The organism is Runella salmonicolor, from assembly GCF_024158025.1.
GTDB classification, from domain to species: domain Bacteria; phylum Bacteroidota; class Bacteroidia; order Cytophagales; family Spirosomataceae; genus Runella; species Runella salmonicolor.
Map to the genome: position 1 here is coordinate 230,686 of NZ_JAMZEL010000001.1, position 57,671 is coordinate 288,356.

At 44.1% G+C, this 57,671-nt stretch carries 50 protein-coding genes (2 of these 50 only partly in view); 18 read left to right on the top strand and 32 right to left on the bottom strand.

Annotated elements, in window-relative coordinates; all coding sequences use genetic code 11:
• Nucleotides 1-547, bottom strand: partial view of an SBBP repeat-containing protein gene (locus NCI00_RS01080; protein ID WP_253524080.1) — the beginning only. Its footprint begins 1,013 nt before the window's first position; the window shows 547 of its 1,560 coding nt (coding positions 1-547); the start codon lies at nt 545-547; its stop codon lies beyond the left edge, outside the window.
• A 292-nt stretch (nt 548-839) separates the two neighbouring features.
• On the opposite strand from NCI00_RS01080, the gene NCI00_RS01085 reads away from it, so the two are divergent.
• The 4 genes from NCI00_RS01085 (at nt 840) to NCI00_RS01100 (ending at nt 3,566) form a co-directional block, all read left to right on the top strand.
• Nucleotides 840-1,181, top strand: coding sequence for an ArsR/SmtB family transcription factor (locus NCI00_RS01085; protein WP_253524081.1), 342 nt, complete (start codon nt 840-842; stop codon nt 1,179-1,181).
• 70 nt (nt 1,182-1,251) lie between these two features.
• Complete coding sequence (gene arsB / locus NCI00_RS01090; RefSeq protein WP_253524082.1) at nt 1,252-2,286, top strand: ACR3 family arsenite efflux transporter; 1,035 nt, start codon at nt 1,252-1,254, stop codon at nt 2,284-2,286.
• The gene (locus NCI00_RS01095) at nt 2,283-2,888 is read left to right on the top strand and encodes a low molecular weight phosphatase family protein (protein ID WP_253524083.1); all 606 of its coding nucleotides are present in this window, start codon (nt 2,283-2,285) and stop codon (nt 2,886-2,888) included. The genes arsB and NCI00_RS01095 overlap by 4 nt, the downstream gene beginning before the upstream one ends.
• 222 nt (nt 2,889-3,110) lie before the next feature.
• On the top strand, nt 3,111-3,566 hold the full coding sequence (locus tag NCI00_RS01100; RefSeq protein WP_253524085.1) for a DinB family protein: 456 nt from the start codon (nt 3,111-3,113) through the stop codon (nt 3,564-3,566).
• A 61-nt stretch (nt 3,567-3,627) separates the two neighbouring features.
• On the opposite strand, the gene NCI00_RS01105 is transcribed toward NCI00_RS01100, so the two are convergent.
• On the bottom strand, nt 3,628-4,992 hold the full coding sequence (locus NCI00_RS01105; RefSeq protein ID WP_253524089.1) for a hypothetical protein: 1,365 nt from the start codon (nt 4,990-4,992) through the stop codon (nt 3,628-3,630).
• Nucleotides 4,993-5,168: 176 nt separating this feature from the next.
• Between NCI00_RS01105 and NCI00_RS01110 the strand changes: the two genes are divergently transcribed.
• The 5 genes from NCI00_RS01110 to NCI00_RS01130 all read left to right on the top strand — a co-directional run bounded on the left by NCI00_RS01110 (nt 5,169) and on the right by NCI00_RS01130 (nt 9,012).
• A complete protein-coding gene (locus NCI00_RS01110) occupies nt 5,169-5,465 on the top strand; it encodes a LytR/AlgR family response regulator transcription factor (protein WP_253524092.1) in 297 nt (98 codons plus the stop codon).
• 48 nt (nt 5,466-5,513) lie between these two features.
• A complete protein-coding gene (locus tag NCI00_RS01115) occupies nt 5,514-6,149 on the top strand; it encodes a hypothetical protein (RefSeq protein ID WP_253524094.1) in 636 nt (211 codons plus the stop codon).
• Between the two features lie 142 nt (nt 6,150-6,291).
• Nucleotides 6,292-7,899 carry a M43 family zinc metalloprotease gene (locus NCI00_RS01120; RefSeq protein ID WP_253524096.1) on the top strand — a complete coding sequence of 536 codons (1,608 nt, stop codon included), beginning with the start codon at nt 6,292-6,294 and terminating at the stop codon, nt 7,897-7,899.
• Nucleotides 7,900-8,047: 148 nt separating this feature from the next.
• Complete coding sequence (locus NCI00_RS01125) at nt 8,048-8,611, top strand: Tll0287-like domain-containing protein (RefSeq protein ID WP_253524098.1); 564 nt, start codon at nt 8,048-8,050, stop codon at nt 8,609-8,611.
• An 8-nt stretch (nt 8,612-8,619) separates the two neighbouring features.
• Complete coding sequence (locus NCI00_RS01130) at nt 8,620-9,012, top strand: rhodanese-like domain-containing protein (protein ID WP_253524101.1); 393 nt, start codon at nt 8,620-8,622, stop codon at nt 9,010-9,012.
• A gap of 3 nt (nt 9,013-9,015) precedes the next feature.
• Here the strand turns inward: NCI00_RS01130 and NCI00_RS01135 are convergent, their stop codons facing one another.
• Nucleotides 9,016-9,771 carry a DUF6503 family protein gene (locus tag NCI00_RS01135; protein ID WP_253524103.1) on the bottom strand — a complete coding sequence of 252 codons (756 nt, stop codon included), beginning with the start codon at nt 9,769-9,771 and terminating at the stop codon, nt 9,016-9,018.
• 161 nt (nt 9,772-9,932) lie between these two features.
• Between NCI00_RS01135 and NCI00_RS01140 the strand changes: the two genes are divergently transcribed.
• Nucleotides 9,933-10,988 carry a saccharopine dehydrogenase family protein gene (locus tag NCI00_RS01140; protein WP_253524105.1) on the top strand — a complete coding sequence of 352 codons (1,056 nt, stop codon included), beginning with the start codon at nt 9,933-9,935 and terminating at the stop codon, nt 10,986-10,988.
• Nucleotides 10,989-11,005: 17 nt separating this feature from the next.
• Here the strand turns inward: NCI00_RS01140 and NCI00_RS01145 are convergent, their stop codons facing one another.
• The 3 genes from NCI00_RS01145 to NCI00_RS01155 all read right to left on the bottom strand — a co-directional run bounded on the left by NCI00_RS01145 (nt 11,006) and on the right by NCI00_RS01155 (nt 14,293).
• Nucleotides 11,006-11,752, bottom strand: a complete 747-nt coding sequence (locus tag NCI00_RS01145; protein ID WP_253524108.1) for a hypothetical protein — start codon at nt 11,750-11,752, stop codon at nt 11,006-11,008.
• A 42-nt stretch (nt 11,753-11,794) separates the two neighbouring features.
• Nucleotides 11,795-12,019, bottom strand: a complete 225-nt coding sequence (locus tag NCI00_RS01150) for a DUF3820 family protein (RefSeq protein WP_253524111.1) — start codon at nt 12,017-12,019, stop codon at nt 11,795-11,797.
• A 90-nt stretch (nt 12,020-12,109) separates the two neighbouring features.
• Nucleotides 12,110-14,293: a penicillin acylase family protein gene (locus tag NCI00_RS01155; RefSeq protein WP_253524114.1), complete on the bottom strand. Its 2,184-nt coding sequence runs from the start codon at nt 14,291-14,293 to the stop codon at nt 12,110-12,112.
• A 122-nt stretch (nt 14,294-14,415) separates the two neighbouring features.
• Here NCI00_RS01155 and NCI00_RS01160 point away from each other — a divergent pair, with 122 nt between their 5' ends.
• A complete protein-coding gene (locus NCI00_RS01160) occupies nt 14,416-16,914 on the top strand; it encodes a cation-translocating P-type ATPase (protein ID WP_253524117.1) in 2,499 nt (832 codons plus the stop codon).
• A 47-nt stretch (nt 16,915-16,961) separates the two neighbouring features.
• Here the strand turns inward: NCI00_RS01160 and NCI00_RS01165 are convergent, their stop codons facing one another.
• The 5 genes from NCI00_RS01165 to NCI00_RS01185 all read right to left on the bottom strand — a co-directional run bounded on the left by NCI00_RS01165 (nt 16,962) and on the right by NCI00_RS01185 (nt 28,305).
• On the bottom strand, nt 16,962-17,234 hold the full coding sequence (locus NCI00_RS01165; protein ID WP_253524120.1) for an Ada metal-binding domain-containing protein: 273 nt from the start codon (nt 17,232-17,234) through the stop codon (nt 16,962-16,964).
• Complete coding sequence (locus NCI00_RS01170) at nt 17,231-17,941, bottom strand: 2OG-Fe(II) oxygenase (protein ID WP_253524123.1); 711 nt, start codon at nt 17,939-17,941, stop codon at nt 17,231-17,233. The genes NCI00_RS01165 and NCI00_RS01170 overlap by 4 nt, the downstream gene beginning before the upstream one ends.
• A gap of 76 nt (nt 17,942-18,017) precedes the next feature.
• The gene (locus NCI00_RS01175) at nt 18,018-21,194 is read right to left on the bottom strand and encodes a CotH kinase family protein (protein WP_253524126.1); all 3,177 of its coding nucleotides are present in this window, start codon (nt 21,192-21,194) and stop codon (nt 18,018-18,020) included.
• Nucleotides 21,195-21,827: 633 nt separating this feature from the next.
• Nucleotides 21,828-25,022: a CotH kinase family protein gene (locus tag NCI00_RS01180; protein WP_253524129.1), complete on the bottom strand. Its 3,195-nt coding sequence runs from the start codon at nt 25,020-25,022 to the stop codon at nt 21,828-21,830.
• Nucleotides 25,023-25,047: 25 nt separating this feature from the next.
• Nucleotides 25,048-28,305 (bottom strand): CotH kinase family protein, encoded by a 3,258-nt coding sequence (locus NCI00_RS01185; protein WP_253524132.1) that lies wholly within the window; start codon nt 28,303-28,305, stop codon nt 25,048-25,050.
• A gap of 680 nt (nt 28,306-28,985) precedes the next feature.
• Here NCI00_RS01185 and NCI00_RS01190 point away from each other — a divergent pair.
• The 5 genes from NCI00_RS01190 (at nt 28,986) to NCI00_RS01210 (ending at nt 34,576) form a co-directional block, all read left to right on the top strand.
• A complete protein-coding gene (locus tag NCI00_RS01190) occupies nt 28,986-30,104 on the top strand; it encodes a sensor histidine kinase (RefSeq protein ID WP_253524134.1) in 1,119 nt (372 codons plus the stop codon).
• On the top strand, nt 30,101-30,877 hold the full coding sequence (locus tag NCI00_RS01195) for a LytR/AlgR family response regulator transcription factor (RefSeq protein WP_253524136.1): 777 nt from the start codon (nt 30,101-30,103) through the stop codon (nt 30,875-30,877). Before NCI00_RS01190 ends, NCI00_RS01195 begins: the two co-directional genes overlap by 4 nt.
• 409 nt (nt 30,878-31,286) lie before the next feature.
• Entirely contained in the window at nt 31,287-32,072 is a 786-nt protein-coding gene (locus NCI00_RS01200; RefSeq protein ID WP_253524139.1) for a hypothetical protein, read from the top strand.
• A gap of 43 nt (nt 32,073-32,115) precedes the next feature.
• Entirely contained in the window at nt 32,116-33,765 is a 1,650-nt protein-coding gene (locus NCI00_RS01205; protein WP_253524141.1) for a serine hydrolase, read from the top strand.
• A 325-nt stretch (nt 33,766-34,090) separates the two neighbouring features.
• On the top strand, nt 34,091-34,576 hold the full coding sequence (locus NCI00_RS01210; protein ID WP_253524143.1) for a hypothetical protein: 486 nt from the start codon (nt 34,091-34,093) through the stop codon (nt 34,574-34,576).
• A gap of 78 nt (nt 34,577-34,654) precedes the next feature.
• Here the strand turns inward: NCI00_RS01210 and NCI00_RS01215 are convergent, their stop codons facing one another.
• The 5 genes from NCI00_RS01215 to radC all read right to left on the bottom strand — a co-directional run bounded on the left by NCI00_RS01215 (nt 34,655) and on the right by radC (nt 39,803).
• Nucleotides 34,655-36,370 carry a GMC oxidoreductase gene (locus tag NCI00_RS01215; protein ID WP_253524145.1) on the bottom strand — a complete coding sequence of 572 codons (1,716 nt, stop codon included), beginning with the start codon at nt 36,368-36,370 and terminating at the stop codon, nt 34,655-34,657.
• A 37-nt stretch (nt 36,371-36,407) separates the two neighbouring features.
• Entirely contained in the window at nt 36,408-37,037 is a 630-nt protein-coding gene (locus NCI00_RS01220) for a gluconate 2-dehydrogenase subunit 3 family protein (protein WP_253524147.1), read from the bottom strand.
• A gap of 233 nt (nt 37,038-37,270) precedes the next feature.
• Complete coding sequence (locus tag NCI00_RS01225) at nt 37,271-37,720, bottom strand: DinB family protein (RefSeq protein WP_253525991.1); 450 nt, start codon at nt 37,718-37,720, stop codon at nt 37,271-37,273.
• 4 nt (nt 37,721-37,724) lie between these two features.
• Nucleotides 37,725-39,050: an APC family permease gene (locus tag NCI00_RS01230; protein WP_253524149.1), complete on the bottom strand. Its 1,326-nt coding sequence runs from the start codon at nt 39,048-39,050 to the stop codon at nt 37,725-37,727.
• Nucleotides 39,051-39,098: 48 nt separating this feature from the next.
• Complete coding sequence (gene radC / locus NCI00_RS01235) at nt 39,099-39,803, bottom strand: RadC family protein (RefSeq protein WP_253524151.1); 705 nt, start codon at nt 39,801-39,803, stop codon at nt 39,099-39,101.
• 64 nt (nt 39,804-39,867) lie between these two features.
• Between radC and NCI00_RS01240 the strand changes: the two genes are divergently transcribed.
• Nucleotides 39,868-40,878 carry a glycosyltransferase family 2 protein gene (locus NCI00_RS01240; protein WP_253524154.1) on the top strand — a complete coding sequence of 337 codons (1,011 nt, stop codon included), beginning with the start codon at nt 39,868-39,870 and terminating at the stop codon, nt 40,876-40,878.
• A gap of 60 nt (nt 40,879-40,938) precedes the next feature.
• Here NCI00_RS01240 and porN read toward each other — a convergent pair whose 3' ends face one another.
• The 8 genes from porN to sucD all read right to left on the bottom strand — a co-directional run bounded on the left by porN (nt 40,939) and on the right by sucD (nt 50,162).
• Complete coding sequence (gene porN, locus NCI00_RS01245) at nt 40,939-42,018, bottom strand: type IX secretion system ring subunit PorN/GldN (protein WP_253524157.1); 1,080 nt, start codon at nt 42,016-42,018, stop codon at nt 40,939-40,941.
• Nucleotides 42,019-42,097: 79 nt separating this feature from the next.
• On the bottom strand, nt 42,098-43,693 hold the full coding sequence (porM, locus tag NCI00_RS01250; RefSeq protein WP_253524159.1) for a type IX secretion system motor protein PorM/GldM: 1,596 nt from the start codon (nt 43,691-43,693) through the stop codon (nt 42,098-42,100).
• Between the two features lie 94 nt (nt 43,694-43,787).
• The gene (porL, locus tag NCI00_RS01255) at nt 43,788-44,591 is read right to left on the bottom strand and encodes a type IX secretion system motor protein PorL/GldL (protein WP_166561639.1); all 804 of its coding nucleotides are present in this window, start codon (nt 44,589-44,591) and stop codon (nt 43,788-43,790) included.
• 108 nt (nt 44,592-44,699) lie between these two features.
• Nucleotides 44,700-45,809 carry a T9SS ring complex lipoprotein PorK/GldK gene (porK, locus tag NCI00_RS01260; RefSeq protein WP_166561638.1) on the bottom strand — a complete coding sequence of 370 codons (1,110 nt, stop codon included), beginning with the start codon at nt 45,807-45,809 and terminating at the stop codon, nt 44,700-44,702.
• Nucleotides 45,810-46,069: 260 nt separating this feature from the next.
• Complete coding sequence (locus tag NCI00_RS01265) at nt 46,070-47,041, bottom strand: PorP/SprF family type IX secretion system membrane protein (RefSeq protein WP_253524161.1); 972 nt, start codon at nt 47,039-47,041, stop codon at nt 46,070-46,072.
• 161 nt (nt 47,042-47,202) lie between these two features.
• On the bottom strand, nt 47,203-47,985 hold the full coding sequence (locus tag NCI00_RS01270; protein WP_114460626.1) for a uroporphyrinogen-III synthase: 783 nt from the start codon (nt 47,983-47,985) through the stop codon (nt 47,203-47,205).
• A 31-nt stretch (nt 47,986-48,016) separates the two neighbouring features.
• Complete coding sequence (locus tag NCI00_RS01275) at nt 48,017-49,192, bottom strand: DUF4271 domain-containing protein (RefSeq protein WP_253524163.1); 1,176 nt, start codon at nt 49,190-49,192, stop codon at nt 48,017-48,019.
• Between the two features lie 94 nt (nt 49,193-49,286).
• The gene (gene sucD / locus NCI00_RS01280; RefSeq protein ID WP_114066509.1) at nt 49,287-50,162 is read right to left on the bottom strand and encodes a succinate--CoA ligase subunit alpha; all 876 of its coding nucleotides are present in this window, start codon (nt 50,160-50,162) and stop codon (nt 49,287-49,289) included.
• A 281-nt stretch (nt 50,163-50,443) separates the two neighbouring features.
• Here sucD and NCI00_RS01285 point away from each other — a divergent pair, with 281 nt between their 5' ends.
• Nucleotides 50,444-51,016, top strand: a complete 573-nt coding sequence (locus NCI00_RS01285; RefSeq protein WP_253524165.1) for a DUF6962 family protein — start codon at nt 50,444-50,446, stop codon at nt 51,014-51,016.
• Nucleotides 51,017-51,023: 7 nt separating this feature from the next.
• Here the strand turns inward: NCI00_RS01285 and NCI00_RS01290 are convergent, their stop codons facing one another.
• The 8 genes from NCI00_RS01290 to NCI00_RS01325 all read right to left on the bottom strand — a co-directional run.
• Nucleotides 51,024-52,130, bottom strand: coding sequence for a mandelate racemase/muconate lactonizing enzyme family protein (locus tag NCI00_RS01290; protein ID WP_253524167.1), 1,107 nt, complete (start codon nt 52,128-52,130; stop codon nt 51,024-51,026).
• Between the two features lie 15 nt (nt 52,131-52,145).
• Nucleotides 52,146-52,760: a Uma2 family endonuclease gene (locus NCI00_RS01295; RefSeq protein WP_253524170.1), complete on the bottom strand. Its 615-nt coding sequence runs from the start codon at nt 52,758-52,760 to the stop codon at nt 52,146-52,148.
• A gap of 48 nt (nt 52,761-52,808) precedes the next feature.
• A complete protein-coding gene (locus NCI00_RS01300; RefSeq protein WP_253524174.1) occupies nt 52,809-53,348 on the bottom strand; it encodes a hypothetical protein in 540 nt (179 codons plus the stop codon).
• Between the two features lie 43 nt (nt 53,349-53,391).
• Nucleotides 53,392-54,054, bottom strand: a complete 663-nt coding sequence (locus NCI00_RS01305) for a thiamine diphosphokinase (protein ID WP_253524176.1) — start codon at nt 54,052-54,054, stop codon at nt 53,392-53,394.
• 35 nt (nt 54,055-54,089) lie between these two features.
• Nucleotides 54,090-55,238, bottom strand: a complete 1,149-nt coding sequence (locus tag NCI00_RS01310; protein WP_253524178.1) for a hypothetical protein — start codon at nt 55,236-55,238, stop codon at nt 54,090-54,092.
• A gap of 66 nt (nt 55,239-55,304) precedes the next feature.
• Entirely contained in the window at nt 55,305-56,033 is a 729-nt protein-coding gene (locus NCI00_RS01315; protein ID WP_253524180.1) for a fatty acid desaturase, read from the bottom strand.
• A 63-nt stretch (nt 56,034-56,096) separates the two neighbouring features.
• Nucleotides 56,097-57,236, bottom strand: a complete 1,140-nt coding sequence (locus tag NCI00_RS01320) for a helix-turn-helix domain-containing protein (protein WP_253524182.1) — start codon at nt 57,234-57,236, stop codon at nt 56,097-56,099.
• A 45-nt stretch (nt 57,237-57,281) separates the two neighbouring features.
• Nucleotides 57,282-57,671: the 3' portion of a GIN domain-containing protein gene (locus NCI00_RS01325; protein WP_253524184.1), read on the bottom strand. 291 nt of this gene lie beyond the right edge of the window; only the last 390 of its 681 coding nucleotides appear in the window; its start codon lies off the right edge, out of view; it ends in the stop codon at nt 57,282-57,284.

Genomic DNA, 57,671 nt, shown 5'->3' on the forward strand with positions numbered 1-57,671 from the left:
CCACAAAAATGTCGCTAGATCCTGCCGAGATAAGCTCATTTGTACCCGTTGCCGAAGGGGTATTAAAATTGGCAGTAGCTGAAAAATACCCCGTCACGTACACATTGCCACTCCCATCTACCGCAATGCTTTTCCCTTCTTCATTCGCAAAATTTGCCCCACCCCGTCGCAGCCACTGTACAGTACCAAATCTGTTGAATTTAGCAACGAAAATATCGGTCCCCCCCGCCGAAGTCAGGCTCAGCCCCCCCACGGTGACGGTGCCCTCAAACTGCCCCGTGGTGTATATGTTGCCCGCGTTGTCGGTTGCAATATCGTTGGGCATGAGCCCATTAGTACTCATTGCTGTATAATCAGTCAAATCTAGACTTGTCGAGGTTTTGAATATTGCCCATTCCCCCCCGTTGTACATGCGCATCACCCTGAAAGTAAGGTCAACGGCCAAATCTCCCAGTTGAGGTGAAGGTAGGGCCAAAATGGCTTCGTAACTGAGGCGTGGGATGGTCCCCACGGGAGCTGGATTGATGCCGTTCGGCAAAATGGTCACGTTTTGCGCCCATGAAACTTGTAAAAAAAACAACAAAAATATTTGGCAAATGAGTTGCCTTTTAAAAAGGGAAAAAAGCATTTTCATAAGAAGGGTAAATAAAAATGATTTAGAATGATAAGGTTTAGAATATCACAAATTTGTAAAATTTCCCTGAAAGTACTTTATGACTCTCCCCCAATTTATCAAACGGTATAGCAAGATTATGGTCAATAAAACGCCTTTTGATTTTACCTTTAAAATTGCTTTATTTATTACATATCGTATATTTGCGATATATAATAAATATCGAATGGCTACTAACCGAAAAATGGATTTTCTTGCGGACGAAATCGCCTTGGCCGATTTTGCCAAAGCCATTGCTCATCCTGCACGCATCGCGATTCTGAAAATATTAGCCCAACACAAAAGCTGTATTTGCGGCGAAATCGTGGAAGGCTTGCCGTTGGCGCAGGCCACGGTATCTCAACACTTGAAGGAATTAAAATCCATCGGGCTTATCAAAGGCAGTATCGAAGGCAAAACTTCTTGCTACTGCATTGATTGGGAGGTCTTCAACCAGTTTGTGAATCAATTTGGGGTTTTCGCCGACCTAGCCAAAAATGCTTCAGGCCAGACGCAATCCTGTTGCTAAGCAGGTAATCAGGTCGGACGATAGTCAAACCGCAATTCCCCTGTTAAGTTTTAAAACAATAATATATATTATGTCTCAAAAAAAACTTTCCTTTTTAGATAATTACCTCACACTCTGGATTTTCTCGGCCATGCTACTCGGCGTGGGCATCGGCTATTTTTTTCCTAAATCAGAAGCTTTCATCAACAGTTTTAGCGTCGGCACCACCAACGTTCCGCTGGCGATTGGACTCATTTTAATGATGTACCCCCCGCTGGCCAAAGTCCGCTTTGAAGAACTGCCAAAGGTATTTTCAAATACCAAAATTCTAGCGCTGTCGTTGGTGCAAAACTGGATTATTGGGCCGCTGTTGATGTTTGGTTTGGCGGTTATTTTCCTGCCCGACAAGCCCGAATACATGACTGGCCTGATTATGATAGGCATTGCCCGCTGCATTGCGATGGTCATCGTTTGGAACGACCTCGCCAACGGTGACCGCCTCTACGCGGCTGGCTTGGTAGCGTTTAACAGTATCTTTCAGGTGCTTTTTTACTCGGTTTACGCGTGGGTTTTTATCACCGTATTGCCCCCCCTTTTTGGCCTGACGGGCTACGAAGTGGATATTACCATCGGTCAGATTGCCCAAAGTGTTTTCATCTATCTGGGCATCCCGTTTTTGCTGGGCATTATTTCGCGTTATGGACTAACGGCCCTCAAAGGTCGGCAGTGGTTTGAAGAAGTCTATCTGCCAAAAATCAGCCCAATTACGCTGATTTCGCTCCTGCTCACCATTGTGGTGATGTTTAGCTTGAAAGGGCAGTTGATTGTACAGATTCCGCTCGACGTGGTCCGCATTGCCATTCCGCTCACGCTGTATTTTGGTATCATGTTTTTATCAGCTTTTTATCTTTCCAAACGAGCGGGGGCCAATTACGCCAAATCCACTTCGTTGGCCTTTACGGCCGCTGGCAACAACTTCGAGTTGGGCATAGCCGTCGCCATTGCCGTTTTTGGCATCAATTCGGGAGCTGCTTTTGCCGCCGTTGTTGGCCCGTTGATTGAAGTACCCGTTTTGATATTGTTCGTGAATTACGCCCTCAAACAAACCCATAAATTTCAACCATGATTGCTACTGTAAAAACCTATTTTGAAAACCTCAACCTCAACGATGTTTCTGCCGAACGCCAAGCCATTTTACGACCATTGGTAGATTATATAAAAGCAAAAACTAATTCACAACAACCTATCAATCTGACGTTTATCTGCACGCACAATTCCCGTCGCAGTCACTTTGGGCAAGTATGGGCGCAGGTGGCAGCGGCCTATTTTGGAATTCAGGATGTTCATTCTTTTTCGGGAGGAACGGAAGCTACCGCATGCAATCCCCGAACGATTGCGGCGTTTGAGCGGGCAGGCTTGAAAGTGACAAAGACCACCGAATCGGAAAACCCTGTTTACGAAATCAGTTTTGATGCTTCGATGGCACCCGTCGTTGCTTTTTCCAAAGTCTACGACCAAGTCCCCAACCCAGCCCGAGGTTTTGCGGCCATCATGACCTGCGACCATGCCGAAGCCAATTGCCCGTTTATTCCTGGAGCCGAGCGACGACTGCCCATTATGTACGTTGACCCTAAAGTCTCCGACGATACGCCCGAAGAAGTCACCACTTACGACGCGCGCTGTCGGCAAATTGCGACCGAGATGAAGTGGCTGTTTGAAAACGTCTAGACCACTCAAAATAAAGTCTTAAAATGGATTTTATGTGACCAAAGTCACCGTTTATCTGCTGATTAAGTTGCAGATTTACTGCCTACAAAATCAATCGCTACCAATGGCCGCATTTATTTTTTTTATCGTCATGTTACACTTAGTCGCAGGTTTTGGCTGGGTACTTTACAAAATCGCTTTCCAGAAAAACAAATCGAAATAGTGCCGTAAAAAAATTGACCTATGGACACCAATACGCAATTATTACTGCCTCTATGGGCCGAAGCCCGTACTCGTTTTTCCAATCAGTTGAAGAATCTTAAGGAAAGCGACCTCACCAAAAAACTCGGAGATAGTCCCAACAGCGCGGGTTTTCTGATACGGCACGTGGCGGATGTCGAGCTGCTTTTTAGTAAAAATGTGTTTGGACAAACCGACTTAAAAGTATCGGCAAAAACGGTTATTGCCCAACGAGACACGGGCGAATGGACGAATTTAGCCGAACTGCTGGCCTACCAGCAGGAGGCTTTTGCATGCTTAGAAAAAGCCATTTTGGCCCAAACCGACACCGACTGGCAAAGCACCATCACTACCAAAGAATTTGGCACCAAGACCAAGGCCGAAGCCCTCGGACGCATTGTTTCTCATACGGCTTACCACGCGGGGCAACTGGGCATTGTGTTGAAATATGGAAAATGAAGAGCGAAGGCAATGAATCAGGAAACAGTATTAAAATTAAAAGACCAAACTTACCGTTCTATTAACCGTTTTTAGAGCTAAAATCCTCAAAATAAGCAACTTTACCCGTATACGAATTCGTAAGTCGTACCCAATCCACCTTTCCTGAACCCATAAACTTACAACTGATGTGTTTAATTCTATCAATACGGCCTTTGTAAGGAATACTTAACACAGGTTTTTCGTTATAAAAAACCTGTAATTGGTGTGCATGGAGGCTTATTTTCAAGGTTCCCCATTCTGCAACCTTTTGACCTAATTTAGAGAGGAGTTCAAAATGATTGGCTGGTTCGTAGTTTTGACCGTTGATCTTCAGTTGGGCAAAGGCTGTACAGGCTTTCTCCAATATGTGTATTTCATAACCCTGCCCCAAGGAATCGAGTAACACCCACCCTATGTCATGGCACCCCAATGCTCCATCGGCAGGATGATTCCGAACCCGTACTTCAAGTGTCGAACTGTCGCCTGCCACGCCAAAATCCCGACAATTTGAAAAATGGGTTTCATAATATTGCTTTTCCGACTGTTCAGACAGTAGAGCAGAGGTAATATAAAGTGCTCCATCCCTAACAATCATTGGTTGTTTCAGATAAGGATACATACGGGCGGGCGTGATGATCCGCCCGCCCCATCCTTCGGTATAGACGGGAAAAGATAGCGTTTGGAGCCGTTTTCCGTTTATTTCCAGAAAAGCACTTTTAATTCCTGAACTCATAAAGGTGGCGGGTACGTAGCCCTTCTGCGCGGTGAGACGCACGCGGTGCACCATTCCGATATTTCCCACCACTTCCACAAAGGCTGAATCAAGTACTTGGTCGGGCAATTCATACCGCAACAGTATCGTCGAGGGGATGCTAGTGCCTTCCCGTTTGGCGATATACAGAGAGGCTCCTTCAAAATCGGTAGCTTTGGGCGACATTTTCCACCATACTATTCCGAGTAGCATCACCACCACTAACACGGCACTCAGGATTTGCCACGGGCTACCATTATAGGATGTGGTCTGTGTCGGCGGAGTAGAAGAAGGTATAGAGGGTACCAGCACGGCACCCTTCTTGGCCATTTGGGCAGCGACAAAATCCTCCCAATCAACATAGTCCAAGTACATGGCCAGGGTATCTCGTTTTTTGGCCTGCAAACGTTTGGTGGTGCCGTATACCAATCGGTGCAGAAAATCAACACTCACCAAGTATTCAGTAGCCGCATCCAAGCCGATTTTACTGGCTATTCTGGATTCGATACGTTCCTGCAAAACCAACAAAAAAGCATTTTTACTAGCTACGTTTTCGTAATTCTCCCCCAATGTTGAAAAATTTTCAGGCCATTGCTCTTGAATCCTTCCAATGAATTCATTCCTTAACTGCTGAAGTAAGATTAATTCTTCCACGCATCCATCCTTTTTCTAATGACGCAAAACTGCCCCAAAAGACACTCAATAACATAATTTTCTTCCGCAAAATTTTGCGGAACCCTCAAAACGCATTTTGCTAACCATTTGTAGGCACGCCCTTTCTACCTTTCAGCCATTAAATTTTCGTCACTGATTTTTAGAAAGCACACCACATGGCACTACCACATTTCCGCTTACCCTTGAGGCAATCTGGAATTATTCACACCACTCAGTTGGCCTATCTTCAAGCAGACCGCAATTATACCATTCTGTATTTTGAAGACGGCAGCCGTGAGGTCTATTCCAAAACCCTAAAGCTATTTGAAGCAAGCCTACCTGCCGAGCATTTTGTACGTATAAGCAAAAGTTACCTCGTGCGCCGAGACTATATCGACGGCTACATTACCAAAAAGGAGATCAAGCTGAAAAACGGAGTGCCCTTGAAGGTAGCGCGGCGGAGGAGGTTATAAATAAGTCATCGAAGAATAACACAAACCCTCACTAGAATCACCACTAAAATGCTGAAACAAGTATTATTTTCGGTAACCTTCGTACTGATAGCTGGGCTATCTTTTGCCCAACAAACAACCATTACGCCTGGCAATGTTACGACAGGTAGCCGCGACTATGTGCTATCTATTCCAGCATCATCGTTTCAGGCAAGCGATAACACTACTGCTTTTCATAACAATGGGGCCGAATGCTATTTTGATAATGGGACAAGCAACACCTATTATTTTCACGCACCCATTGCGCTTCGAGACAGCATCCGAGTAAAAGAACTAGAACTGGTTGTAAGGTGTCGCGCAGGCGGTACCTTGAAAATAGAGTTGATAGAGGGGTATTCAAATAGTGGTACTTCATCGGGCGGCTCATTCATTTATCAAACTACTACTTTGTGGTCTTCTACGGGTTTTAATTTCCCAGGCGATGGGTTCAATGGCTTTATGAATTTTCATTTGCCTTTTGCTGTACAGAACTTAGCAATAATTCAGGGTACATTTCCTATCAAATTAAACCCATTGCCCTATGGTTTTTCGGGCGGCAACTACAAAGTCAATAATTCTAATTTTTATTACCTCAAAGTAAGCCAAGTTCAGAATTGGTATGGCGATTTTAAAATATTGGGAGCGATTTTGAGGTATCAGCAATAAGACAATTATTCAGGAGGAAAAATATGAGACACATAAAAGTACATTTTTCCCGCCGTTGATGTCCGCATCTACAACCGAGCCCTTACCAATGCCGAAGTACAGAGTATTTATATCATAGAACGGTAACAAAGACTTCGTTAAAATGATCATTCGAAAAAGTATTATCCTCTGCCTGTACGTCATGTTGGTATCTTGCAGTACGCTTAGAGAGATACCGGCTGTTAAAATAGCCACAGTAACCGTAAAATTACCGGCTTCCTCTTCGATATTCTGGTTGGGAGAGTCTGAGCCGCTTCCTCTGTCGGTAGAGTTGAAGGATGCTCAAGGAAATTTAATCTCCGGTTACAACGGCACAGTTACCTATTTTTCCAATGGGAAAACCTTGCCCAACAGTACATTTGACCCTAGCACAGAGGGAGTTTATACGCTCAAAGCGATGGTTGAGTCAGTCGAATCAGCCGTTGTTTCTGTCACAGTCAAAGACCCTCAAAAAGAAATGGAGCGATTGGAATTAAGAAGCGGGTTTTATTACAGGTATGCCGTTTGGCATGTTCCTGTCAATACATGGCCGGATGTAGTTCCGAAAGGATACGATAAAGCGGGAAACGAAATTCCCATTGGTAAAAAAGCGAAAGTGCAGTTTCGTGGTAAAGAAGCCGTTCCGTCTTCGATTCAGCTCAACCAACCCGGCAAAGAGACAATAATAGGCAGCGCTTATGGAAAACAGGCGGAATTAACTTTTCAGGTACGTGCTCCCCGAACTTTTGACATAGTACGGATACCATTGATGTTTCACTTTTGTCAGGCAGGCGATTATACCTACCCCAATTCCTCAGAAACCGACGAAACGATGCGAAAAAAAGGAATAGAAGCACTCAAAAATGAAAACTACCTCAAAGTGCTTAACCGCATTTTTCGCAACCGCTATGAAGCCGATATTGCTGCGCATGATCCCAATGCACACGATACTTTCATTGAGTTTTATTTGGCGGAGACTGACCCTGACGGGAAACCCCTGCCCCAAAAAGGAGTGAATTTACTTGATTTTAAACGTCCTGCCCAAGCAGGGAGTACATACGATTGGAATACCCCTGAAGCAAAGGAATACACGCAGAAAATTGAGAACTTAGTAAAAAGGTGGAACCCAAATGAATACCTCAATATTCTGGTAGAACCCGCAGCATTGAACATTCCCTACGCCGGTGCGGCCGGTGGCGGCGGACTGGACGTGGCTCGCAAAGAAGCAGTACCAAAGGAGTTTTTTGAGTTGCCGATTGTCAATTTTAATCCGTACGGTACATTTTATGCAAAGAGTAATGCGCCGCTTATTCGACTAAACGGATTTGCCCAATTTTTGTGGGGAGGTCTTCCAACCGTTGATAAGATTCCGACAACCATCCCTCACGAACTTGGTCATATCTTCGGGCTGCCTCATACATTTGGGTTGGCTTCCAACTGTACTGATGCTATTCATTCGGATGGCCTTTGGGATACGCCTACCTGTGCCAATGACAAGGTAACGGTCAATTGTGAGACAGTCCCTTTTGTACAGAAAAACTTAATGAGCTATTTATACAGTGGCCAAAAAGTGTATTTTACCTACGATCAGGTAACGGTTATGCGGGCAAGAATAGAAGCCGGATTTAATTTGCCTACTCCTCGTAACAGGGGAAAGTTATTTACGAACAGCGTTGCCCAACCTGATGTATATTCATTTGGTTGTGTACATAATTGTTCAGGTAACCACTAACTAAACGATTCTACAATCATTATCACTATTGTCAAAGCCAAGCGTATAAATTCTTCCGAGCTTGGCTTTTCTTTTTTCCGTAACATTCATCACAGAAATTCATTGCCGAAAATCGTATCTTCGTCCCAATATTTAGATCACGAATGCAATGAAATTACAACTTACCATAATAGCTGCAGCATCCGTTTTTTTTACGGCGTTTTATACCGCCGAAACAACGCCCCAACAAACCATAAATTACCATAAGCTGGGCGATTCACTCAGCTTGCAGGCTCAGCAAAGTCTGATTTCCAACTTATTGGGAGCAATTGAAAAAGGCGGAGCGGCCTATGCGGTAGATTATTGCAACGAGAATGCCGTGCCGCTCACCAAGGCGCTTTCGCAGAAACATCGGGTGGAGATTCAGCGAATTTCGGCCAAAAACCGAAATCCTGACAATGTCGCCTCGCTGTTTGATAAAAAAATACTGGATCTTTTTGCCGCCAATTCCCTGAAAGATACGCTCGTGCAGGTTTCAAAGGGCTACGTTTATTACAAACCCATCAAAATCGGAATGCCTACCTGCCTCCAATGCCACGGCAAACCCAAACAAGACATTGAAGCCGCCACGCTGAAAACAATTCAACGAAAATACCGTTTTGACAAAGCAACTGGCTACGCCATGGGCGAATTGAGAGGCGCATGGAAGCTGACGTTCGTCACCAAACAATGAAAAGTTCAATGAAAAACAGTCTATTTCTTCTCGGATTCATCTTAGGGCTGGGGGCTTGCTCACCGGGCCAAAAAGCACAAACCATTGACGCAAAAACCTTTCAAAACCTCATAGACACCCTCCCCGACGAGGTGGTGGTAGATGTCCGCACTGGCCCCGAACTCGTGGGTGGTGTTATTCCGCAGGCCATCCACATGGATTACAACGGCCCCGATTTTGAAAAACAGATTGCCAAACTCGACAAAAACAAACCAGTTCTGCTCTATTGCGCTACGGGTGGTCGCAGCGCCAGTGCGGGCCAATTATTGCTAGAAAAAGGGTTCAAAAAAGTGTACAACCTAGACGGAGGCCTCAACGGATGGCGAGCGGCGGGGTATTCAACCGCCATCGTAGCCCAATAATCGTCACTTAGCTACGTAATTGCTCTGCTCAATCATGGAAAGGAATTTAGACTTTCCCTCCAAAAAGGCTTTATCGTACTCCGTGGTGGGGATGGTTTTGTCCAAAATTTCGTAGTTCTCATAATTCTGAAACACAATCCCGCCAACGGTGTCGCGCTTGACGGCTTTACGCAAACGCGGTCCACCGTTGGCGTACGAAAGGTAATCGAGCGTATTAGTGGATTGGTTAATCCAATAACAAAACTCATCTTCGTGGTCTTTACCGCCGCCTTCCTGCTCAAAGGTGACCCTGATTTTGTGGTATTTTTGATTGTCAATGCTTATTTCACCAACGTATTTCAGAATAACGGCAGGCTCCGAGAGCTTGAAAGGAAGCAACACAAAATAAGCAATTGCATTGGTGCCCTCGCGGTATTTATCTTCGTCTTTTTGGGAAAGCACCTGAGTTGTATCATTGCGCTTTCTGACAAAACTTTCGTTGGTCAAAATATCATGATACACATTGTTGAGGGAGTCGGTGGTGGTTCGCTCGTAAATAAATTGAGTGCCCGTTTGTTTTAAGTGAACCTTAAATTTTCGAAAGTCAAACGACACATCAAAGGTTTCGTAATTTTTGCCGCCGTGGGCTTCAATGCATTTGTCAACTATTTCTTTGGCCTTTTTATCGACGGGTCTTTCCTTAGCTGTGCTATTTTGATTGGTGTTATTACAGGCAATACAACCACTTAAAAAGAGAAGAAAACAAACGAATCTTAACATAGAGACCAAGATTTAGGTAAAACAGTTAAACCGACAAAACGCCATTTTTGTTGCTAAACTACGTTATTTTCAAGATTACCCGCTTCAAATAGCTTTATTTTCTCTCTCCATCGGGTCGCTGCCTTTTAGCTGTTACCTTTACCCTCTAAACCTCAACCATCATGTCATTTCTTATCTACGGCGCAAGCGGATTTACGGGCACACTCATCGTCGAATTGGCGGTAAAGCAAGGCAAAAAGCCCGTCATTGCGGGACGAAACGAAATCAAAATCAAACCCCTTGCCGAAAAACACGGGCTTGAATACCTGATTTTTGACCTGAATAATCAAGAAAATATTGTCAAACAGCTCAAAAAATTTCCGTTGGTCTTAAATTGCGCCGGTCCCTTTACCCGAACCGCCCAACCCTTAATCGAAGGCTGTTTGACCACCCAAACGCACTATTTGGACATTACGGGAGAAATAGAAGTGTTTGAATTGGTAAAATCATACCATCAAAAAGCCCTCGCAAGTAAGATTGTTTTGATGCCCGGCGTAGGCTTTGACGTCGTTCCGACGGATTGCATGGCCAAGCTACTCCACACAAAACTCCCCGACGCTACACACCTAGAATTGGCTTTTACCAACGTCGGCGGCAGCGTGTCGCACGGCACCATGACCACCATGCTCGAAAACCTCGGCAATACGGGCGCGGCCCGAGAAAACGGGGTCATTGTGCCCAAACCGATGGGTGACAAAGGCAAAATAATTGATTTCGGCAAGTTTAAACACTTCGCCATGACCATTCCGTGGGGAGATGTCTCTACTGCATATCACACCACGGGTATTCCCAACATCGAAACCTACGTGGGTGTGCCCAAGTTGGCGTATTGGTCGATGAAGCTACAATTTTTGTTCAACCCTATTTTACGCAGCCGTTTTATCAAAAAACAATTGCAAAACTACGTCGACAAAAAAATAACGGGACCGACCGAGCATCAATCCCAAAAAGGGCAATCATTCATTTGGGGCAAGGCCACAAATACCGAAGGTAAAACCGTTGAAGCACGTTTGGTCACTCCCGAAGGCTACAAATTGACCGCCGAGGCTTCGTTGCTCATCACCCAAAAAATATTGGATTTAAAAAACGTGGCAGGCTATCAAACCCCAGCGGGGCTGTTTGGTTATGAATTGGTTACGGAAATAAATGGAGTTAATTTCGAGAAAGAACCACGTTGATTCTTTCTCGAAAATTGCTACCGAATCGGGTCAAAAATGGAGCCACTCACGCCTGTTTCAGTCAATGAACGTCCTGTTCTGAGGTTTTCTATCGGCAGTTTCAACGGTCCAAGTTGATGAAAACTGGGCAGCATAACCCCCGAAGGCTGTTTACTCCAACCTTCCCACGTAGCCATTACCCCTCCGACGGGAAGGACTTTTACCCACATTTTGTAGGACAAAGGCAATCCGCTGGCATCGAGCTTCCAGAGGTAAGCATCTCCGGGTGTAACTCCGCCGCTGGCATAACTGACCAATAAATCGTTGGTACCGTTTTGATTGGGCACCAAACTACGGGTGGTTCCTTCGTCAAACACTTTGAAAGGAGCAATCAACCAAAACGAATCGTTGCAAAAATATGCCCATGCTTTTCCACGAACCACATCCAAATCTGGCCCTTTTACTTCTTCAGTTCCTTTGAATGCCCTCCCCTTTTCCCAAGTTTGGAGATTCAGTAAAACCCGATAGTCACCCCAATTGACAAAAACAAAGTTGTTGTTTTTGTCCCATACGTATGTATGACCACCGCCGTATTTCCAAGTGATAATACGGGTACTGTCCCACGCCAATTTGTTGACCGCTGCCAGCATTTTTTTTGCTAAACTATCGGCTTGGGCGCTTGGGGGTGCCACTGGTCTTTTTTCATTCAAGAACACAAAGGCCGTTAACCCAATCAATGCAACCAACCCCACGAAAATCCCCAATCTTTTTACAATTTTTCTCATTCGTAAGTTTAGTTTATAAAGTAAAACTGCCTGCTAAAACCTTTATTTTTTCTCCCTCAACGGTTTCAGCAGGTATTCTAATCCATTCAGTTTAATTTCGTACATCGTTGCCAACAACGCACCCAACTTCCCGGCTGGAAAACCTTCTTTGTGAAACCATACCAAGTAGGGTTCGGGCAAATCACACAGCAATACCCCTTTGTATTTGCCAAAAGGCATTTGAAAGGTCACTAATTCCTTTAAAAAGTTTGGATTAAAATCGCTCATATATCTGTATATCAATAAATTACACAGAGAACCACAGAGCGAATTATTTCTCTGTGGTTCTCCCTTTTTTCTCCGAGGTTCTCTGTGTCATCATTTCTCCCCTGGATGATATGTTTTTTCGGCGTTTTTCAAGACATCTTCTTTGTAAAACAATACATCTTTGAATTTCCCCTGCGAATACATCAACCCTTGGTCGAAAAAGTGCTTAGAGGCAGGGTCACCGCTTTCGCCACCCGCCAACAGCGACTTGGCGGTGATACGTGGACCAAATTCAACGGCGCAAATAAAACTGTTGCCGCTCACGCCGTAGCGCTTGTTGGTACCCGGGTACGGCCGGCTGTTATACGACGGCAACATCCCCCACAACGCCGACGCGTATTTGACGGGATAACTCGGTTGACTATCATCGTATTTGGATTGCACATCGCCCGTCAGGCGCTGAAACCGGTTGATTTCGCCCCAGGGCATTTGCCATTTCCCAAACTTGGTTTTAAGGTCATTCAAGGCCGATACCAACGGCGACGTCAATTGACTGAGTGTAGCCTCAGCGGCAAAGCGCTTGGTGTTTGTCACTTGGTCAGCTTCGCCTTCGTTGATGTAAAGACGGGTAATGGTCGGCGTCAGTTTTTGGGCCCATTCGATGGCCACCGTGGTCGCTACCGAATTCTCAGACGTATGATAATCCCAATTTTTCAACAACGTAACGGCCTCATTCAATTGAGAATACAGCGAATCGGTTGGCTTTACATTTTTTTCAAACGAACTAACCAACGCAGGCACCAACACTTCAAATGCCGCAAGGTAGGTATCATAGCCCGACGCAATCACCTTGTCGAGGGTATAACCACTTCCTTGACTCAACACCCGAACGGCATTTACCCCCCTGAAATTCTCGCCATCAGGCGCCATGTATGGCGGAAAATTTTCTTTCTTTGGGCTGTTTGCACCCGCTGCCGTAAAAGGCGTTGAGTTACAATTTTGCAGCCAGCCATTCACGGGATTGTACAAATGGACAGACTCTTCTACGGGATGCAGTCCTTTCCATTCGGTTGCGGACGTGGTGCCATCCATTACTTTCGACCAGTTTAGATTTTTATCACGAATAGGCACATAATTACCGTGCCAATAGGCAATATTTCCTTTATAATCCGCAAAAACTGTACTGTTTGAGGTATTGGCCTTGAGGTCCATAATTTTTTTATAGTCTTCAAATCCTTTGGCTTTGGTGCGTTTCCAGCTCTGAATCAGGCTCGTCATGGAGCGATTATACGACCGCAGACTTACCCATTTTCCGTCACGCTTGGCCATAATCGGCCCGTGATGCGTGTAATAGGTGGTAAATGTTTTACTTTTCAATACGTCACCGTCGAGGTACTTAATGGTAATTTTCTTTTCCGTAACGGGCTTAAGTTTTTGGTCATACTCGTAGAAAAATTTATCGCCTTTTTTGGTCACTTTTTCGGCATACATATCAGCTACATCGACGTTACACGAAGTATGCATCCAGCCGCAATATTTATTAAAACCCTGATAAACAAAGAATTGCCCCCAAGTTACGGCCCCGTATGCGTGAAGCCCCTCCTCGCTCACAACTTGCACTTCTGGTCGAAAATAAAACGTTACGTGGGGATTAATGTACAAAATGGCGTTGCCTGAGGCCGTTTTAGAAGGCGCAAATGCAAAGCCGTTGGAGCCTGTTTGGTACTCTGGGTCTTTGGGTTCGGCCAAAGCAGCGGTGGCCTCTCCTGAATAAAAATTCTTCAATTCAGGCACCGTCAACTCCGCCGTGCTGATGGCCCCGATACTGCCATCGGTCCACAATAGCTGATACCAAGGTTGAAATTTGGTCAGCAATGCTGGCTTTACCTGCGGGTTTTTGAGTAAATAATAGTTGATGCCATCGGCGTAGGCGTTCAGCAGTTTTTTCATCCACGGCTCCGCTTTGTTGTAATCTGCAATGGCTTCCGTGGTATCAATCAGCAACTTAATTTGCAAATCATTGTACAAAGCCGACTCCCCTTTCAGCTCAGCCATTCGGCCCAATTTCTCAATATAATTCAATTCGACGCGTTTAAAATCATCCTCGCATTGGGCATATAATAATCCAAAAACGGCATCGGCATCCGACTTACCGTAAATGTGCGGAATGCCCCAATTGTCGCGAATGATGGTGACGCGGTTTGCCTGCTGCTGATAGCGGGCGATTTCGGCGGGCGTAAACTTTTGGGCAAATACCGATAACGGCAACAAAAACAGGAGAACAAGGTGCTTCATAAGGGTTTTTGAGTAGTTTGATGATGAAAATCAGTCAGAGCTATCCACGTTTATTTTGTAGATTTAGCAAACTTATCAATAACTCACTCAAGCTCAAAAGAAATTAGGGCTGGTTTTTTATTATGGCAGTCAACCCATATCCATTTCAAGGCCTTTCGGATGCCGAAATCGAAGACTCATTAGACAAAAACGGAAACAATGCCCTCCAAAAAGGGGACAACGATGTTTGGTGGCAAGCACTCAAAGAAGCCGCTACCGAGCCTATGTTTCTGCTCTTGGTCGCATGTACCGTCATTTATTTTTCGTTGGGAGAATTGTCGGAAGGCTTTTTTATGTTGGGGGCCATTTTACTGGTTTCAGCCATCTCTTTTTATCAAGACTCCCGCAGCAAAAAAGCCCTCGAAGCCCTAAAAGCCTACACTCAGTCGGCCGCGACGGTGATTCGGAACAATCAACTGGTCGATATTCCCGTCGATGAGTTGGTCATCGGCGATACCGTTGTAGCCTCAGAAGGAGAACTCATTCCTGCCGACGGAAAATTGCGGCAAATCAACGATTTCTCCGTCAACGAATCGCTGCTGACGGGCGAAGCCTTTGCCGTTCAAAAGGAGCTTAATTCTGACGAAAACGGTCAGGTTTATCGGGGTTCGTTGGTGCAATCTGGGCAGTGTGTTTTTGAAGTAACAGCCGTGGGGAAGCAGTCAAAATTGGGACAAATCGGCCAGTCGCTCAGTGAAATCCAATCCGAGAAAACACCGTTACAAATACAAATTGAAAATTTTGTCAAAAAAATGGCCGCCGTTGGCGTGGTGGTTTTTCTGATTATTTGGGGGATTAATTATTTTCAATCGCGCGATATTTTAGAAAGTTTGCTCAAAGGGCTGACCATCGCTATGTCAGTCCTCCCCGAAGAAATCCCCGTGGCATTTGCTTCATTTATGGCCTTGGGCGCTTGGCGATTGATGCAGCAGGGCGTGATTGTCAAACAAACCCAAACCGTGGAAGCGCTGGGTTCGGCCACGGTGTTATGCACCGATAAAACGGGCACCATCACCGAAAACAAAATGGAATTGCATCAAATATACGTGATGCAAACCAACCAAGTTGCCCAAAGCGGCCATTGGGATTCGGCCGCCGCACAAGAGCTCATCACCACTGCCATGTGGGCCAGCGAACCCGCCCCTTTTGACCCCATGGAAAAGGCCCTGCATCAGGCATACGCATCTATCACTGCCACCGACGAGCGCCCGCTGTTTAAATTTATTCATGAATATCCACTCTCGGGCAAGCCACCGATGATGACGCATCTCTTTGAAAATGAAGCAGGGAAACGCATCATTGCCTGCAAAGGTGCACCCGAGGCCATCATTCAACATTCTTCCGTTTCAGAAGAACAAAAAGCCATCATCTTCCAACAAGTCGCCGAGTTTGCCGCTGAAGGCTATCGGGTTTTGGGCGTAGGAACGACCGATTTTGAAGGCAATGAGTTTCCCGAAAATCAACAGGATTTCGAGTTTCGATTTCTGGGATTGGTAGGATTTTATGACCCGCCCAAACGTAACATTTCCAAAGTTTTCAAGCAATTTTATGACGCTGGCATCCAAGTCAAAATCATCACGGGCGACAATTCCCTCACGACCGCTTCAATTGCCAAACAAGCCCATTTTAGGAGCAAGCTCCCTCCCATCACGGGCGACGAATTGCTTAAACTAAGTCCCGAAGAGCAGGCCGATAAAATCAGCAAAGTGAGCATCTTTACCCGGATGTTTCCCGAAGCCAAGCTTAAAATTATTAATACCTTAAAAGACCAACACCAAATCGTGGGCATGACGGGCGACGGCGTCAACGACGGCCCAGCCCTCAAGGCGGCCCACATCGGAATTGCCATGGGAAAACGTGGCTCAGAAATTGCGAAACAGGCCTCTTCCTTGATTTTGGTGGATGACGATTTCGGTAAAATGGTAGATGCCGTTGCGATGGGGAGAAAAATTTACACCAATCTCAAAAAAGCTATTCAATACATCATTTCCATTCACATCCCCATCATTCTGACGGTAGCGTTGCCGCTGATTTTGGGGTGGGTTTATCCGTCCATTTTTACGCCCGTACACGTAATTTTTCTAGAACTCATCATGGGGCCGACCTGCTCCATTGTTTACGAAAATGAGCCCTTAGAAAGAAACGCCATGAAGCAGCCCCCCAGAGCGCTAACGGATACATTTTTAAACCTCAAAGAGTTATCTATCAGCATTGTACAGGGCTTATTTATTACGCTGGGCACTTTATTTTCATACCGCTATTCGGCCGCAGAGGGCTATGACGAAAACCTAACCCGGACCATGGTTTTTGCGACGTTGGTCATGGCCAATGTATTTTTAACGCTGGTCAACCGCTCGTTTCAGGAATCTATTTTTACCACTTTTCGGTATAAAAACAACCTCTTGGTAGGGGTCATTGCCATCACGATTTTACTGCTGGCGGCGCTAGTATACGTCCCTGTTTTTGCGTCCTTTTTCAAGCTATCGCCGCTCACTCTCTCCCAGGTTGGAATCGTATCTTTGGTAGGCTTCGCGTCAGTAATTTGGTTTGAGGGATATAAGTGGACACGTAGACAAAAGTAATAAGGCTCAGTTGTGAGAAACTGCGGCAGTCATGTGCCTGCGGTTTCTCAAAACTGCAAGTCTTGTTCTTTTTTCCAATCCTGATATTCTTTCGGCATACAGTGTCCACAGGGCCGGTAACCATGCCGCAATGCCTCTTCCTCGCTCTTAAAAAAGACGCGGTTTTGAGGTTTGAGTCGTTTGCCCGACGCGCAGGTAAGTCGCCCATAAATTTTTAAGTGACAATTGCCACCAAGGCTGATTTCACCAGTACCAATCAATACTGAAAGCATTCTCAATCGTCCAAAAGTAGTAGGGCCTAGCTCAAGGTGCTTTCTCATTTTGCGTCATGAAAAATGATGCCAACATTGTAGCGTTTTCCCGCCAAGACTTCACTGACACCGTGCCGCATGGCTGTTCGGTAGTACCCTTTTGTACCTAAAACAGGTCGAAAATTAGTCGTAAAAACCAGCATTTGACCCTGAGTAGGCCGCAGTACAATTGCCTTGGACTGCATCCGAGGGCGCTGTTCGGTCATGACAAATTCGCCACCCTTGTAGTCTTTTTCAGGCTCAGTAAGGAATAAAACCGCTTGAAAAGGGAAATACACTTCTCCGTATAAATCCTGATGTAATGTATTAAAATCCCCTTCTTCATATTTAAGAACTAAGGGAGTGGGCCGATGTTGCCCCTTTTGGTGGCATAATTCCAAAAAGGCACTGAGCGTTTCGGGATAATGTACAGGAATGCCCAACTTATGCATCCAATCGTTGGCAACGGGAGCTAAATACGGATATAACCCACTGCGAAGTTGGTCGATAACGGCAGGCAGTGGGTAGGAAAAATACTTATATTCCCCAAGACCGAAATTATACCGTTTCATATCAATTACGCTGCGATACGCTTCGGGGGTATCATACATTTCGATGAACGTGTGGCATACTTCGGGAGACACCACGTCAGAAAAAAGAGCGAAGCCCTTTTGATTCAATGAATCAATGGCTTCGCTCCAGTTGATGTTGGTAAATGGAATTATCGGTTGCATCATTTATCGGTTCTTGTTTCAACAAAAGAACGTCAAAGTCGACACCCCAACAATCCGTTTCTTGCGGGATGTATGTAGGTCAGGGGCACCCGCTGATTTGGGCCCGAAACACCGCACCTTGGCTCGTGTTGAAGCCCGGGTTTAGTTCAATAAAGCGTTTGGCATCGTAAAGCACATGCGACGTACTTGCCACGCTCGCCGTCGAAACCAGCATTCCTTCTTGCTGGGAACTTGCTCCCGCCACCGTAGGTCCGCTTAGCACTCGCTTAGTTTCCACAAAAATATCATCTACCCCCAATTCGTCGCGCGCACCACTCGTACCGCTTTGCCGGTAATAACGCCACAGCAATTGAATGTAAGGCTGGTTGGCCAAAACATTGGGCAGCGTTACGTCAAACACCGTACTATCACCATCGGCACTACCCCGGACATATTCAACTACTTGATTGTTAGCATCTAATACATCAGTAAAACTTCCCTGATCTCCGATACGATATTGCAACCGAATGGCATACTGACGGAGGTTTATTTTAACGGTACGCCCAGTCCATCTGACCCGCACTTCATCTTTGCCTGTTGTACTCAATATCAGTAATGCCCCTCCCAACTTAGTGGCAGGATAGCCAACGTTCTCCCCTCCAGTATTAATAAAAGAGAACCCCCTTGTTCCCAATCCGTTAATTCGGGTACTGCTTATTAAATTAAATGCCCCGCTCGTATAGCCCGCAATCAATGAACTTACCCCAGGGTCTGAATCTGCCATATAAACAAATTTCATATTGGCTGGGCTTGTGCCAGGAGTAGATGTAGAAGCCCATTCGGTAAAACGGTATCCACAAGGGTCTAACGGAACAACCTCAAAAACAGCCGTGTAACTACGATTAGAAGTCGCTATCACCGTCAGCACGCTGTCGGTTAGAATCGTCGCATTATACACCCAATGTTTGAATTTATAACCTGTTTTTCCGTAAGCCCGCAGTTGGACTGGAATACTGTTGTAATACCTTCCCGTCCAAGGGTAAGGCGTAGCACTGACGCCGGGCGTTGTTGGTAAAATCTCAATCGTGTTTACTTTCACATACCCGTGGTCAGGATTAGATACATTGACCGTCAGGTCGTACTGGCCGCTGATACCGAATTTACCCTGAATCTGACCGCGTTGATTGTTGGGACGCTGTTGAATAAACGTAATACAGTCGTTGATTTTAGTTAACCACTCGGTGCTACTAGCCAGTGTTTTCCAGCGGTCGAGGTGGGCAGGAATTTCGGCGCTGATACCGTCGCGTTTGGCATTGACGAGTTGCGTGAGGTGGGCGGGCAGGAAGGCCGTATTCATCAAATCGGCAAAACGATTGATGAACGCATACTTAAACGTTTCGTTCAACAATAGTTTTCCCAACAAAAACCCCGGACTGCCAACGGTCCCGATGGTGGAAGCAATCGAAAGTCGGTTTTGGGTAGGCTCAGTCATGGCGTGGTCGGTATCGTATAGGCTCCACCGCCACCGTCCGTCATGGCCATAGGCTGCGTTGGGGTTGTAAGGAGTTCTCAAACGCCAAAGTTTGATGTTGTTGGGGCCCCAATCCCAGTTGTTATAGTAAATTTCCGCAATCTCATAATCTATAAAACTCTCCACATCCATTTGGGTCTTGATATAGTCGTAATGCGTCGCGTTGGCGATATTGTTTACGTTGATATAATTGAGCATGGCATCATAGTGCTGCGTATCACCTTCGTCTACCTCCGTACCTATCACGTCCAGATTATCCGCATCCACTCCGTATTTTTGGGCATAATAATGCTTATCCTGCCGTTGGCGCAAATTATGAATGCCCCAATATTCTCCGTTCAAAAAAAGAATGGAAGGTCTGTACGCCTGAATATCCATCTTCAGGTGTGCCACCGACCCGTGGATGAAAGCATCTTTGAATAACGTTCCTGCATAATCGTTTCCTGAATTTCGCAGGATAAACGTTTTGTACTCAGAATAAGGCAAATCAGGAAATATCGAATTTTCGATGGTTTTATATTGATCCGTGCCGTAGATTCTCAATGACTTAAACCGATACCCACGCGACCAACCGCCGTGGATTCGAAGCCCAATATCTTGTTTGTAAACCACCGTATCAGACTCAATAATTTCAAAATGGGACGCCCGCTCGGCGGCTTCGCCAGTTCGACGGTAGTTGGCGGGATTATCGGTATCGGGGCCTTGAGTCGGGTTGGCCAACCGCCAAGTATCAAAATCAATCCCGGGTACATAAATCCCGTTGTAATAATCAAATAACCCATCTTCTTGCGACATGATTGACACCACGGGCAGCGTAAATTTATTGGCGCCAGTCGGCGAGAAGAAAAACGAACTCGAAGTAATTTCACTCGGCAATGCCCCGGGCTTCACGGCCATCGCCCTGACAATCTTACCCTTATAGATGGGCGATGCCGGCAAATAATCCAGCACCTGACTGTGGGTACTGGCCATCATGCTGATTTTGTTGGGCAAACTTGTAGGGTCGGCCACCGATATTGAGCTCGTGTATTGATAAGATTGATAGGTCTGATACAGACTAGGTCCCGGAAATGCATTGCGGTATTCGTAGCTTTGGGGCGTCAGTTTTGTAGAATCGGGCACCGAGCCGTCGATGGTATAATAGATCTTAACGCTTGGGTCGGGATGATTCATGGAAAGCATGAACGAGCTGTTATAAAATCCGCCTGAATGAGAAAACGCAGGCGGAGCCAACAACTCATTGTAACTGTTAGCCTCAACGTTGGCAGCTCCGGGCGACGAAGGTTTGAAATACTTCAGGCCCACGCCTCCATTTGGCAACCGACCGTACGAAATATCCATCGGCTGAGGCCCAAACGAAAGACTATCTACAATCGTAACGCCGTTGGTATCCACCAGCGCTACCCGCTCCCCATCGGCCGACAGCGAAAAACTCGTGTGATTGGCCCCTCTTGATACGGTACTACTCGCCCATATTACTAAGTAACCGTTGGCAGGTACGACCACTTGCCCGGGGGTGGTGGTAAAACGGAATTTGGTTAAATTGGAATACGTGTCCGTCATGTAATAACCCGCCAAATCAACGGGGCTACCGCTTGGATTATACAACTCAATCCAATCGGAATATTCGCCGGCATTGTCGGTGACCGTATTCTGATTGGAAGCCATCACTTCATTGATTTTCACTTGTGCACACAGGCTGGTGACATGCAGAAAAAAAAACAATCCCAATAAAAAGTGTTTCATAAAAAACTTATATTCAATCTGATTTATTACTAAAAACAGGCTGTAAACCACTGATTTACGTCATCTAAAAACAAGCCATTTTGTCAATAACCAAATGATTATTGCTAGAACAATTTTTAGTAAGTAGTAAATAGATTTCAGTATTCAGGGTTTAATTAGAAAAGGTAATTGTGGGTCTATAAATCGAAAAACTTCAATCTTAATACAACTTAGATGGTTATAATTAATTCTTTCATTGAAGCCTTAGTCAATGGATTCTTAGTAATCAAAAAACTACTCTGAATATGCCCGAACAAATAGGTAAAAAAATATACCTTTCAATATAAATAGCGAAGTTTTCTAATCAATAAATATCAACAACTACGGCAAATAAAATGCATAATTATTCCATTTATTTTAATTTATACCAAAAAGTTATCAAACGGTCTTTTTTTTAGGATAAATTAAAAAATGCGTCGCAGAAGAATAAAGGACTAGGCTTGAGCATTAAATTGCAATTAGGAAAAAGTGTAAAAAACTTTTTCCTAATTTTTAAATACACGAAGAAGAGTTTCAATCAAAAAGATTTTGTGCTAATAAATATGCTTTTTTTTAAAACCGTTTTAGAATTAAAAGAATAACGCAAATCCCTCCCTACGGACAGCCCTTTATCTGGGCCCGAAACACCGCCCCTTGGCTCGTGTTGAAGCCCGGGTTTAGTTCAATAAAGCGTTTGGCCTCGTACAATACTTGCGAACTACTCCCCACACTCACCCTCGAAAACAATACACCTTCATTCACCGTGCTTACACCCGCCGCTGTACTCCCACTCAACACTCGCTTGCTCTCCACATAAATATCATCCACCCCCAACTCATCGCGATTACCGCTCGTGCCTACCTTGTGATAATAGCGCCACAACAAGTATACATAAGGCTGATTCAACAACGTACTCGGCAGGTTCACCTTCAGCACCGAACTGCTCCCAACAGCCCCTCGGCTGTATTCTACCACTTGATTATTGGCGTCTAATACATCCGCAAATCCCTCGATTTTATCAATACTATACTGAAGTCGAATCCCGTATTCCTGCGCTCCTCGCGCAAATGTTCGCCCCGTCCAAGTCACACTTACACTGTCCTTGCCTTCCGTATTCAACACTAAAAGAGCACCGCCTAGCTTCGTGCCAGGATAAACCGTACCGCTGCCCGTATTCACAAATGATACCCCGTTTGCCCCCTGACCACGAATACGGGTGCCGCTCGTTAGGGCATATCCCCCCGTCGTAAAGCCCTTTACATCCGAATTCAATCCTGGGTCGGTGTCGGACATGTACACAAATTTCATGTTTGCGGGAAATGTACCCGCCGTAGAGCTAGAGGCCCACTCCTTAAAAACATATCCACAAGACTCCAACGTGGCGGCTACTAAGGCTGGCTCAAAAACTGCCGTATAGCTACGAGCCGAACTCGCCGTAATGGTCTGCACGCTGTCGGTCAGTATCGTTGCGTTGTAAACCCAATGTTTGAACTTATAGCCAAGTTTCGGACGCGCTCGTAGCACCACGGGAATCGAATTATCCGACTTATAAAAATAGCTACCCGTCCAAGGATAAGGCGAAGCATTTACACCTGGGGTACTCGGCAAAATATCAATAGTGTTGACCCGAACATACCCGTGGGCAGGATTGGACACATTGACCGTCAGGTTGTACTGACCACTAAGACCGAATTTGCTTTGGATATGGGTCTGCTGATAGCCTGGGCGCTGTTGAAAAAAAGTAATACAATTAGCAATTTTCGACAGCCACGCTGCGCTATCTGATAAGGTTTTCCAACGTTCTAGATGGGCAGGAATCTCGGCGCTTATTCCATTGCGTTTTGCTTCAATAAAACCCGTGAGATAAGAAGTCGTGAATACTGTATTCATTAAATCGGCGAATCGATTGATAAAATCGTTCCGAAATGTCTGATTCTGTAATAACTTTCCCAACAGAAAGCCCGCGTCCCAATAATTTGTAAATGAAGAAGCAATCGACAATCTATTATCAGTCCAATTACTTATTGTAGCATCGGCATCATATAAGCTCCAGCGCCATCGACCGTCGTGCCCCAAAGGTGCTAATGGATTATAAGGGACTTGCAAACGCCAATATTTAATATTATTGGTTCCCCAATCTTGATTGTTGTAAAATATCTCGGTTATCTGATAGTCGCGAAAGCTCTCCACATCCATCTGGGTTTGAACATAATCATAGTGGGTATTGCTTACTACACCATTGGTATTAATATAACTAATCATCGATCTATAATGAGTAGTAGTGCCCTCTTCAATCTCTTCTCCTATGATATCCAGACTATCCCCATTCACTCCGTATTTTTGCGCGTAATAGTGTTTATCTTGCCGCTGACGCATATTATGAATACCCCAATATTCACCATTCAAAAAAAGTAATGCTGGTCGATACGCCTGAATATCAATCTTCAGGTGAGCAACGGTTTCATGGACCAGCGCATCCTTAAAAAATGTCCCATTGTAATCATTACCTGCATTCCGTAGGATAAACGTTTTATATTCATCATAGGGTAATTGCGGAAACAAAGGGTGCTCAATGGTTTTGTATTGGTCGGTGCCGTACAACCGCAATGATTTAAATTTAAATCCCCGGGACCAGCCACCATTGATGCGAATCCCCACATCTTGCTTATATACTACGGTATCGGATTCAATAATTTCAAAATGAGATGCCCGTTCGGCAGGCTCGCCTGTACGTCGATAATTAGCGGGACTTCCAAAATCGGGGATGAGCGTGGGGTTGGCATTTCGCCAATTGTCAAAATCAATTCCTGGCACATAAATCCCGTTGTTGTAGGAAAATAATCCATCCTCCTGCGACATCACCGACACAACGGGTAACGTAAACTTATTGGCGCCAGTCGGCGAAAAGAAAAATGAACTCGACGTAATCTCACTCGTCAACGCCCCTGCCTTTACCGCCACCGCCCGAATCACCTTCCCCTTATAAAGCGGAGCCGTCGGTAAATAATCCAAATTTGAGCTGTGTGTACTGGCTATCGTGCTGATTTTATTGGGCAAATTCGATGCATCATCCACCGTCAGAGGGCTCGTGTAACTATACGACTGGTACTGCTTCGTCTGGTTGCTACCCGGATAGTTGTTACGGTAGGTATAGCTCTGAGGTGTCAAACTCCCCGCCGAAGGTACCGACCCATCCGTGGTGTAATAAATACTCACCCCAGGGTCGGGGTGGCTAATCGTTAAACCAAAACTACTGCTATAAAAGCCTCCTGCATGGGAAAAAACTGGCGGACTCAACAACTCATCATAACTGTTAGTAACCACATTGGCCGCCCCGGGCGTGGACACCGTAAAATACTTAAACGTAGTTCCTCCGTTGGGCAGCCGACCATAAGATATGTCCATCCGTTGGGGGCCAAAAGTCAGACTATCCACTATACTCAGACCATCTGGCATCACCAACGCTACCCGCTCACCATCGGCCGACAACGAAAAACTCGTGTGAGTTGCACCACTTGACACCGTACTGCTGGCCCAAATAATCAAATAACCGTTGGCAGGTACCACCACTTGTCCTGCAGTAGAAGTAAACCGAAATTTCTTCAAATTTGAATAATCGTCCGTCAGATAATAGCCCGCCAAGTCTATCGCAGCTCCGCTTGGGTTGTGAAGCTCTACCCAATCAGAATACGCCCCAACGTTGTCAACAACCGTATTCTCATTGGAGGCCATGAGTTCATTAATCTTAATCTGTGCCCTAATAAGTGTAGCACTCACCAACAAGAGCAGGAGGGTAAAAGAGTTTTTCATACGAGGTAAGGTTTATTTATTTATTTTACGGACAGCCCTTAATCTGGGCTTGAAACACCGCCCCTTGGCTCGTGTTGAAGCCAGGATTCAGCTCAATAAAGCGTTTTGCCTCATACAGCACATTCGACGTACTTGCCACGCTCACCGTCGAAAACAATACACCATCATTCACCGTGCTCACACCCGCCGCAGTTGTTCCACTCAACACCCGTTTGCTCTCCACAAAAATATCATCCACCCCCAATTCGTCACGGCTACCGCTAGTGCCTGCCTTGCGATAATAGCGCCACAATAATTGAATATAAGGCTGATTTAGCAACGAAACGGGCAATTTTACTTCAAATACTGCACTGTCACCCACCACTCCTCGATTGTATTCTATTAATTGATTGCTTTCATTCAATAAATCCGTAAAATTCACTTGGTCGCCAATACGATACTGCAGGCGAATCGCGTATTCTCTTGTCCCTATCGCTCGGGTCCGCCCCTTCCACTTAACAGTTACTTCATCCTTATTTTGCGTATTTATAGCCAAAATAGCCCCTCCCAACTGTCCTCCTGTACCAGTAGCGGGGTACCCAGGATTATTCCCGCCACCCGTATTTATAAATGAAAACCCTCGAGCATTACGTCCATTTATTCTGGTAGAACTTGTCAAATTATAGGCACCATTGGTATAACCAGCAATAGCTGAACTAACCCCTGGGTCGCCATCCGCCATATACACAAATTTCATGTTGGCAGGAGTAGTACCAGCCGCTGAGGTAGAATCCCACGCGGTGAAGCTATACCCGCACGCTTCCAATAATGCGACCGTAGGGACTGGATTGTCTGACAATATCGCAGACTCAAAAACAGCGGTATAGCTACGGGCCGAAGTAGCAGTAATGGTCTGTATGCTATCGGTCAATATCATAGCATTGTAGACCCAATGTTTAAACTTATAGCCCGGTTTCGGACGCGCTCGTATCACCACTGGAAGAGAGTTGTCAGATTTATAAAAGTATTTACCCGTCCAAGGGTAAGGCGAAGCGCTCACCCCTGGGGTTGTGGGCAAAATATCAATCGTATTGACCCGCACATAGCCGTGGTCAGGATTGGAAACATTGACTGTCAAGTCGTACTGACCACTAAGGCTAAAACGACTCTGAATATGTTCGCGAACAATGGGAGGACGCAGCGAGGCAAACGTTGTCATCAGGTTTACAAAACCTTGCCAATTCGCATACGTTGAAGGACGCTGCCAACGGGTGATATTCCCTCTTATTTCTGCATCAATGACGTTTTTTTTAGCGTTGATAATCTCCAGCAAGCGGGCGGGTTGAAAATGGGTATTTATCAAATCAGCATACCGGGTAATGAATTGGTTTTTGAACTCGGCATTTTCAATGAGGTATTTATAAGGATAATCAGCAGTATTGGGATTATCAAATTTCGTAAAATAGTTTTCATTGTATTCTTCAAAACTCAAATCGGTGTCGTACAAAGCCCAGCGCCAACGACCGTCTTTTCCTTTCGGTTTGGTAGATGAGTAAGGTGTTTTGTATCTCCAATAAGTAATATTCCCAATGGGCCAATCCCAGTTAGCAGCATAAAGCTCCATAACCGTATAATCAATAAAACTCTCAATATCAACACGTTCCTTTATATAACTATAGTTTGCGGTATTAGACATTGCATTGTTTTTCATAAAATTGAGCGTAACTCCCCAGTGCCCTGAGTCATCCTCAATTTCGGGCACGTTGTTGTCATTAAAACCCGAATAATACTCTATCGAATCAGCGTCAATGTTAAAATGATTGGCATAATGGTATTCATCGAGGCGCTCTGTAATGTGATGTATCCCCCAATATTCCCCATTAATAAACATCACAGATGGACGTGACTGCTGATTTTCAAAATTTAGACCTTCGGCCATTTGCGATATAGAGGCATCCTTAAACAACGTTCTTTCGTAGTCATTTCCCGATGTTTTCATCATAAAACGCTTAAAATTGGTAAAGGGAAGCGTTGGAACGAGGGGATAATTATACTCCGTGTCGCCATAAGCGCCACTGGCATAGAATCTTAGGCTTTTCTTATCGAGATCTCTCGAACCTGACCCGTGTATACGTAGCCCCACATTCTGACTAAAGTTTACACCGTTTGTATCCAATATTTCAAAATTGACGGGAATTTCGGTAGAGCGATTGTAATTCTTTTCGGTACCCGAAGTATTGGTCCCATTCCTGTAATCAACAAAATCTTTTCCAGCCACGTAAATTCCGTCTGTATAATCAAAAAGTCGGCTGGGGGTGGTTTGGATAGATATGACTGGGACAGTATATTTTGGTAATCCTGAAGGCGTAAAAAAGTAAATTTTTGAGATAATCTCGCTCGGCAATTTCCCTGGCACATACACTCTGGCACGTACGGTCGTTCCTTTATACACCGAGTCGGCCTGCGGTGGAGTATAGCTATATTTTATCGTGGTCGAAATATTGGAAACTACGTTGGGCAGTACGGGCGAATTTCTGTTTATAATACTGATAGGAGTACCATTATACTGATATGACCGGTAAGTATTTGTGTAACTAGGCCCAGCCGTTTGGCCTACCAGTTCGGGGTATTGATTCTTGTAGGTGTAATTGGTCCCTGCCAAATTTCCACTACTCGGATCAGAGCCATCTGTGGTATAATAGATGGTAGCTCCTGGCTCTGTGCTACTGATAGTCAACGAAAAAGCACTTTGATAAAAACCACTTTCTGCCGAAAATACGGGAGATGCGGCCAAACCCGTATACGCATTCGCCGTAAGATTTACAGAACCCGGCGACGCTGGTGAAAAATACTTAAAAGTAGCCGAGCCGTTCGGTTCTCTCCCGTAAGATACATCCCTCCACTGCGGTCCAAACGACAGGCTGTCTACAATCGTTAACCCGTCGGGTAAAACCAACGCCAATGCCTCGCCATCCGCAGAAAGCGAAAAGCTCGTATGCTTTGGCCCACGTGTTACTTCACCACTAGCCCAAATAATTAAATAACCATTGGCGGGCACTACCACCTGCCCCATTGTAGTTGTAAATTGAAACTTGGTTTTATTGGAAAAATTATCGGTGATATAATACCCAGCTAAATCGATTGAGGATGCCGTAGGATTGTAAAGTTCCAACCAATCTGAGTACCCTCCTGCATTATCGGTGATAGTGGTAGCATTTGATGCCATCAATTCATTTATTTTGATTTGGGCCGACGAGAAAATGGAATTGCACAAAAAAAGGAGAAGAAGTATCTTTTTTTTCATAGGGCATAAGATGTGTACGGTAATATTTAATGTAAACTAAAACCAACAGCTATTGCGTAGAAAACTAGCTCTTTTTCACACCCTATAACCCACTTCTGAGTTGCCCAAATGATTCCTACCAATACTTATTCACGGTTTAGTATTCTCTAAACTACAAATCAAAAAGACTATAAAATAGGGTTTGAAAAATCAACTTAATGTATTGCTCCAGATATTACTTTTTATCCGTTTAAATATATCCCCAAACGTTTTTTTATGTATAATCTCTAGGTATAAGGCTACCTTACCGTGTATTTTTGTTTAACACAATGATATACGTTTATCATTAGACAAAGCCAAAAGCACCTAAGAATATGACCGAAAAGTTATCAAACGGTCGATAATCATTCAAGACCCGTTAAAAGTAGCTACATTGAAAATTGAATTCTCAATTCGACATACCTATTTCGCCTCATTTTCATTCCATTTTACAGAAATCTGCGCCTTGTGATAATGAGGATATTTTTAAGCATTTATACATCCTTTTTTAGCAGATGAACAGAAGTGCCAGTAGTTATTTAGTCATACACACCAACATTTAAAAACACTCAGGTCTTGATGTTAGGCATTCATTGACTCAAAATCAGGATTCAGGTGCATTGATTTGGTATTCATGGCCTCATAATTTATTTTTATAGGCAATGAACACCCCCCACTCCGCCCGGCTTACGACTCGCCAAAAATGGCAACTCGCATTAAGTATCTCCATTATTTATATGCCGCTGCGGGTGTATATAAGTATCTATGATTTCGAGGAGATTTCGCTGGCTCAAAGACTTCCATTATGGGTGATGGAAATTACGGTCATCGTGCTCTTTTTCTTTGTTTGGATAAGCGTTATAGAATGGATTCAGCAACAACTATTTGGGTGGTTTGGGACTGATTTTTTGATGGAATTTAAAATTCCCGCCCAATTGGCGATGTTTGTCATTGCCTGCGCCATGGCTGTTGTCTATAATACGGGCTTCCGAACATTATGGAGTACTGCCGAGAGTGCCTTAGAAACGCAATTTGGACTTACCCAAAACAGGTCTTCTCAAAGTACAATGGCGCTTCAATACACGAGAAGTCAAAAGAAGAAATCGAATAATGGCCTTACGATCATGGCCCTTTTATCAGCTTTTTACTTAGCCTCCAACCGAAGAGCCTATTACCAATTGAGTGAAATCCAAATCGAAACTGAACGTTTGGAAAAAGAAAATGCTCAGGCAAAATTTACGGCCCTGAGAAATCAAGTAAGTCCTCATTTTTTGTTTAATAATTTCAGTATCCTGACATCGCTGATTGAAACTGACCCCGCTTTATCCATCCAATTTATCAGTCGACTGTCAAAAGCCTATCGTTATATTTTAGAACAAAGCGACCACGAGCGTATCATTTTGAAAAAAGAACTAGACTTTCTTAAAACCTATATCTTTCTGCTTAATACGCGTTTTGACGATAAGTTACGGGTGAGCATCGACCTCTCGGAACACGACGCAGGTCATTATTCAGTAGCGCCACTCACGTTGCAGTTATTAATTGAAAACGCCGTGAAGCACAACCAAATGTCAACCGAGGCTCCCCTCAAAGTTTTTATTTTTATCGAATCGAATTATCTAATTGTGAGCAATCCCATCCAACTCCGTCCTAAACTGGAAACCTCCACCGGTTTAGGGCTACAAAATATCATTAATCGTTACAAACTGCTGACAACACATCCCGTTTTGGTCGAGGACCAAAATACAGTTTTTGTGGTTAAAATTCCGCTTCTGACATGAATGTCCTGATTATTGAAGATGAAAAATTAACGGCGCAGCGACTAGCAACGTTACTCAACCGCTACGACCCCAGTATTAGGATAGCAGCACAACTTCCTTCAGTTGCCAAAACGGTGAATTGGTTTAAAGAAAACCAATATGATTGGCCCGATTTACTGTTTCTTGATATTCACCTAGAAGATGACCTAGGGTTTCGAATCATTGAAGAACTGCAACTTACCATACCCGTTATTTTTACGACCGCCTACGACGACTATATGCTTCAAGCATTTAAGGTCAACAGCATTGATTATTTGCTTAAGCCCATCGAGCCAAACGAGTTGGCCGCCGCGTTGGATAAATTCAAGACATTGTGGCAAAACAAGCCCCTACAACCCACTGAAAACAATGTATCAGCGCTGCTTCAAATTCTCAAAAAATCAACGACCCCAGCCTACAAAGACCGTTTTATGGTTACAATAGGCTCGAAACTTCGCAGCATAAAAACCCAAGACATCGCTTATTTTTCGTTCGAAGAAAAAGCAACATTGCTAACCACCCACGATGGTCTTCGCCTCATCGTGGATTATAGCCTCGAACGACTAGTCCAACTTCTCGACCCGCATCTTTTCTTTCGACTCAATCGGTCTTTTTTGGTTGCGCTATCTGCCATTCATACCGTACATTCGTATTCGGGTGGAAAACTTAAAGTCGAAGTTGTTCCTCCCCCACGACAGGAAATCTTTGTGAGCGGCGACCGAGTAACCAGCTTTAAAGAATGGCTTGGAAAATAATTCGGTTTGGAACAACTCCGTTATTCAACCCCACAAATACCCGATTTAGCTACTCAAAGTCGGCATTTAGGCACTTTCATTTGGGGGCTATTGCATTCTTTTGCATTTTTGAAGTACTAACACACATTATTAACACCCTTATTAAAATGCCCTTTCAACCTCCGCTACAACCGTTGGCGGCGTATTTCCTATTCAACCGAGACAAAAACATTGCCACGCAAAAGTCCCTTTTTGCGTAAAAATTTTTAGATAAATTAAGTGAGTAAGCCACGCGAAAGACTTTGTTTTTCGCGTGCTTAATTTTTTTTGCTTCCGTATTCGACCTAATAATAAGTCCCCAACGATTGTATTGGATATGTAAAAAACCAGAAGTAAGTTTGATGCATTGTCATTGCTTTACTTTAAATTCATGAAACGAGTCTTTTCTCTTCTCCTAGTTTTGGGAATATTAGTTATAAGTTGTTCAAAACCCGAGCAACAGGGAGAATCTACCGAAACCACTGCCACAGATTTCAAAACAACCTCTGTTGCCCTTCCTTTTTCGGGGTATTGGTTGAGCGAAACCTATTTTAACGACATCAAAACGCACCAATCGCCACAAAAATCGCAAGAAGGAAGCGAAGATGTTTTTGTGGTTATACCAGATAGTACCCTCCAACCCACCATGATGGTCTGGAATTTTCACGAGGGCAGTGAAGAAATCAGGGTCCTAAAAAAAGACGGTGCCTACCAACTCTACGAAGTAGTAGTCGACAGTCTGACGCGCCCCCTGAAAGACATCAAAATAATCTCGCCCACCAAAATTAAAATCGGCAATAAGGCCTTCGTAAAAATCAGCCCTTATGCCAAGCCTAACGAGAAAAACAATCCGCTCATTCTGGAAGAAATCCTGTTTAAAGGTAAGTATAGCCAGGCTGACGGCACAGAAGTTGAATTTAAAAACAACGGCGAAATAACAGGTTTGGAAAACTACCGTTATTATCAACCAGCCATTGACTACATTGGGCCAGGAATGCAGATTGACCAAGTGAGTTTGAGCAGTAGCGAAGACCAAAAAGAATGGATGGCCTTCAAATTTCGAGGAGACACCTTGCTTATTCACCAAATCAAATGTGTTGAATTTGACAAATCCAATAACGAATGCGGATTAGCAGATTTTGGAGTGCTTAAATACACCCTAATACGAAAAAAATAAAAGTACAGCCAATTTACGTTTACCATCAACCGACAATCATTCCATGAAAACGTTAAAAATCCTCTTTGTTTCTATTTGGTGCTTCACCACTGGAATAGTTTTGGCCCAAAGTACAACCCTTACGTCAGAATTTGACAAGCTACTCACCGACCAATTTAAGCCCGCCGAATCGGGCGCAACGGTGCTGGTGGCGCAAAAGGGCAAAATCATCTACCAAAAAGCATTTGGACAGGCAAATTTAGAGTTGAACGTACCGATGCAACCCTCGATGGTTTTTCGCATCGGCTCCATTACAAAACAGTTTACAGCGGTGGCTATTCTGCAACTGATGGAGCAAGGAAAACTGAGTTTGGAGGATGAAATCACTAAGTTTATTCCCGATTATCCTACCCACGGCCACAAAATAACCGTTGAACACCTGTTGACCCACACCTCTGGCATCAAGAGTTACACCGACATGAAGGAGTTTGGCGATGTGATTCAGAAGGATATGAAACCCGAAGAACTCATCAATTTTTTCAAGAACCAGCCCATGGATTTTGCGCCAGGCACTCAGTGGCACTACAACAACTCGGGCTTTTTTCTACTCGGGTACATCATCGAAAAAGTGTCGGGCAAAACCTATCCCGACTACGTTGAGCAAGTATTTTTTAAGCCGCTGGGCATGACCCATTCTTATTACGGAAACGACGCCAAGTTAATTCCAAACCGAGCGGCGGGTTATGAACGCGGAAAAGATGGCATTCAGAATGCATCTCCCATGAGCATGACATTGCCCTACGCAGCGGGCTCTATCCAATCAACGGTCGAAGATTTGTGGAAATGGCACCAAGCCGTCCACGCCTATCAGTTGGTGCGAAAAGAAACTCTGGAGAAGGCATTTACGCCCTATAAACTTGCCAATGGCAAACCGACCAATTATGGCTACGGGTGGTTTTTGGGGGATATTCAGGGAAGTGCGACCATCGAACACGGCGGAGGTATCAATGGATTTTTAACAAGTTCGATTTATTTACCCAAAGAAGATGTGTTTGTGGCCGTTTTCTCTAATTCTACCGCCAAATCACCCGATAATGTCGCCGCCAAATTGGCCGCTTGGGCCATTGAAAAACCCTATAATTTCAAAGAAGTTGCGCTAGATGAAAACACCTTAAAAGGCTACATAGGCGTGTATGAAAACCCCGAAGCAGGTCAACGTATTATTTCTTTGGAAAACGGGAAGCTCTACTCTCAACGCACAGGAGGCCCCAAATCTCTCATAAAACCTTACGAAAAAGACAAGTTCTTTTTTGAAACATCTTTGTCATTTCTCAATTTCCAACGCAATGTCAATCAGATGATTACGGGGGTCATTTCTAGTCAGCGGGGAGCACAGACCATGCTTTGGACCAAAACCGACAAACCGATTCCCACGCGCATGGAGCAAAAAGTAGACGAAACGATTTTGGCTAAATACACGGGGGATTATCAACTCGCACCCGGTTTTATTCTTAGCATTACCCAAGAAGTTCAAAAACTCTTTGCGCAGGCAACGGGTCAGGGCAAAAATGAACTCTTTGCCGAGTCAGAAACCAAGTTTTTCCTTAAAGTAGTCGATGCTCAGGTAGAGTTCTTCAAAAATGAAAGCGGCCAAGTCGACAAATTGATTTTATACCAAGGAGGTCAAAAAATCGAAGGAAAAAAAATGAAGTAACCGAAAAGATTTTAAGAAATACCCGTTTTGACTCATTTTCCATAAAATTGAACCGCTACCAGAGAACGCCTTTGGGCTTCGGTTCAATTTTATTTAGGTAAAACTGCTTGACATCATCAAGTTGAAAAGTTAATTTAACGAATCCAATAGGCCTGTTTGCCTCTAATTCTTCCGCACACTTCTCTTAATAAGTTTTTCTCCACACGCTTTTTTTTATAATTCTGTGATATACAGAGCATAACCTATTTGATTCATGCCGAATCAGCCTTATTTCTATATTTTTTAATCTGATTACCCTTTATCTAAACTCAAATCAATTAATCAAATGAAAAACTCCCTACGCTTCTTTCTTGCATCTGCTTTGATGCTGTTTTCTTTAGCATCCTTTACGCCCAATGTCGACAAGACCTATTATTGGGATGATTATAACATCGAAATAACGGTGCCCAACGATTTTAAAATAACGAAGGATACAAAAAATGAATTTGAAATGGCGGGTGAAGGCATGGAACTTTTCATGTATATCTGGAACCAAAAAGCCATCAGTGCGGCCGACATTGACGACGCCACCATTGCCGCCGCCAAAAGCCTCAAACTCACCGAAGTGGACGACGAAGGCACGTTTGAAAACGATGATTTTGCGGGGTATTACGTAGAAGGCTTCAAAGATGGCGACCGCATCATGTTTGCGGGGATTGTTGACTTAAAAAGCCGTACCAATTTTTTCATTTCTATCACATTCGATGACAAAGACGAGGAAGCCGAGAAGGAAGCGGTTAAAATTTTAGAGAGCATCGGTCACAAATCTTAGCCCAAAAAAATAGGAGGCGGTGTTGCTACCGCCTCCTGCACACTATTTCTACTTCTGTAAACGCACTTTGTCGACTGGTTACAGGTTTTTCTTCTTCAATTCATCGACCGCAAACGCCGCTGCCCGGGCCGTAAGCGCCATGTAGGTCAACGAAGGGTTCACACACGACGCCGAAGTCATGGCGGCGCCATCGGTCATAAAGATATTTTTACACGTATGTACCTGATTATGCGCATTCAACACCGATGTTTTAGGGTCTTTACCCATCCTTGCCGTACCCATTTCGTGGATACCAATTCCCAAATTTGATTTGGTATTATCGTACGCATTGATGTTCTTAAAACCTGCTGCTTCGAGCATTTCAGCCGCGTCGTTTTTCATGTCTATCCGCATTTTACGCTCGTTTTCGCCGTAACCTGCATCAAACACCACCAACGGCATACCCCATTTGTCTTTCTTGGTGGGATGAAGGGTAAAGCGGTTGTTTTCGTTTGGCAAAACTTCACCAAAGCCACCGATTCCCATGTTCCAACCTCCTACTTCCGTCATTTCTTCTTTAAACGCCGCCCCAAAACCTTCCATGCCTACGCCACGTCCCCAACTGCTACGGCTTGCTCCGCCTTGATAGCCAAATCCACGCAGATAATCGCGTTTGTCTTTGCCCCAGTTGCGATAACGCGGGATGTACACCCCGTTGGCACGGCGGCCAAAATAGTATTGATCTTCAAAACCGTCGTAGGTTCCGGATGCACCCACGCCTAAGTGGTGGTCCATGATGTTGCGCCCCAATTGGTCACTATCATTGCCCAATCCATTTGGAAAACGGCTTGACTTAGAATTCATCAAAATCGATGCCGATGGAATTGCCGAAGCGTTGAGGAAGATAATTTTTGCAAAATAATCTTTCACTTCTAAGGTGTTTTGGTCGATGGTCCGCACGCCAGTAGCCCGGCCTTTCTTCTCATCGTACAATACTTCCGACACGATTTTGTTGTTGGCTAAAGTCAACCGTTTGGTCTTCATCGCCGCTGGCAAAGTAGCCGCTTGCGTACTGAAATACGCCCCAAACGGACAGCCACGCATACACATATTGCGGTATTGACACGCCGCCCGGCCTAGTGCCGTATGAATACTCTGCGGTTTAGTCAGGTGCGCTACCCGTCCAATGGTCAGGGTACGGCCCATTTTCCGCATTACTTCTGACTTAACGTGCTTTTCGAGGCAATTCAGCTCCATAGCAGGCTGAAATTGACCATCAGGCAACACATCAAGCCCGTCTTTTGACCCGCTGATACCCGCAAAACGCTCGACGTAATCGTACCACGGCGCAAGGTCTTTATATCGAATGGGCCAATCAATCGAAATTCCTTCTTTGGCATTGGCCATAAAATCTTCTTCATTCCAACGGTAGCTCTGACGCCCCCACAACAGAGAACGCCCCCCTGTATGGTATGCCCGAATCCAGTCAAACGGACGGGTTTCCAAGTAAGGGTTTTGGCTGTCGTTTTCAAAAAGGTAACGGTGCTCTTCGTTGACCGTATAACCCGTCCGAATGCCCGCCCAATATTCTTCCGCCGACTGATTGTCGGGTCGGCCACGGTGAGGAAGTTCCCAAGGAGCTTTCATGGCCGTTTCGTAGCCTTCTACGTGTTTTATATCACGACCCCGCTCCAGGCACAGCACGCGTAAACCTTTCTCGGTCAACTCTTTGGCCGCCCATCCGCCGCTTATCCCTGACCCCACAACAATGGCGTCGTAGGTCATTTCTTTTTGGGCATCAATATTTAGATACATCTTAGGTTAGTTGTTTTAATTCTTGTACGTAATTTATCTACAACGCGTACGCCTTTTGGCCTTTTTTCAACGGAATACATCCATCATAACGGCCCGGAATAGGCACATAGTCAAGGGCTTTGGTAGCTCCTTGCTCCGAAGTAAAGTAACCAAACAGTGTAAGCTCTTTGGCCAAACGCCAGAAAGGAGTGCCTTTGAGTTTTTTGGAATCTACTACCTCTTTGTCAACATTATCTCCCACTTTCACCTGCTGAACATTGGCGTTTTTCATCAATTCAGTGGTTTCTTTTTCCACCTGTTTCAGAATCGCAACTTGCTCTGCCGAAGTAGTTTCCATGAATTTCTTACCGTGGGCTTTGGTGGCTTTAGCGTCCAAATCTGCTAATCCATCCAAAAAGTTTTGTTGTTCCTGCGCTTTGTAGCAGTCTTTCAACATCAGCTCAATAAAAGGGCCCACCCCTGCATCTTTCGCCCCAGGGGTCGAAGTACGAGGAATGATATGTTCGGCTACTTCAGCAACCAATGCTTGCTGGGCAGGCGTAAAGCTAAAAGCAGCTCCTGCGGTTTGGGGCATGGCAGCTCCTTCACCAAAGGCCATTAAAGTAGGTGCCGAAAGAGTACCCCCCATCAAAAGGGCCACCCGCGACAATGCTTCTCTGCGGTTCATGTTCATAGGATAGTTTATTTTCTTATTGGAAAGATGTAAAAATACATTAGAAGCGTTCAATTTTTACTTTTTGTAAACGCTTTTTTTAGGCAAAGAATATTTTATTCAACGTAAAGTTTGACAAATTTTATCCATGTCCCTGATTCACTGACTAGTACGTAGTTTGTTATTAAGCATAGACAGTCATTTCTACGGCCATTTCAAAAGAGCCGCTTATTCATTAGTACATCCTATCAAATACGGTCTAACAATCGACGGTGGTAGTTAATCTGCCCCAAATGATAGCCCAAATGAACCGCCAAGTGAATTAAAAAATACTCGGTCGACATTTTTTCTTTAAAAACCACCAAAGGGTATTCGGCAGCATAATCCTCCTCGGTCAGGGTCGACAAGGCATTTTTAATGACTTCAATCGTTGAATCCAGCGCGGCAATCATTTTTTGGCGGGGTACGTCTTTATCACTGAACTCCAAAGGACGATTTCTCACATAGCCCGTTTTGCCAATCTCGGCCCCAATGAAGGCATTCAAATTACCAATCAAATGCAAGGTCAGGTTTCCCGCCGAATTGGGAATTTGGGCTTCTGTTTTCCAGATAGTTTCTTCATTTTGATAAGCAAGAAGCTCTTCTTTCAGTTTGTTCAAATCCCGCTCAAAAAGCGCAATCAATGTTTGTGTAATCATCATACTAATTTTTTGTATTCAATGCTCTTTTCCATTTAAAATATACGTAGGCGATTCCTCCCAATCCCAGAAAAAACAGCCCTGCCAGCGCCTGTTCAGGCTTTTCGATAAGCGTATTAACCACAACAAAAGCCGATAAAGCCATAAATATCAACGGCGTAATTGGGTAGGCAAGGGTGCTGTAATTTCGTTTTAGTTTGCGCTGCCTGAACTTAAAAATGGCCGCCGCGGTGAGGAAGAAAAAGAAAGTGTCTACAAACACCACATAAGTGATGAGATTGGAGAAGGTTTTCCAGAAAATCAACAATACAATTGTCCAGAAAGACTGAAAAATAATGGCCCAAAAAGGCGTTTGATAACGGGGATGAATCTCGGCAAACTGCTTAAAAAACAACCCATCCTGCGCCATTGCAAAATAAATGCGCGGCGCAGTCAAGATATAAATGCCAATGGTTCCTAAGACCGACAACACAATCAAAAATGAAATAAATTTAGCGCCCAATCCCCAAACGGTAGAAATAGCTTCTGAAGCCACGCCCGTAGAAGCCGCAATCCGCTCAATGGGCAACAACTTTAAATAGGCAACATTTACGCTTAAATACGCTAAACATACGATACCAATTCCCATCAACATTGCGCGAGGCACGAGTCGATTGGCATCTTTGACTTCGGCCGCAATAAACGTTGCGTGTTGATAGCCTCCGTACGAAAAAGAAACCCCAATCAGCGCCAATCCAAAGGAGGATACAAGGGGTAAATTTTGCGCATTGGAGGTCCACGTAAAATCTGTAATGTTTATGGCGTATGTTCCTGCCACAAAACCAATGATAACCACCACGGCGATACCCACCAATTTGGCTGATGTAAAAACAGAGGCAAACACGCCACCCCATTTTACGCCCAGCACATTCATAATGGTGAGGAGCGCAATCGTGAAAACAGCCACCGCGAGCTGCACATTTTCTGACATGGGAATCAGTTCATTCAGGTACGAAGTAAAAACCAACGTGAGCGCCGCCAATGAACCCGTATTGATCACCAACAACATGGACCAACTGTATAAAAACGCAGGAAGCTCGCCAAATGCTTCCTTTAAAAACACGTAAAAACCGCCTGCTTTTGGGAAAATAGAAGCAATTTCGGCAAAAGTAAGTGCACCACACAAAGCCACCACCCCTCCCGCTACCCATACTCCCAACATCCAGCCTGTGGTGGGCAAGTAGCCCGCGATTTCAGAAGGTGCCCGGAATATTCCCGAGCCAATGCTCGACCCTACCGCAATCATGGTCAGGCTGAAGAGCGTAATTTGTTTTTTAAGTTGGTGAGACATGGATTAAAAACTAAAGGTTGGGCAGTTACAAAATTGAGTTATCTCATCTTAAAGCAATCCTTCGTCGGCAAAACTCAGGTAACCGCCATCCGTAAAGATAATATGGTCTAAAACAGGGATTTCGAGCAGCTTACCCGCCGCCGTAAGGCGACGTGTAAGGTCTTTGTCGGCCTCACTAGGTTTGAGATTGCCCGAGGGATGATTGTGTGCCAAAATAATGGCACTGGCCAAATGTTCAACGGCCACTTTAAATATCATTTTCGGGTCGGCTACCGTACCCGAAACCCCTCCTTGGCTGATTTGAACGGGACGAATGACCTCATTGGCCCGATTGAGCAACAACAACCAAAACTCTTCGTGAGGTAAATCCAATAAATAAGGCCGAATTTGTTCGTACCCGTCTTTTGAACACGTAATGCGTGGTTTTCGCACAATTTCACTTTCTTTACGACGTCTTCCTAGTTCCAATGCAGCAATAATCGTAATGGCTTTTGCTTCGCCGATACCCTTGATTTTCATTAAATCTTTGGTGGTCAACTTGGCCAATTCGTTCAGATTATTAGAGGCTTTTTGGAGAATTACCTTTGCCAAATCTACCGCCGATAGTTCAACGGTACCTGAGCCAATCAAAATAGCAATCAATTCGGCATCTGTCAGCGCGGCTTTTCCTTTCAAAAGCAATTTTTCACGGGGACGGTCTTCCTCCGCCCAACTCAGTATTTTTCGTGATGAAGTGTAGTCGTTTTCAGTCATGAAGAGGTCATAGGTGGTCGTTCGTGGTAAAAATACTAACTTGCCAGTGAAATCAAAGCGAGTCATGCGTAAATACAGTATTATTATCCCCGTTTATAATCGGCCCGACGAACTGACCGAGTTGTTGACGTGTCTGGTAAAACAAACTTTTACCCATTTCGAAGTCATCATTATTGAAGATGGTTCACGAATCAAATGTGAGGAGGTTGTCCAAACCTTTAGTCAACAACTGGAAATTCACTACTTCTACAAGGAAAATGGCGGCCAAGGCTTTGCCCGAAACTACGGATTTGAACGGGCAAAAGGCGATTACTTTGTTATCCTTGACTCCGATGCACTAATAGAGCCCAATTATCTGAGCATTGTTGACCACCGATTGAATACTGATTACGTAGATTTATACGGCGGTCCCGACACCGACCATCCAAGTTTCACTTCTATTCAGAAAGCCATCAGTTATTCGATGACTTCCCTATTTACAACGGGCGGTATTAGGGGTAAAAAAAGTAATTTAGGCGGCACTTTCCACCCTCGTAGTTTTAATATGGGCATTTCTCGCAAAGTGTGGGAACGTACGGGCGGATTCCAAATCAGCCGAATGGGCGAAGATATTATTTTTAGCATCACCGCCCTCCGAATGGGTTTCAAGTCAGCTCTGATTCCAGAAGCATTCATTTATCACAAACGGCGCACTGGGTTTGGGGCCTTCTTTCGGCAGCTACGCTTCTTTGGACGTGCGCGAATCAATATAGCCCGCTTTTATCCAGATGAACTCAAATTAGTTCACACCTTTCCTTTTCTGTTTACTCTTGGTTGCCTCAGTATTCCCTTATTGTGGTTGATTCATCCGTGGTTATTTCAGGCAGGAATTACCTTTTTAGCAATTTATATCATTCTGCTGTTTATCGACGCCACTCGACAATCAAAAAGTCTGGAAGTAGGATTTTTGAGCATTATTGCAGCATTTGTACAGCTCTTTGGTTATGGATTCGGCTTTGCGCAGGAAGGGGTAAAACGCTTACTTGAAGCCAAAACCCACCGCGAAACAGGCGCTACGGTTGAGTATCCTTCCTGAAAAAGCATAAAAAAAGCGGCCATGGTGACCGCTTTTTTTATGATACCATAATGGTAATCATTAATATTCCCACAAACCGTGCTCTAACTCCATCAACTCATTTTCAAGTTGAATAGATTTCCAGAGTGCTTCTTTTTCACCACCATAAATGGTAATGAGGTCTTGGTCTTTGGGGTTGGAAGTTTTGATAATACGACCACTGAACAGACGAAGATCAAACGCATCCGCTAAGTTTTTGTGCTGAGCAGTATTGTATTCGTTGAACCAGATAAATTTCTTTGGATCGCTACGGAACAGCTTGTCCAAGTCTTTGTATCTAAAAGTAGCAATCGGCTTTTCAATTCCTCCAGGATTCAATTCAGATGGTAATACAATCGTAATGGTTTGAATATCGTAAATCAAACGTGAACGCTTGCGGTCAAAAATCCAATCTTCTTTCATTTCTAGGATTGGAATATCCTTAGGAAAAAATTGGTTCTCTTCCATTTTTTGCGCTTCAGCCGCAGCAATTGCGGCGGCTTCTTCCGCCATTTTGCGTTTGATTTCGGTTGAATCTACTTGAGGCTTTACAGGTACTTTGGCAACTTGCCCCTTTTTACCTTTGGTAGTCGTCTTCTTTTTTGGTGCTGGCGTGCCCCAACCATCGTCTACGGGTTGTGTTTCTTTTTTGGGCGCAGGAGCTCCCCAACCATCATCTGCCTTGGCAGGCGCTTTAGGGTCTTTCTTTGCAGCATCTCCCCAAACATCCCCACCTTGAGCGGCATTGTCAGTACCAAAACCGGCTTTTATTTCATCTTCGGTCAATGTCTGCCCTTGATTTGGCATTTGAAGCGCCTTGCTGAAATCCGTACTGGTCATTTTTTTGGTCATATCGGCATCTACATACGCCTCCAAAAGACCCGCCTTTACAGCGTCCATGATGTACTTTGTGATTTCATTGCCTACTGAAAACATAGGTTGATTTTGCTTTTCCCGCAAATCCAACCGGCGCCACAGTGTGCGCTTCATCATAACATCAGCATCGTTAATCTCGCGCACTGACAGCGGATTGACACCCTTCGTGTCTTTCTCTTGGGCTTGAGTGCTCATGCTCAATGCTACCAAGGCCGCACTACCTAATAGGCTACTCCATCTTTTCATTTTCTTTGAGCGTTATTTTGATTACTTTATTACTAACGAAATCTATTTCTTGTTAGTACAAAATCGAAAATCAGTATTGTTAATTCAACGGAACAGTCCGCGATTCAGTACCTATCCCTGCATCCTGAACGTCTCCTTTAAAGTTACGACGCTGTACGCCTGACACTTCAATCACAAGACGATCTCCCGGCGCTGCTTGAGCTGCCAAAGCATTGATTGAACCACTTGGCCCCGAAATAACAACTGGCTGTCCTTTAGGGCGAGCGCCACTTGCTAAACGAACGGTAATTTGACCCACGCGGAAATTTGCATCTTCGGGCGAATAATTGATTAAACTCTCATCCGCAATCGCTTTTACAGAAATATTCCGTGCCATACTGGCCGAAATAGGGCGTTTATCGTCCACCAATGCGCCATTGATATAATATTCCAAACGAGGCCGAGGAACGCGGTTTACGCGGAAGCCTTCGGTACCAATCAAGTTTCCTTGGTTCGAAATATTCAATTTAACATTTCTATTGTTTGGAATAATAATTACTTTCCCTTTGCCATTGTTGATAACTTCGGCTCCATCAGCCGTAAAAGCCGGATTCCATAAAGGTCCTAAGCCTGGGCTTTGAATACTCAACACGTTCTTACAACCCAAAAACAAAGGCGGCATCGAAGCTGATTCAATATTATAGGTTGGCTTAGCAACTTTATAATCATATTTCATCGAAATCGTAGTATCACGACCGCTCGGCGTAGGGAATGAAATAACTCCCGACAGGGTTTTGGCGGCCAAACCATCTTTGTCATACGAACCACCTTGAGCCGTAAATTCAATGATTCCCTTTCCATCCTGTACCCTCAATGGTGCTCCACCTAAACTCATTCGTGGCGTAAGTGAACTCGAAGAAGCCGCAATAAACATCTCTCCTTTGAACTTAGTACCCGCCACAACTACGTTAGACTCGGCGCTAATCATTGCCAGAATTTTATCAAACTTAATGTCTTTCGCACCTACTTTAGCCGCCAAAGCATCAAGGACTTCCGCTTCTAAACGACGAATTTCCGATTGTTTTTGACTCAATACCGCCAATGCCGCAGGAACGGGTGTTTGCGCAAAATTCAATTCTGCAAAGTCTTTGGTACGTTGATCTTTGTCACGCTTGGCGAGAGGGTCTTCTTTACCATCGAGCGCTAAGGGAGCAAAGCTAGTTCCTGAGATTTTATTCATTTGCTCTACGAAACCGTTAAGCTTGTTTTTCAGCTCATACGCTTTACCGTTCTTTGAAGGTCCAATCATGTAAATAGCTACCTTATCCTCTTCGTTCGGGTTTTTAACTTTTCCTGTTTCAGGGTCAATTCCTCCACCAGCCTCGGTTGCTATTTGACTTTTTATGGCATCAATCTCACTAATCATCCCACTTGCTATCTTGCGCACATCTTCAGCTTGCTTGACAATCGCCACTTCAAAAGCTCTATTTCCAGACTTTTCGACTTTATCTCTGATATTTTCAACAGTTCTTGCGTTGATTTTGTTAGCGGCGTTTGACGCAACCTCCATACTGTTGTTCAACAATTGGAATTTTTCCAACAATGCCGAACTTACTTGCAAAGCCAGCATGGCCGTCAAAACCAGATACATCATCCCAATCATCTTCTGACGGGGTGTCTCTTTTGCTCCTGCCATTTTTAAATAGTTGAATTTTAGCTTACTTTAATTGATTTTAACGAGGGTGACAGTTGTATTTAAGGGTTCAGAATTTTAATTCTGAACCATCAAATTATCCTCGCATTGCGGTTAGCATATTACCGTACACATTGTTCAGGGCCGTGATATTGGTTGTCAATTTTGACATTTCAGCCTTAAACTGCTGCGATTCTTTGGTTGCATCCGCCATATTAGCCATCGCATTTGTCAAGTTACCATAAAATGCATTCATGGCCTTGAGGTGCTTGGTTGTATCTTGCAATTCCAATTCATACACGGCATTAAGCGCGCCCATGTTTTTGGTAATGTTTTGGAATTGCTCACGATATTGTTGGGCATCTTTGGTTGCATCTGCCATAGAAGACATCGCATTGATTGCCACGCCGTAAGACTTATTCATATCATTGATTGATGCCGATGCAGTTTTTACGTTTTTAGCGTAATCGTTGGTCGCAATGGTTGCGTCGGTCAAATCTCCGATTTTGGATACTGTATCTGTCAGGTTTTTAAATCCTTTACCAAGATTATTGAAAATATCTGGTGATATGTTGGCTTCGGCTAACATTTTATCCATGTTGGCAGTCAAACCAACACCTTTTTTCTCTTCTTTACGCGAAGGCACTGGCGCCGCATCGTCCGCTAATTCAGGGTATACTTTTTCCCACGCGTATTCTTCAGAAGCAGGGTATAAAAAGCTTTGTACTGCGTACAAAACGAAAATGAAAGCTTCGGTCAAAAGACCAACTGTCAAAATCTCACCGCCACCTTCGATGTGGGTAATTTTTGCCCAAGCACCGATGATTACAACGGCTGCTCCGAGCGCATAAGCAGTAGGGACTATTTTACTCCAGAAAACACCTTGTTTTTGTGCTGCCATAACAGAATTAAAATATTGGTTTAATAGAATCGGTTACAATAAATAAAGGTCGTAAAAAAGAAGGGTGCCGCCGGGCAGCACCCTATATTTTAAGGTAATAAAGTCGAATTATCTTTTACGTCCACGGGTAGTAGCTGCACGACCAGCAAGGTTTTCAACTACGCAACGGAAACCAATGAACGAGCGTTTATTGTCTTCATATTCCCAACCGCGTGTTCCTGTTTCGAGGAAGTAAGCAACATCTTTCCATGATCCGCCCCGCACTATCTTACGTGGTTCGTCAGGGTTGTCATTCATTGGGTTCATATCCCAGTTTACAATCGTAGCATTATCGGCATAAGCATCCAACGTCCATTCCGCTACGTTACCTGCCATATTATACAATCCGTAATCATTGGCATTGTAGGCATTTGCAGGGGCAGTATAAGGATATCCGTCGGCGTCATAATTACCACGCTGTGGTTTAAAGTTTGCTAAGAAGCATCCTTTTCCATTGGCTACGTAAGGGTTACCCCAAGGATATTTGGCAGAGGCACGTCCACCGCGAGCAGCCCATTCCCATTCGGCTTCGGTAGGCAGGCGGAATTTTGGAGAACGATATTTACCTTCTTTTGCTCGGTAATCGTTGTACAGATTAGAGCGCCATTCTGAGAAATAGCGAGCGGCTTTCCAGCTTACTCCAACGACTGGATAGGTATCAAAGGCGGGATGTGAATAGTAATATTCAAGCATCGGGTCACCGTTGTGATACGTAAAATCTTTTTTCCAAACCGTAGTATCGGGATGGTACTTTGAGATAATTTCTTCTTCTCCCAGTACTGACAGTGAGTCAGTCATCAGAGATGCCACAAATTGACGATACTCGTGGTTTGTTACTTCAGTATCATCCATGTAAAACGAAGTAATGGTTACTCGGCGGTTAAAATTGACCTGCGTAGCGGCAACATCTTCGTCAGCCTGCCCCATCATAAAAGAACCCGATGGGATAAGCACCATTCCGAATGGAGTATCCTGCTTATAGTCTTTACGACCCGTTGCAATTACTTCTCCGTTCCGAACGCCGATTTCCTGTTTGGCTCCTTTTTTGCCCCCTTTTCCTCCTTTGCTGTTTTTTCCGCCAAATTTATCTTTGACAAATCCACAACTTTGCAGCATCATCGCTACCATCAAAATCCATGCTCCTTTGGTGGCGCAGCCGAAAAATACCCTCTTGCTCATGGTTATTCCCGTTAGTTTCAAAATTCAGTATAGAAACGAAGTTCTATGTGTTTATTGTGTGTTTTTTTTAAAATTCTCTTTTACTGCTACAAAGAAGGGCTTTATTTATTTTAAAATTCCCCACAAGCCCCCAAAATTACTAAAAAACCATTAATTTTTTATCAAACGGTACAACGGTCTTCCAACAATAATATTGCCAAAGATTGAATTCGGCAAAAAAATAATATTCTATTTAATAATACGCCCAATTATTCCCTGTATTAATACCTAAATCTTGGGGTACGTACAATTGTTTTTTTACCTTTTGTAAGCGCTGGGAGTGCATAAGAAAGCATCACTTCGTACGACGCTGGGGCTTTTACACTGCGACTCCCACCTACCAAATCAACGGCACCCGCCAAACGAAGCGCTTTGTTGCCAAGCAGATTTATGCCAGCGATAATATTATAGGATTCTTGCACACGGTAGGTGATTCCGCCAAAAATCCATTCATCCCAAGTAGCCATTACGCCCCCTTCTACCGACAACGTTTTAGGGTTGAAATCCGTCAGGCTTTTTACAAGGATAAGGGGCTGTATTTCCAATCCATACAGTGGTTCCCAACGATAACCAGCAGTCAAATAGGCATTGGGGGCTAAAATACTATTACCCGTATCTCCTCCTAAATTAAATTTGGGTCGATTTAGGTGATTAACGCTTGCACCAACATAAAAAGTACTTGCATCATAAAATACTCCTAAAGAAATATCGGGCTGCGTAACCCCTAAACGTCCGACTGGGATAAGTGGGTCACCTGGTTCACGGGAAACCAAGCGACTAAAATCAATGTATCTGTTTTGAAACCCTACCCGCGCACCGATTGCTAGGGTATTCTCATTGATATTCATTCGATAAGCATACGAGAGCTGGACTTCTTGGCTTCCCATTGCGCCAATTCGATCATTGACGTAATTAATACCAACGGCACTTTTTATAAAATTCAGTGGAACACTTCCTGAAAATACCAGCGTATTGGGGGCACCGCCGTCTCCTGAAGTAGTCTGATACCCTTGCCACTGAATACGATTCAGCAACTGAAATCGGGTAGTTCCGTCGGCGCCTGCCGTGGCCGGATTATAATATAATTGATTGTGCATGAACAGGCTAAACTGAGCATCCTGCTGCGCCTGTACATAGCTTAATTGGGCAAACCAACTTAATATGCTCAATAGTAGTAGTTGTGGGTATTTCATATCCAATTCGCCGGTATTTTCAATACAAACGACAATTAGCGAAAAAAATTTGATATAAAAAAAGGGTTAGTTTCCCAACCCTTACTATAACGCATAAAAAGAGATAAGTGTTGCGGTTTTGCTCAAATTGTCCAGAGAAAAACGGCCCTAAACCTTTCTAATTAGATATTATTGGCTTTTTTGATATATATTTCCAACGCCCCAGTCATTGAGGGAGCATTGGGCATTGGAGCCTCAATGTCTAAAATCAAGCCTGCATCCGCCACCGCCTTTGCGGTCGTAGGGCCGAAAGCAGCTATCCGGGTTTTGTTTTGCTTAAAATCAGGGAAGTTATGGAATAGAGAGGTAATTCCAGAAGGACTGAAAAAGCAAATAACATCGTAAAACACTTCTGTCAAATCCGACAAATCTGAAGACACGGTTTCGTACATTACGGCCTCGGTAAGGTGTAATTCGTAGTTACCCATGAATTCGGGGATGTCGTTGCGCCGCTTGTCAGAACAAGGAAACAAAAACTTTTCGGTTTTGTGTTTCTTAATTAAATCTAACAAATCAGCCGCGGTTTTTTGACCTGAAAAAATCTTCCGTTTGCGTATTTGAATGTACTTTTGAAGATAGTTGGCGGTTTGCTCCGTTACGCAGAAATATTTCATTTCGGCAGGCATTTCCAACTTAGCTTCCTTACAAATACGGAAGAAATTATCTACGGCATTACGGCTGGTAAAAATAATAGCCGTATGCTCCATGATGTTAATCCGTTGCTTACGAAAATCCTTAAAAGAAATACCCTGAACTTCGATAAAAGGGCGAAAATCGACCTTTACGCTGTATCTGCGCTCTAACTCAAAATAAGGGGACTTTTCATCAGTTGGCCGAGCTTGGGTGACCAAAATGCTCTCTACTTTATTCAACCGGTCTTGTTGCATCAAAATCGTTTCGCTCATATCAGACGTTTGGTGGGGTTCTCCCCACTTCTTATAGGGCATACCTTACCCCGATGATGATGGGGATTAATTCAACAATGCAAAGGTACGAAATTAAATATAGATTTTTAACAGTTGTGCTGTTGCTAATTGTAAAGAAGATTAAAATAGCTCTAAAAATATAAAAGACAATTACTGGAATAATGAGTACCGAACGGATGATTGGCGACCAGTCAACAATGTAAAAAGAGGCCACTGACGCAATCAATATGAGCGCCGAAAAAAACAACAAGGAAGACTGTAAAACCTTGAAATAATGCACATTAGCTACACCTTCCAAACGATACAAAGTCCCTAAAATATACAAACCAAAATATTTTCCTATAAATCCCAGAAAACAGATAAATGCTATTTTTAAATAATTTAACCAAGTATCAGAAAACGCCTGTCCAGTTGCTAATAATTCTTTTGATGAAAACAGATTATATTCTTTATCCTGCGTAAACAAATACAAATAGGCTAATTCCAGACTAAGCAAAACCACAAAAAGAATATTGGTTCGGCTAAAGGGTTTATTGATCATAAATGAATCATCCCTGAAGTCCATCTGAAATAAATCTGGAAGGCTATAAATCCGATTAAAAGCCCGGGGCGAGGTATTGAACAGGAAAGCTGCAAAGGTAAACAGAAGCAAAATCCCCAAAATGAAAAAGTTGGCAATCGAGGCTTGCTCTCGGGGTTTTAGGTTCAAAAACGATTCTTCCTCAATCGTAATCAGTTTTTCAACGGCGGCTTTTCGATGACCAATAATCACGACTTTACCCGCCTGCCCGGGCGTTCCGTATATTGTTATCATCAACTGCGGACGCCTGAATTTTTTATAAAGACTGTCTATTTTCATCACTCGCCAGCTTCCTGCCTTGAGGTTTTCCTGCAATGAGCCATTCAGAAACAGATAATTATTTTTTTCAACGTACAACAGCAGTTCATAATGCAGGTTGCTTTCTAAATCCAAGAGAGTATTGAGCGCCAGTTGATTACCGTGCTGTTCGGCCACGTACGGAACGTATTCTTTTTCTCGCTGATCATACACAAGCCAATCTTGCGCCAAATTTTTCACAAGGAAGTACTGCTTGTCTGGCCCTACTTCTGCCCAAAGGGGAGCAACGCTGCATAACAATAGCAGCCACGTAATATATTTGAACCTATGAACAACTTTCTTCGTCATTGGCCGATACTCATTTTTAATCCCCAAAATAGATGCAGGCAGCTTGGGATACCCAAACTGCCTGCAAAGTTAGAAAAGATAACAGTAATATCGGTTAGTTACGACCTAAGGCTTTCAACATTGTTTCACCAATCAACGCTGGTGATTCTACCACGAAGATTCCACACTCACTCATAATGCGCATCTTAGCCGCAGCCGTATCATCAGCACCACCAATAATAGCACCTGCGTGGCCCATACGACGACCTTTAGGGGCAGTTTGACCAGCAATAAAACCAACGACTGGTTTAGTACCGTTTGCTTTAATCCAATAGGCGGCATCGGCTTCCATGCTTCCTCCGATTTCTCCTATCATCACGATTCCTTCCGTTTCGGGGTCATTCATGAGCAATTCTACCGCTTCTTTGGTAGTAGTACCAATGATTGGGTCGCCTCCAATCCCAATGGCAGTGGTTTGGCCAAGACCTGCTTTTGTCAATTGATCAACCGCTTCGTAGGTCAATGTACCTGACTTAGAAACGATGCCGATGGTTCCTTTTTTGAAGATAAAACCAGGCATAATGCCCACCTTACATTCGTCGGCCGTCATTACTCCTGGGCAGTTTGGACCAATGAGACGGCAGTCTTTTGTCGTGATGTATTCTTTCGCCAACATCATGTCTTTGGTCGGAATACCCTCTGTGATACAAACGATTACTTTGATACCTGCATCGGCGGCTTCCATGATGGCATCAGCGGCAAAAGCTGGCGGTACAAAAATGATTGACACATCGGCACCTGTGGTATTTACGGCATCAGCAACGGTGTTGAAGACGGGACGGTCGAGGTGGCTTTGGCCGCCTTTGCCTGGAGTTACTCCACCTACAACATTTGTTCCGTACTCAATCATTTGTTGGGCATGAAAAGTACCTTCGGAGCCTGTGAAGCCCTGCACAATTATCTTTGAGTTTTTATTGACTAATACGCTCATTGGTGGTTAGTATAAAATTGCGTGATTCAAAATGATTAACTTTATTTTATTCAAGACAGAAGCCAAAAATTTTTCAGTAAAAGTAGGTCGAAATAAAGAAAGTACAAAAGCACCCCTGAAAGAAAAATTTTTGAAGGCCTAAATATTGCTTATTTTTCTGTTTAAAACGGTAAAATACTGATACCTTGCTAAGGCTTTTTTAAACATTTATCGCTGTTAATCATCGGTCATTTATGGCCAATAAAACGTTAGCCCCTTAACCTTTAACTTCTTGTGTAAGAATGATTCAACTCTCCAACGCCTTCTCAGACGCTGTCGTAGCCACTGTATGTATTGTCGTTTTTTTTAAATTCTTTGCTTATGTTCCCTTCCATAATCGACTCCTCTGGGGCGTATTTTTGGTAACTGTATCACTGGCGGCGGGTGCTGGTGTATTCCGTTATTTGGGGTTTCAGCAATTAACCGATACCCATCGCTCCCTCTCAACACTTGCAGGTAGCGCTGGGCTAGCAAGTGTGGTAGTTGCCATTTGGGGGTTAGTGATGCGCCAGACCATCTCCCGCCCTACCGTCATTGTAACCCTCTCCTTCGGACTTATTTTATTTATCTTTCTACTCTATCCCGCCTTTCAGGTTTTCAGCTCCGTTGTTCAGGCTTTTACGATGCTTGTCGTGATGTTGATTGCAGTTTTCGGGCTTATGCAAAAATACCAAAAAGCCATCTGGATTGTGATTGGAGTGATGATTCTGGGCATTGCTACCAAAGTAGCCACCCAACACCTACCTTTCAGTCCAATCGATGTATATCACTACGCATTGGCCGCCATGGTTTTTTGTTTTGGTAAAGCCGTGTAAGGTTAAATCATTCGACGACAAACGACTCCATGCGCCGCAAAAAATCTTCTTCTACCTCGGCACCGTGCCCTGGCAAATCTGGAATAATTACTTGATAATGATTTTGATAATGAATCCCGCCCAATATTGGATTTTGGGCGTGTTCAAAAGGAGAATCTAAATCATAAAAAACGACGTTTTGCAAAGCAGACGCAAAATGGGCATTGGCCGAAATCCCCAAACGCGATTCCGACATACACCCAATCATACACTTGATGCCCGCCGCTTCGGCAATGGCGTTGATTTTTAACGCATTGCGCAAGCCGCCACTTTTTGAAAGCTTTATGTTGAAAAAATCAACGGCCTGTTGGGTCACCAATTTGATGGCATCTTGCGGAGAAAACAGCGACTCGTCGGCGCAAATAGGCACGCGGGCGTTTTGTCGCAGCCGCGCCAAATGGGCGTAGTCCCAATGTTTTACGGGCTGTTCGCAGTACTCCACATTCCAGTCGGCAATCGTATTCAAAACCGTAAGCGCGCTGATGTAATCCCACCCCTGATTGGCATCGGTACGGAGGGGAATGGCGTCGCCTATAGCTTCACGAATGGCGGCAATACGCCGAATATCATCTTTGGCGTTTGTTCCTAATTTTACTTTAATGGCTTCCGCACCACGTTCTTTTATTTTAACGGCATCAGCCGCCATTACCTCGGGTTCGGCAATATAAATGGTTTCATCAGTAACAATCGGACGATTGGTGCCGCCCAAAAACTGATACAGAGGCATATTGGCGTACTTGGCGGCCAAGTCATACAACGCCATGTCAAAGGCACTTTTTACGGTCGGGTTTCCGCTCAGATAACGGTCCATCGCCGCCAAGCAGCCTTCTATATCCAACGGATTTTTACCAATCAGCAATTTGGCCAAATCATAAGCTGCCGCATACGCAGTGGCTTGGGTTTCGCCCACTATCATCCAAAAAGGGGCACCTTCCCCCGTACCATAAAGGCCATCTGAGGTATAAATTTTGACCAGAATGTTGCGTGCTTCTTCAATAGTTCCAATCGCAATCGTGACGGGAGCCTGAAGCGGAATATTAAATTTATAGACTTCAATGCGAGTGATTGTAGACATGGTTTTCCTTCAATATTAATTTACAATTACCCCTTTTTTGCTCAAATAAGCACCAATATTGAATTTATTGTCTTCCATTAGCTCAATCTCTTGATTCCAATGAAGGGTTTCGATACGCTCTGGAGTTGCAATCATAACTACTTGTGCTTCCGTAAGAATCCAAAACACTTTTTGAGTCCCGAAGTCCAACATTTTTTGTGTCTTCTTATAAATATATCCCGTTTCGGTCATCGATTCAACATCGGCATCAATATCTATCTCCAAAGCAATTTTTGGAGGTACACTTGCGTACTTTCGTGAAATTTTATCGGGCGTCAAAACCGTCTGTTCAAAAATTGCAATATCGTTAGCTAAGTTATTTTTGTGGTCAATGTGCAAACCTGCTTCATTAATCAAAACAGTATACATTTCTTCATCAATAAACTTGCCGATAAATGCCGACAAATAGAACACAATCAGTGCCTGTAAACTACTTGACCCCATAATTTCTACGATAGATTTTTCACCCGACAGTACTTGACGATAACCTTTATAATACACAGGCTTTCCATCCATGATTTCATAAATCAAGTTCTCTGGCACTTTTTTCGGTGCTTTTCGTATTTTTCGGGGTGTATCCAACGCTGTCATGCTCCCTGATTATTTTTTCAAAGTTACTAAAATCTTAACGTGCCCAAATCAAATACTGTCGTCAGAGGCTGTAGGTATTATTTTTTCTGACCAAGCCCATCTTTTCAATCTTTTTTTTTCATCATGCAAAATCAAAGAAGAAAATACAGCAGGTAATTGATGCCTTTTTCCAAAATTTAGCACTATAATTTCATTTTCAAAGTTCGGTTTCAAGTATTTCTCCCTTACATTAAAACTCGGCTGACAGCAATAGATAAGCAGTCGTTCAGCATAGTTTATATCCCTACTCCAATCTTCATCAGCAGGAGATATATCCGATTCTCCTGCAAAATACCCTAGATAAATGGTGACGTCAGAAGGCACATCAGGTATCCAATCACGTTCGTGGCTTTCCATTCTGTATCTAAAAACGTTTCGATCACTTTTTCCAATATACAAAAGAGAATTTGCTCCATAAACAGGATGAGTACCGTAGATTTGGTAGAGGCCGTAATCGAATTTGAAATCTTTTTTTTCTTTAGCGTCTTTTATTGTCAAAGGCCCTTCCCAAACGATTTCAATCTTATGTATTGGTTCGATATTAAACATATTTCCATTTTTTAATTGACTTTACCCAAAAAACCCTAAATTATCAATCCCAACACTCCATAATCAACAGATCTCCTGCACTCGCCGAGATTTTCACAAACCCATCTTCCGCTGCTTCGTTGCTGTTGCCGCTCCGATAGCCGAGCCGCAAATAATCTCCTTGAAGGTTGTATTTTAAGCCTTCCGTTTGGATTCCTTCCACCATTCCGACGGGCACGAGCGAAATGGGCGTGCCTTTTACGTACCATTTTTCAAAGGTCCCGACCAACGGAAAAATCTTGGAGTAATCGTCCAGCATCACGATTTTGATTTGGTCTTTGTAGCGCACAATGTTCGTCATATTTGTCAGACTATGGTCAGCGCGGCGGCCCGTTGCCCACACAATGTTTACGGCTGGGAATCCCCGTTCTATCAAAAATTCAATGCCTTTTTCCAAGTCCGTTTTGTCTTGGTCGGGTGCATGAACAATTTCGAGCGGATAATGTCGGGAGGCAATTTCATCAATGTCAACATTGTGGTCAAAATCACCCAACAGGACATCCACCTTTATTCCCAAATCCAATACCCGATGAATGGCGTGGTCGAGCACGACCACAAACGGCGACCATTCGAGCAATTGTCCCATCAATTCAAAACTACAGCCCTCGCCGTTGGCAATCAAAAGGGCTGGTTCCTGCTTTTCGCGAACAACGTGGTGTGAGGACATTTTTTAGTAGTGAGGAGTGAGAAAATCTCATAGTACTAAATACCCACTCCTATTTTTGGGATTGAATGAATGATTGATAACGCAAAGAAAGCGACAAAAAGCCACTTGGTACGCTCAAAAAGTTGTTTTTGTTGAGATACCCGCGCCAAAATGCCCAACGTAAACAGCAATGAAGAAGGAGCCAACCGCCTGAAATATAGGCTTTCGATGGAGGCATCTGTGAGATAAATGCTTATCGTAAAAAGCAAATAAGCCAAGGCCACTAAAAAAAAGGGCTCTTGCAGCATGAACTTGGTCATGTTGTCCGCATTGATTTTTATCTTTTTCGTCAGTCGTAAAAAATATATTAAGTGCCTCACAATCATCCCAATAAGCACCCATTGCAACAAGGCAATGCCATAAATAAACCACTTGACCGAATCATTCAAGCCAAGGTTTTTTAGGTCCCAATCACGTACCGCAAAAAACAGTAATTCCTCTCCCAAACCGCGCATTCCCCGCCCAAGCCGTTGATTGAAAGGCTCCGTGGGCCAAAATCCATGTCCGCCCGTGTAAGTATCTGTGTGGTAAAAATTGAAGAATAAATACCCAACCATCCATACCACAAAATAGAAAACCGCCTTGTATTGACGGCGAAGCACCAATGGAATCAGCAGAAAAATACCAGCATAACGCGTAAAAAAGGCGGCCACAGCAAAAATCACGCTACCTTTTTTTTGCCATTGACTTACGCGGTCTGTTGGAGAAAAAAACACGCAAAAACCCAAAACGAATAAAATAAACAGCGTTTCGGACCACGTATTTGTGTATAATTGAATCAACGACGACGCCGAGAACCCTAACGACACAAACCACGCTTTGTCCCGAAAACGACGCTGAATCAACCAAAAGCACCCCGCTAATGCGAGAAGATTCACAATTTTAGACGCAATTTCTATCGAAAAAGGAGCCAGAAAAGCCACCGTTGCAATCAGCGCAGAATAGCCAATCGGCCATATAGCGCAGAAAGTTTCTTTTCCTTCAAACGTTATGACGTAGCCCTTGCCATTGAGCAAGTTTTGAGCCGCCTCAAGATAAAAATGAGAATCGGGAGTCAGAAAATAGGCTGAATCAGCGCGGAGCTTGAGATAAACTACCGCACAAATGAGCAGGAACTGAAAAACCAAGACAATGCGATTCAGCATACTTATTTCCCTGAAGATGCCTATTATTTGCTTATTGCAGCGCTGTTCAGGGTGACAAATATAGTATTACTTATCCGCATCTGCCATGCGCTCCCGCGCCTTCGGCAATTGCCACCACGGCAGGTAAGGATAGGCATGATGCTCCAAATGGTAGCCAAAAAAATAACAACTCAAAAACGCTTTGACGTGATTAAGCGATTGACTGCGCGCATTGAGCGGTGGATTGTGATGCTCGCCGCGATGGGGCAAATAGGTACCGAAATAAAACAACTGAAAGGTGCTCAACACCGCAGGAATCATCCAAAAAACCACCAGGTTTTCCCACGGAAACCACAGTTTCAAAATGTTGTATGTCACGGCCATCAACAGCACTTGCAACACTGAAACGTATTCTTTGGCAAAAGCAAAAAACCACAAAAAGAAATTGGGATGCCCGTCATGATAATCGGGGTCGTCGGGCGTAGCAGCGTGGCGATGATGTAAATGATGCTTGGATGAGAGTTGTTTGTAATTGTTAAACGCAAACAATGAGGCACTTAGAAAGCCTATCACATAGTTCAATCGCTTATTGTGAGGAGCCACCACACCATGAATGGAATCATGAGCGGTGATAAACACCCCCGTATAAAGGTGCATTTGCAGCAACACAAAGACATACACTAACGGGTCGCGAAAATCAAGAGGATAGTGGAGCAAAAAAACCAAACTTCCAAACCATAACAACAGGACTGTGAAGGCTATCCAAAGTCCTTTTTGGCCGATTTTGGTAGGTTTGATAACGGGAATTGAAGACATCACAAAAAGTGGTTATGCATTTTTAACGAAAACGCGGGGTCTTTTGTTCTCACACCCCCACAACTACACAAACTCTTTCGGTGATTGCCCCGTAAATTTCTTAAACGCCCGGTTGAAAGTCGATTTGGAATTGAACCCGCATTCCATCGCTACCCCCAACAGCGATAAGTGTGCGTTGGAGGGGTTTTTGAGTTGGCGTTTGACTTCTTCAACGCGGTATTCATTCACAAAATCATTGAAGTTTTTGCCAAAGTTTTGATTAATGGCCGCCGAAAGCATCGAGGTATTGGTTTTGAGTTTAGTGGCCAAATCGCTCAACGAAAGTTCAGGTTCGAGGTACAGCTTTTGTTCTTTAAACAACTGCTCAATTTTCGGTTTCCACTCCGAATAATCATTGGTCGACCCAGATGGTGGATGAGCGGGCGGGTTGGCAGGCTCCCCCACCAACGATAATCCAATGGCCTCCACTTTATTATCTTTAAAGATGAGTTTGATAGGCTGATGCTGGGCGTATCCTTTTATGCCCACATAGGCGATGATTACCACCGTGAACAAATGCCACCACCAATCCTGCTCAAAGGGCAAATCGCCCAAGGCCCAATCGGCAATAGACCAGCTCAGCTTAAACACTTCTCCCGCAATGATGAGGTAAATAAAATTACGAATCCACACAAAACTGATGGTTTCTGTGTCGGAAAACTGGGTTTCGACCCAGCGGCGGTATTCTTTGTAGAGCCACAGCGATTGATAAAAATAGTAAATATAAGAACCCCAAATGGCAATGCTCTCCAGCCAACCCAACCAATACGCCAATTCCGAACTTCGAAAGGTGTCAATCGTTTTTTTTCCCTGCACAAAAACCACGAAATTAACCAGAAAGTAAACGGCATAAAACGAATAATGCCACAAATGTGCGGCTTTAAACCGAAAATGACGGTTGATTTGGGCTTTAAGGTAGAAGTAAATGGTAGGCGCAAAAGCCAGATGAAAGTATCGGGGAAACCCGTCAAATTTTTCCCAAAGGATATTGATTCCCGAAAAACCAAACGTGTAATCCTGAATCTCCATGGCGAGAAAGAACATGACCCATCCTAAAAATTTATCGGAAAGCCGCTCTTCCTGCCAACCACGAAACCACAGTAAAACCGCAAATAGTAACCCTAAAAAGTATCCGAATTGTAAAGGCGTTTGATAGATTGACATAGAGAAAATGTGCTTTTTCTACAACCTGCTTGGCGTACTGTTTGTTTAATGTTTAATCCTAACAGAGCCATTGCCCATTATTCCAGAGATGTGTTCTACTTTGCCAGGCCCAAACTGACCTACATTTCCGTTGCCCGAGCCATGCGCCGTGAGCGATATTTGCGCATGTACGTCCACATTTCCGTTGCCGTAAGATTTTACCTTGGCAGTTTTGGCAATTAGTTTTTGGGCGTTAACATCGCCATTTCCGTCCTTTTTAATGTCGAGTTCGTCAATATTTCCTTGGAGGGTGGCGTTACCATTGCCACTATTTTCTAACCTAAAATACCGCCCTACAATACCCGCAACGTGCATACTGCTGTTGCCACGGTGCTGAATCACAGAGGCTTCGGGCATGGTCACCTTCACTTTTATGCGTGTATCTTCCACGTAGAG

Excerpts from the sequence above, each read along its gene's own strand:
- NCI00_RS01085 (WP_253524081.1), top strand. The coding sequence starts at position 840 with ATGGCTACTAACCGAAAAATGGATTTTCTTGCGGACGAAATCGCCTTG.
- arsB (WP_253524082.1), top strand. The coding sequence starts at position 1,252 with ATGTCTCAAAAAAAACTTTCCTTTTTAGATAATTACCTCACACTCTGG.
- NCI00_RS01095 (WP_253524083.1), top strand. The coding sequence starts at position 2,283 with ATGATTGCTACTGTAAAAACCTATTTTGAAAACCTCAACCTCAACGAT.
- NCI00_RS01100 (WP_253524085.1), top strand. The coding sequence starts at position 3,111 with ATGGACACCAATACGCAATTATTACTGCCTCTATGGGCCGAAGCCCGT.
- NCI00_RS01110 (WP_253524092.1), top strand. The coding sequence starts at position 5,169 with ATGGCACTACCACATTTCCGCTTACCCTTGAGGCAATCTGGAATTATT.
- NCI00_RS01115 (WP_253524094.1), top strand. The coding sequence starts at position 5,514 with ATGCTGAAACAAGTATTATTTTCGGTAACCTTCGTACTGATAGCTGGG.
- NCI00_RS01120 (WP_253524096.1), top strand. The coding sequence starts at position 6,292 with ATGATCATTCGAAAAAGTATTATCCTCTGCCTGTACGTCATGTTGGTA.
- NCI00_RS01125 (WP_253524098.1), top strand. The coding sequence starts at position 8,048 with ATGAAATTACAACTTACCATAATAGCTGCAGCATCCGTTTTTTTTACG.
- NCI00_RS01130 (WP_253524101.1), top strand. The coding sequence starts at position 8,620 with ATGAAAAACAGTCTATTTCTTCTCGGATTCATCTTAGGGCTGGGGGCT.
- NCI00_RS01135 (WP_253524103.1), bottom strand. The coding sequence starts at position 9,771 with ATGTTAAGATTCGTTTGTTTTCTTCTCTTTTTAAGTGGTTGTATTGCC.
- NCI00_RS01140 (WP_253524105.1), top strand. The coding sequence starts at position 9,933 with ATGTCATTTCTTATCTACGGCGCAAGCGGATTTACGGGCACACTCATC.
- NCI00_RS01145 (WP_253524108.1), bottom strand. The coding sequence starts at position 11,752 with ATGAGAAAAATTGTAAAAAGATTGGGGATTTTCGTGGGGTTGGTTGCA.
- NCI00_RS01150 (WP_253524111.1), bottom strand. The coding sequence starts at position 12,019 with ATGAGCGATTTTAATCCAAACTTTTTAAAGGAATTAGTGACCTTTCAA.
- NCI00_RS01155 (WP_253524114.1), bottom strand. The coding sequence starts at position 14,293 with ATGAAGCACCTTGTTCTCCTGTTTTTGTTGCCGTTATCGGTATTTGCC.
- NCI00_RS01160 (WP_253524117.1), top strand. The coding sequence starts at position 14,416 with ATGGCAGTCAACCCATATCCATTTCAAGGCCTTTCGGATGCCGAAATC.
- NCI00_RS01165 (WP_253524120.1), bottom strand. The coding sequence starts at position 17,234 with ATGAGAAAGCACCTTGAGCTAGGCCCTACTACTTTTGGACGATTGAGA.
- NCI00_RS01170 (WP_253524123.1), bottom strand. The coding sequence starts at position 17,941 with ATGATGCAACCGATAATTCCATTTACCAACATCAACTGGAGCGAAGCC.
- NCI00_RS01175 (WP_253524126.1), bottom strand. The coding sequence starts at position 21,194 with ATGAAACACTTTTTATTGGGATTGTTTTTTTTTCTGCATGTCACCAGC.
- NCI00_RS01180 (WP_253524129.1), bottom strand. The coding sequence starts at position 25,022 with ATGAAAAACTCTTTTACCCTCCTGCTCTTGTTGGTGAGTGCTACACTT.
- NCI00_RS01185 (WP_253524132.1), bottom strand. The coding sequence starts at position 28,305 with ATGAAAAAAAAGATACTTCTTCTCCTTTTTTTGTGCAATTCCATTTTC.
- NCI00_RS01190 (WP_253524134.1), top strand. The coding sequence starts at position 28,986 with ATGAACACCCCCCACTCCGCCCGGCTTACGACTCGCCAAAAATGGCAA.
- NCI00_RS01195 (WP_253524136.1), top strand. The coding sequence starts at position 30,101 with ATGAATGTCCTGATTATTGAAGATGAAAAATTAACGGCGCAGCGACTA.
- NCI00_RS01200 (WP_253524139.1), top strand. The coding sequence starts at position 31,287 with ATGAAACGAGTCTTTTCTCTTCTCCTAGTTTTGGGAATATTAGTTATA.
- NCI00_RS01205 (WP_253524141.1), top strand. The coding sequence starts at position 32,116 with ATGAAAACGTTAAAAATCCTCTTTGTTTCTATTTGGTGCTTCACCACT.
- NCI00_RS01210 (WP_253524143.1), top strand. The coding sequence starts at position 34,091 with ATGAAAAACTCCCTACGCTTCTTTCTTGCATCTGCTTTGATGCTGTTT.
- NCI00_RS01215 (WP_253524145.1), bottom strand. The coding sequence starts at position 36,370 with ATGTATCTAAATATTGATGCCCAAAAAGAAATGACCTACGACGCCATT.
- NCI00_RS01220 (WP_253524147.1), bottom strand. The coding sequence starts at position 37,037 with ATGAACCGCAGAGAAGCATTGTCGCGGGTGGCCCTTTTGATGGGGGGT.
- NCI00_RS01225 (WP_253525991.1), bottom strand. The coding sequence starts at position 37,720 with ATGATTACACAAACATTGATTGCGCTTTTTGAGCGGGATTTGAACAAA.
- NCI00_RS01230 (WP_253524149.1), bottom strand. The coding sequence starts at position 39,050 with ATGTCTCACCAACTTAAAAAACAAATTACGCTCTTCAGCCTGACCATG.
- radC (WP_253524151.1), bottom strand. The coding sequence starts at position 39,803 with ATGACTGAAAACGACTACACTTCATCACGAAAAATACTGAGTTGGGCG.
- NCI00_RS01240 (WP_253524154.1), top strand. The coding sequence starts at position 39,868 with ATGCGTAAATACAGTATTATTATCCCCGTTTATAATCGGCCCGACGAA.
- porN (WP_253524157.1), bottom strand. The coding sequence starts at position 42,018 with ATGAAAAGATGGAGTAGCCTATTAGGTAGTGCGGCCTTGGTAGCATTG.
- porM (WP_253524159.1), bottom strand. The coding sequence starts at position 43,693 with ATGGCAGGAGCAAAAGAGACACCCCGTCAGAAGATGATTGGGATGATG.
- porL (WP_166561639.1), bottom strand. The coding sequence starts at position 44,591 with ATGGCAGCACAAAAACAAGGTGTTTTCTGGAGTAAAATAGTCCCTACT.
- porK (WP_166561638.1), bottom strand. The coding sequence starts at position 45,809 with ATGAGCAAGAGGGTATTTTTCGGCTGCGCCACCAAAGGAGCATGGATT.
- NCI00_RS01265 (WP_253524161.1), bottom strand. The coding sequence starts at position 47,041 with ATGAAATACCCACAACTACTACTATTGAGCATATTAAGTTGGTTTGCC.
- NCI00_RS01270 (WP_114460626.1), bottom strand. The coding sequence starts at position 47,985 with ATGAGCGAAACGATTTTGATGCAACAAGACCGGTTGAATAAAGTAGAG.
- NCI00_RS01275 (WP_253524163.1), bottom strand. The coding sequence starts at position 49,192 with ATGACGAAGAAAGTTGTTCATAGGTTCAAATATATTACGTGGCTGCTA.
- sucD (WP_114066509.1), bottom strand. The coding sequence starts at position 50,162 with ATGAGCGTATTAGTCAATAAAAACTCAAAGATAATTGTGCAGGGCTTC.
- NCI00_RS01285 (WP_253524165.1), top strand. The coding sequence starts at position 50,444 with ATGATTCAACTCTCCAACGCCTTCTCAGACGCTGTCGTAGCCACTGTA.
- NCI00_RS01290 (WP_253524167.1), bottom strand. The coding sequence starts at position 52,130 with ATGTCTACAATCACTCGCATTGAAGTCTATAAATTTAATATTCCGCTT.
- NCI00_RS01295 (WP_253524170.1), bottom strand. The coding sequence starts at position 52,760 with ATGACAGCGTTGGATACACCCCGAAAAATACGAAAAGCACCGAAAAAA.
- NCI00_RS01300 (WP_253524174.1), bottom strand. The coding sequence starts at position 53,348 with ATGTTTAATATCGAACCAATACATAAGATTGAAATCGTTTGGGAAGGG.
- NCI00_RS01305 (WP_253524176.1), bottom strand. The coding sequence starts at position 54,054 with ATGTCCTCACACCACGTTGTTCGCGAAAAGCAGGAACCAGCCCTTTTG.
- NCI00_RS01310 (WP_253524178.1), bottom strand. The coding sequence starts at position 55,238 with ATGCTGAATCGCATTGTCTTGGTTTTTCAGTTCCTGCTCATTTGTGCG.
- NCI00_RS01315 (WP_253524180.1), bottom strand. The coding sequence starts at position 56,033 with ATGTCTTCAATTCCCGTTATCAAACCTACCAAAATCGGCCAAAAAGGA.
- NCI00_RS01320 (WP_253524182.1), bottom strand. The coding sequence starts at position 57,236 with ATGTCAATCTATCAAACGCCTTTACAATTCGGATACTTTTTAGGGTTA.